At 41.1% G+C, this 57,096-nt stretch carries 63 protein-coding genes, 1 pseudogene and 1 riboswitch (2 of these 65 cut by a window edge); of the genes and pseudogenes, 45 read left to right on the forward strand and 19 right to left on the reverse strand.

Annotated features, from left to right (window positions below; translation table 11 throughout):
* The 8 genes from FS608_RS12375 to galE form a co-directional block, all read left to right on the forward strand.
* Positions 1–171 carry the end of a thiamine pyrophosphate-binding protein gene (locus tag FS608_RS12375; RefSeq protein WP_144550381.1) on the forward strand. Its footprint begins 1,518 nt before the window's first position, so 171 of the gene's 1,689 nt are visible here — the last part of the coding sequence; the start codon falls outside the window, past its left edge; its stop codon occupies positions 169–171.
* Positions 172–183: 12 nt separating this feature from the next.
* Positions 184–1,629 (forward strand): aldehyde dehydrogenase family protein, encoded by a 1,446-nt coding sequence (locus FS608_RS12380; protein WP_144550383.1) that lies wholly within the window; start codon positions 184–186, stop codon positions 1,627–1,629.
* 12 nt (positions 1,630–1,641) lie between these two features.
* Positions 1,642–2,427 (forward strand): aspartate dehydrogenase, encoded by a 786-nt coding sequence (nadX, locus tag FS608_RS12385; RefSeq protein WP_144550385.1) that lies wholly within the window; start codon positions 1,642–1,644, stop codon positions 2,425–2,427.
* 97 nt (positions 2,428–2,524) lie between these two features.
* Positions 2,525–3,829 (forward strand): aromatic ring-hydroxylating oxygenase subunit alpha, encoded by a 1,305-nt coding sequence (locus tag FS608_RS12390; RefSeq protein WP_144550387.1) that lies wholly within the window; start codon positions 2,525–2,527, stop codon positions 3,827–3,829.
* Between the two features lie 48 nt (positions 3,830–3,877).
* Positions 3,878–4,387, forward strand: coding sequence for an aromatic-ring-hydroxylating dioxygenase subunit beta (locus FS608_RS12395; protein WP_144550389.1), 510 nt, complete (start codon positions 3,878–3,880; stop codon positions 4,385–4,387).
* Positions 4,388–4,413: 26 nt separating this feature from the next.
* Entirely contained in the window at positions 4,414–5,199 is a 786-nt protein-coding gene (locus tag FS608_RS12400; RefSeq protein ID WP_144550391.1) for an SDR family NAD(P)-dependent oxidoreductase, read from the forward strand.
* 30 nt (positions 5,200–5,229) lie between these two features.
* Positions 5,230–6,192: a VOC family protein gene (locus tag FS608_RS12405; protein ID WP_144550393.1), complete on the forward strand. Its 963-nt coding sequence runs from the start codon at positions 5,230–5,232 to the stop codon at positions 6,190–6,192.
* A gap of 232 nt (positions 6,193–6,424) precedes the next feature.
* Positions 6,425–7,462, forward strand: coding sequence for a UDP-glucose 4-epimerase GalE (gene galE / locus FS608_RS12410; protein WP_144550395.1), 1,038 nt, complete (start codon positions 6,425–6,427; stop codon positions 7,460–7,462).
* Between the two features lie 184 nt (positions 7,463–7,646).
* Here galE and FS608_RS12415 read toward each other — a convergent pair.
* Positions 7,647–7,936, reverse strand: a pseudogene (locus tag FS608_RS12415) (HNH endonuclease).
* A 178-nt stretch (positions 7,937–8,114) separates the two neighbouring features.
* Between FS608_RS12415 and FS608_RS12420 the strand changes: the two are divergent.
* The 8 genes from FS608_RS12420 to FS608_RS12455 all read left to right on the forward strand — a co-directional run bounded on the left by FS608_RS12420 (position 8,115) and on the right by FS608_RS12455 (position 18,628).
* On the forward strand, positions 8,115–9,212 hold the full coding sequence (locus tag FS608_RS12420) for a response regulator (RefSeq protein WP_144550397.1): 1,098 nt from the start codon (positions 8,115–8,117) through the stop codon (positions 9,210–9,212).
* Positions 9,209–10,957: a cache domain-containing sensor histidine kinase gene (locus FS608_RS12425; protein ID WP_144550399.1), complete on the forward strand. Its 1,749-nt coding sequence runs from the start codon at positions 9,209–9,211 to the stop codon at positions 10,955–10,957. The genes FS608_RS12420 and FS608_RS12425 overlap by 4 nt, the downstream gene beginning before the upstream one ends.
* A gap of 102 nt (positions 10,958–11,059) precedes the next feature.
* A complete protein-coding gene (locus tag FS608_RS12430) occupies positions 11,060–12,367 on the forward strand; it encodes an ABC transporter substrate-binding protein (protein ID WP_186328700.1) in 1,308 nt (435 codons plus the stop codon).
* Positions 12,368–12,419: 52 nt separating this feature from the next.
* Entirely contained in the window at positions 12,420–13,343 is a 924-nt protein-coding gene (locus FS608_RS12435; protein WP_260871658.1) for a carbohydrate ABC transporter permease, read from the forward strand.
* Positions 13,343–14,170: a carbohydrate ABC transporter permease gene (locus FS608_RS12440; protein ID WP_144550404.1), complete on the forward strand. Its 828-nt coding sequence runs from the start codon at positions 13,343–13,345 to the stop codon at positions 14,168–14,170. The genes FS608_RS12435 and FS608_RS12440 overlap by 1 nt, the downstream gene beginning before the upstream one ends.
* A 15-nt stretch (positions 14,171–14,185) precedes the next feature.
* Positions 14,186–16,372, forward strand: a complete 2,187-nt coding sequence (locus FS608_RS12445; protein ID WP_144550406.1) for an ADP-ribosylglycohydrolase family protein — start codon at positions 14,186–14,188, stop codon at positions 16,370–16,372.
* Between the two features lie 111 nt (positions 16,373–16,483).
* Positions 16,484–17,413, forward strand: coding sequence for a ribokinase (rbsK, locus tag FS608_RS12450; RefSeq protein WP_260871659.1), 930 nt, complete (start codon positions 16,484–16,486; stop codon positions 17,411–17,413).
* A 66-nt stretch (positions 17,414–17,479) separates the two neighbouring features.
* Positions 17,480–18,628, forward strand: a complete 1,149-nt coding sequence (locus FS608_RS12455; RefSeq protein WP_144550410.1) for an MFS transporter — start codon at positions 17,480–17,482, stop codon at positions 18,626–18,628.
* A 102-nt stretch (positions 18,629–18,730) separates the two neighbouring features.
* Here the strand turns inward: FS608_RS12455 and FS608_RS12460 are convergent, their stop codons facing one another.
* Entirely contained in the window at positions 18,731–19,243 is a 513-nt protein-coding gene (locus FS608_RS12460; RefSeq protein ID WP_144550412.1) for a DoxX family protein, read from the reverse strand.
* A 252-nt stretch (positions 19,244–19,495) separates the two neighbouring features.
* Between FS608_RS12460 and FS608_RS12465 the strand changes: the two genes are divergently transcribed.
* Entirely contained in the window at positions 19,496–19,921 is a 426-nt protein-coding gene (locus tag FS608_RS12465) for an OsmC family protein (protein ID WP_144550414.1), read from the forward strand.
* Between the two features lie 55 nt (positions 19,922–19,976).
* Here FS608_RS12465 and FS608_RS12470 read toward each other — a convergent pair whose 3' ends face one another.
* On the reverse strand, positions 19,977–20,510 hold the full coding sequence (locus FS608_RS12470; protein ID WP_144550416.1) for an NUDIX hydrolase: 534 nt from the start codon (positions 20,508–20,510) through the stop codon (positions 19,977–19,979).
* A 146-nt stretch (positions 20,511–20,656) separates the two neighbouring features.
* Between FS608_RS12470 and FS608_RS12475 the strand changes: the two genes are divergently transcribed.
* The 3 genes from FS608_RS12475 to FS608_RS12485 all read left to right on the forward strand — a co-directional run bounded on the left by FS608_RS12475 (position 20,657) and on the right by FS608_RS12485 (position 22,322).
* Positions 20,657–21,421 (forward strand): hypothetical protein, encoded by a 765-nt coding sequence (locus FS608_RS12475; RefSeq protein WP_144550418.1) that lies wholly within the window; start codon positions 20,657–20,659, stop codon positions 21,419–21,421.
* 3 nt (positions 21,422–21,424) lie between these two features.
* On the forward strand, positions 21,425–21,919 hold the full coding sequence (locus FS608_RS12480) for a SoxR reducing system RseC family protein (protein ID WP_260871660.1): 495 nt from the start codon (positions 21,425–21,427) through the stop codon (positions 21,917–21,919).
* 238 nt (positions 21,920–22,157) lie between these two features.
* Positions 22,158–22,322, forward strand: a complete 165-nt coding sequence (locus tag FS608_RS12485; RefSeq protein WP_260871661.1) for an aspartyl-phosphate phosphatase Spo0E family protein — start codon at positions 22,158–22,160, stop codon at positions 22,320–22,322.
* 115 nt (positions 22,323–22,437) lie between these two features.
* Here the strand turns inward: FS608_RS12485 and FS608_RS12490 are convergent, their stop codons facing one another.
* Complete coding sequence (locus FS608_RS12490) at positions 22,438–22,791, reverse strand: cobalt transporter (protein WP_144550422.1); 354 nt, start codon at positions 22,789–22,791, stop codon at positions 22,438–22,440.
* A 207-nt stretch (positions 22,792–22,998) separates the two neighbouring features.
* On the opposite strand from FS608_RS12490, the gene FS608_RS12495 reads away from it, so the two are divergent.
* The 8 genes from FS608_RS12495 to FS608_RS12530 all read left to right on the forward strand — a co-directional run bounded on the left by FS608_RS12495 (position 22,999) and on the right by FS608_RS12530 (position 31,448).
* Positions 22,999–23,640 carry a response regulator gene (locus FS608_RS12495; RefSeq protein ID WP_144550424.1) on the forward strand — a complete coding sequence of 214 codons (642 nt, stop codon included), beginning with the start codon at positions 22,999–23,001 and terminating at the stop codon, positions 23,638–23,640.
* A gap of 1 nt (position 23,641) precedes the next feature.
* Positions 23,642–24,766 carry a sensor histidine kinase gene (locus tag FS608_RS12500; protein ID WP_144550426.1) on the forward strand — a complete coding sequence of 375 codons (1,125 nt, stop codon included), beginning with the start codon at positions 23,642–23,644 and terminating at the stop codon, positions 24,764–24,766.
* A 208-nt stretch (positions 24,767–24,974) separates the two neighbouring features.
* Positions 24,975–25,913 carry an ABC transporter ATP-binding protein gene (locus FS608_RS12505; protein ID WP_144550429.1) on the forward strand — a complete coding sequence of 313 codons (939 nt, stop codon included), beginning with the start codon at positions 24,975–24,977 and terminating at the stop codon, positions 25,911–25,913.
* A 12-nt stretch (positions 25,914–25,925) separates the two neighbouring features.
* Positions 25,926–27,038, forward strand: coding sequence for an ABC transporter permease (locus FS608_RS12510; protein WP_144550431.1), 1,113 nt, complete (start codon positions 25,926–25,928; stop codon positions 27,036–27,038).
* Positions 27,038–28,183 (forward strand): ABC transporter permease, encoded by a 1,146-nt coding sequence (locus FS608_RS12515; protein WP_144550433.1) that lies wholly within the window; start codon positions 27,038–27,040, stop codon positions 28,181–28,183. The genes FS608_RS12510 and FS608_RS12515 overlap by 1 nt, the downstream gene beginning before the upstream one ends.
* Before the next feature lie 982 nt (positions 28,184–29,165).
* Positions 29,166–30,410 (forward strand): C40 family peptidase, encoded by a 1,245-nt coding sequence (locus FS608_RS12520; RefSeq protein WP_222127340.1) that lies wholly within the window; start codon positions 29,166–29,168, stop codon positions 30,408–30,410.
* A 112-nt stretch (positions 30,411–30,522) separates the two neighbouring features.
* A complete protein-coding gene (locus FS608_RS12525; RefSeq protein ID WP_144550435.1) occupies positions 30,523–30,756 on the forward strand; it encodes a hypothetical protein in 234 nt (77 codons plus the stop codon).
* Positions 30,757–30,929: 173 nt separating this feature from the next.
* Positions 30,930–31,448, forward strand: a complete 519-nt coding sequence (locus tag FS608_RS12530) for a DoxX family membrane protein (RefSeq protein ID WP_144550437.1) — start codon at positions 30,930–30,932, stop codon at positions 31,446–31,448.
* 76 nt (positions 31,449–31,524) lie between these two features.
* Here the strand turns inward: FS608_RS12530 and FS608_RS12535 are convergent, their stop codons facing one another.
* Positions 31,525–31,743, reverse strand: coding sequence for a spore germination protein (locus tag FS608_RS12535; protein ID WP_144550439.1), 219 nt, complete (start codon positions 31,741–31,743; stop codon positions 31,525–31,527).
* 207 nt (positions 31,744–31,950) lie between these two features.
* Here FS608_RS12535 and FS608_RS12540 point away from each other — a divergent pair, with 207 nt between their 5' ends.
* Positions 31,951–32,463 carry a DoxX family membrane protein gene (locus FS608_RS12540; protein ID WP_144550441.1) on the forward strand — a complete coding sequence of 171 codons (513 nt, stop codon included), beginning with the start codon at positions 31,951–31,953 and terminating at the stop codon, positions 32,461–32,463.
* A gap of 49 nt (positions 32,464–32,512) precedes the next feature.
* Here FS608_RS12540 and FS608_RS12545 read toward each other — a convergent pair whose 3' ends face one another.
* Positions 32,513–33,139 carry a GNAT family N-acetyltransferase gene (locus FS608_RS12545; protein ID WP_144550443.1) on the reverse strand — a complete coding sequence of 209 codons (627 nt, stop codon included), beginning with the start codon at positions 33,137–33,139 and terminating at the stop codon, positions 32,513–32,515.
* A 101-nt stretch (positions 33,140–33,240) separates the two neighbouring features.
* Between FS608_RS12545 and FS608_RS12550 the strand changes: the two genes are divergently transcribed.
* The gene (locus tag FS608_RS12550) at positions 33,241–33,534 is read left to right on the forward strand and encodes a hypothetical protein (RefSeq protein WP_144550445.1); all 294 of its coding nucleotides are present in this window, start codon (positions 33,241–33,243) and stop codon (positions 33,532–33,534) included.
* Positions 33,535–33,712: 178 nt separating this feature from the next.
* A complete protein-coding gene (locus FS608_RS12555; RefSeq protein WP_144550447.1) occupies positions 33,713–35,743 on the forward strand; it encodes a peptidoglycan recognition protein family protein in 2,031 nt (676 codons plus the stop codon).
* 104 nt (positions 35,744–35,847) lie between these two features.
* Here the strand turns inward: FS608_RS12555 and FS608_RS12560 are convergent, their stop codons facing one another.
* Positions 35,848–36,762, reverse strand: a complete 915-nt coding sequence (locus FS608_RS12560) for a DMT family transporter (protein ID WP_144550449.1) — start codon at positions 36,760–36,762, stop codon at positions 35,848–35,850.
* Between the two features lie 215 nt (positions 36,763–36,977).
* A riboswitch (PreQ1 riboswitch) is annotated at positions 36,978–37,024 on the forward strand.
* Between the two features lie 124 nt (positions 37,025–37,148).
* Between FS608_RS12560 and queF the strand changes: the two genes are divergently transcribed.
* The gene (gene queF / locus FS608_RS12565; protein ID WP_026564093.1) at positions 37,149–37,649 is read left to right on the forward strand and encodes a preQ(1) synthase; all 501 of its coding nucleotides are present in this window, start codon (positions 37,149–37,151) and stop codon (positions 37,647–37,649) included.
* A 53-nt stretch (positions 37,650–37,702) separates the two neighbouring features.
* On the opposite strand, the gene FS608_RS12570 is transcribed toward queF, so the two are convergent.
* Positions 37,703–37,882, reverse strand: coding sequence for a hypothetical protein (locus FS608_RS12570; RefSeq protein WP_144550452.1), 180 nt, complete (start codon positions 37,880–37,882; stop codon positions 37,703–37,705).
* Positions 37,876–38,046: a hypothetical protein gene (locus FS608_RS30210; protein ID WP_180230161.1), complete on the reverse strand. Its 171-nt coding sequence runs from the start codon at positions 38,044–38,046 to the stop codon at positions 37,876–37,878. The genes FS608_RS12570 and FS608_RS30210 overlap by 7 nt, the downstream gene beginning before the upstream one ends.
* Before the next feature lie 165 nt (positions 38,047–38,211).
* Between FS608_RS30210 and FS608_RS12575 the strand changes: the two genes are divergently transcribed.
* Complete coding sequence (locus tag FS608_RS12575) at positions 38,212–38,496, forward strand: hypothetical protein (RefSeq protein WP_144550454.1); 285 nt, start codon at positions 38,212–38,214, stop codon at positions 38,494–38,496.
* 74 nt (positions 38,497–38,570) lie between these two features.
* On the forward strand, positions 38,571–39,008 hold the full coding sequence (locus FS608_RS12580) for a hypothetical protein (RefSeq protein WP_144550456.1): 438 nt from the start codon (positions 38,571–38,573) through the stop codon (positions 39,006–39,008).
* 85 nt (positions 39,009–39,093) lie between these two features.
* On the opposite strand, the gene FS608_RS12585 is transcribed toward FS608_RS12580, so the two are convergent.
* Entirely contained in the window at positions 39,094–39,312 is a 219-nt protein-coding gene (locus FS608_RS12585; protein WP_144550458.1) for a DUF2922 domain-containing protein, read from the reverse strand.
* Between the two features lie 39 nt (positions 39,313–39,351).
* The gene (locus FS608_RS12590; RefSeq protein ID WP_144550460.1) at positions 39,352–39,570 is read right to left on the reverse strand and encodes a DUF1659 domain-containing protein; all 219 of its coding nucleotides are present in this window, start codon (positions 39,568–39,570) and stop codon (positions 39,352–39,354) included.
* A gap of 322 nt (positions 39,571–39,892) precedes the next feature.
* Here FS608_RS12590 and FS608_RS12595 point away from each other — a divergent pair, with 322 nt between their 5' ends.
* The 10 genes from FS608_RS12595 (at position 39,893) to FS608_RS12640 (ending at position 50,391) form a co-directional block, all read left to right on the forward strand.
* Positions 39,893–40,630: a GntR family transcriptional regulator gene (locus tag FS608_RS12595; RefSeq protein WP_144550462.1), complete on the forward strand. Its 738-nt coding sequence runs from the start codon at positions 39,893–39,895 to the stop codon at positions 40,628–40,630.
* Between the two features lie 68 nt (positions 40,631–40,698).
* A complete protein-coding gene (locus FS608_RS12600; protein WP_144550464.1) occupies positions 40,699–41,541 on the forward strand; it encodes a fructoselysine 6-kinase in 843 nt (280 codons plus the stop codon).
* A gap of 91 nt (positions 41,542–41,632) precedes the next feature.
* Positions 41,633–42,925 (forward strand): ABC transporter substrate-binding protein, encoded by a 1,293-nt coding sequence (locus FS608_RS12605; protein ID WP_144550466.1) that lies wholly within the window; start codon positions 41,633–41,635, stop codon positions 42,923–42,925.
* Between the two features lie 163 nt (positions 42,926–43,088).
* Complete coding sequence (locus FS608_RS12610; RefSeq protein WP_144550468.1) at positions 43,089–43,976, forward strand: carbohydrate ABC transporter permease; 888 nt, start codon at positions 43,089–43,091, stop codon at positions 43,974–43,976.
* 3 nt (positions 43,977–43,979) lie between these two features.
* On the forward strand, positions 43,980–44,882 hold the full coding sequence (locus FS608_RS12615; protein WP_260871662.1) for a carbohydrate ABC transporter permease: 903 nt from the start codon (positions 43,980–43,982) through the stop codon (positions 44,880–44,882).
* A gap of 174 nt (positions 44,883–45,056) precedes the next feature.
* Positions 45,057–45,890 (forward strand): sugar phosphate isomerase/epimerase family protein, encoded by an 834-nt coding sequence (locus FS608_RS12620; protein ID WP_144550469.1) that lies wholly within the window; start codon positions 45,057–45,059, stop codon positions 45,888–45,890.
* Positions 45,891–45,952: 62 nt separating this feature from the next.
* Entirely contained in the window at positions 45,953–47,182 is a 1,230-nt protein-coding gene (locus tag FS608_RS12625) for an MDR family MFS transporter (protein WP_144550471.1), read from the forward strand.
* Positions 47,183–47,195: 13 nt separating this feature from the next.
* On the forward strand, positions 47,196–48,161 hold the full coding sequence (locus tag FS608_RS12630) for an SIS domain-containing protein (protein ID WP_144550474.1): 966 nt from the start codon (positions 47,196–47,198) through the stop codon (positions 48,159–48,161).
* Between the two features lie 190 nt (positions 48,162–48,351).
* Positions 48,352–49,365: an SIS domain-containing protein gene (locus FS608_RS12635; RefSeq protein WP_144550476.1), complete on the forward strand. Its 1,014-nt coding sequence runs from the start codon at positions 48,352–48,354 to the stop codon at positions 49,363–49,365.
* A gap of 12 nt (positions 49,366–49,377) precedes the next feature.
* Positions 49,378–50,391, forward strand: coding sequence for an SIS domain-containing protein (locus tag FS608_RS12640; RefSeq protein WP_144550478.1), 1,014 nt, complete (start codon positions 49,378–49,380; stop codon positions 50,389–50,391).
* A gap of 172 nt (positions 50,392–50,563) precedes the next feature.
* On the opposite strand, the gene FS608_RS12645 is transcribed toward FS608_RS12640, so the two are convergent.
* The 6 genes from FS608_RS12645 to FS608_RS12675 all read right to left on the reverse strand — a co-directional run bounded on the left by FS608_RS12645 (position 50,564) and on the right by FS608_RS12675 (position 54,492).
* Positions 50,564–50,980 (reverse strand): VanZ family protein, encoded by a 417-nt coding sequence (locus FS608_RS12645; protein WP_186328701.1) that lies wholly within the window; start codon positions 50,978–50,980, stop codon positions 50,564–50,566.
* Positions 50,981–51,161: 181 nt separating this feature from the next.
* On the reverse strand, positions 51,162–52,694 hold the full coding sequence (locus tag FS608_RS31245; RefSeq protein WP_260871663.1) for an N-acetylmuramoyl-L-alanine amidase: 1,533 nt from the start codon (positions 52,692–52,694) through the stop codon (positions 51,162–51,164).
* Between the two features lie 146 nt (positions 52,695–52,840).
* Positions 52,841–53,641 (reverse strand): N-acetylmuramoyl-L-alanine amidase, encoded by an 801-nt coding sequence (locus FS608_RS12660; RefSeq protein ID WP_144550482.1) that lies wholly within the window; start codon positions 53,639–53,641, stop codon positions 52,841–52,843.
* Positions 53,642–53,814: 173 nt separating this feature from the next.
* Entirely contained in the window at positions 53,815–53,958 is a 144-nt protein-coding gene (locus FS608_RS12665) for a YvrJ family protein (RefSeq protein ID WP_144550484.1), read from the reverse strand.
* Between the two features lie 58 nt (positions 53,959–54,016).
* Complete coding sequence (locus tag FS608_RS12670) at positions 54,017–54,235, reverse strand: DUF2922 domain-containing protein (RefSeq protein ID WP_144550486.1); 219 nt, start codon at positions 54,233–54,235, stop codon at positions 54,017–54,019.
* Between the two features lie 38 nt (positions 54,236–54,273).
* Positions 54,274–54,492, reverse strand: coding sequence for a DUF1659 domain-containing protein (locus FS608_RS12675; RefSeq protein WP_144550488.1), 219 nt, complete (start codon positions 54,490–54,492; stop codon positions 54,274–54,276).
* A gap of 151 nt (positions 54,493–54,643) precedes the next feature.
* Here FS608_RS12675 and FS608_RS12680 point away from each other — a divergent pair, with 151 nt between their 5' ends.
* Positions 54,644–54,835, forward strand: a complete 192-nt coding sequence (locus FS608_RS12680) for a hypothetical protein (protein WP_026564084.1) — start codon at positions 54,644–54,646, stop codon at positions 54,833–54,835.
* Between the two features lie 237 nt (positions 54,836–55,072).
* Here FS608_RS12680 and FS608_RS12685 read toward each other — a convergent pair whose 3' ends face one another.
* Entirely contained in the window at positions 55,073–56,374 is a 1,302-nt protein-coding gene (locus tag FS608_RS12685) for an NCS2 family permease (RefSeq protein ID WP_144550490.1), read from the reverse strand.
* A 172-nt stretch (positions 56,375–56,546) separates the two neighbouring features.
* On the reverse strand, positions 56,547–57,096 hold the end of the coding sequence (locus FS608_RS12690; protein ID WP_144550492.1) for a sensor domain-containing diguanylate cyclase. 953 nt of this gene lie beyond the right edge of the window; the window shows 550 of its 1,503 coding nt (coding positions 954–1,503); its start codon lies beyond the right edge, outside the window — the gene reads right to left on this strand; its stop codon occupies positions 56,547–56,549.

Genomic DNA, 57,096 nt, shown 5'->3' on the forward strand with positions numbered 1-57,096 from the left:
GATGCCGCGCGAATTGGTTCAGCTGCAGAATTTGTCACAGAACTGGAAAAGGCCGTTGCAAGCAAAAAGCCTAGCATGATTGTGGTCGATATGGAAGCAGTCGGACCGATGGCGAAACCATTTGGAGGTCCTCCAGGTGCAGCCGATGCTTTCAAACCGAAAAAGTTGTAGGGAGGAATAAACGTGATTTCAACACATCCTTATGTTTCAGGAAAATACTTAATTGGCGGACAGTGGATTGTATCTGAAAATACAGCAAAGGTCATCAATCCAGCACAGACGAGCGAAGTGGTCGGCGAAGTTGCTTTATGTTCAAAAGCGGATGTAGAAGAGGCAGTGGGAACCGCAGCTAAAGCCTATGAAAGCTGGTCGCAAAGTGAGATTGAAGACCGGGCAAACCGGATGAGGCTCGCAGCTGAAGAGATTAAAGCAGTTGTTGAAGAGAATGTTAGTTTACTAGTTCGCGAGAATGGCAAGGTGTTGGTTGAAGCGAAGAAAGATTTGCTCCGTTGTGTCGATATCATGAAACAAGGTGCAGACGAACTTCTTGAATGGTGGAAACCTGAGAGCCTGCCAGGGGGTCAAAAGGTGCAAATCCGCAAACGTCCACGCGGGGTGGCAGCGATCATCTCTCCATGGAACTCCCCGCTGATTCTTACCTTTAAGCGCGTTATCCCTGCGGTGTTGGCAGGAAATACCGTCGTGGTGAAGCCGGCAACGAGTTGTCCCTTAACAATTATGACTTTTTTAAAAGTGGTAGCTTCCTATTTTCCGGATGGGGTCATTAATGTGGTAACAGGATCTGGTGGTGTTATAGGGGACGCATTGTGTTCCGACCCGCGGGTTCGCACGATTGCTTTTGTGGGCAGTACGGAAACAGGCAAGGAAATTATGCGTGCCGCTGCCGGGACCGTCAAAAAACTGTATATGGAACTGGGCGGGAATGATGCAGCAATTCTTCTTGCTGATGCAAATTTAGATGATGAAGCTGTGAAGCGTCTCAGGTTTGGTGTTCTTCGTGCGGCAGGGCAAGTGTGCTCCGCCATTAAAAGGATCTATGTGCACGAATCCCGTTACGAAGAGGTTGTTGAAAAATTAACAAAGGAATTTAGCCGCATTCGAGTGGGCAATGGAATTCAACCGGATGTCGAAATGGGTCCTTTAAATAATAAATCCCAATATGATTATGTGAATGGCTTGATTAAACGGGCTGTTGATGCAGGAGCCAATGTGATTACGGGAGGAATTCAGCTCGACCCGGAATCGTGGGAACAAGGTTATTTTATTGCACCGACAATTATAACTGGAGTAGAACAAACAAGTGAAATCGTGCGTGCTGAACAATTTGGTCCGGTGATTCCGATTTTACCGTTTACCGATGTTGATGAAGTCGTACGATTAGCTAATGACAGTGAATTCGGATTGAGGGCGTCTGTTTGGACAGAGGATGAAGCAATGGCCGTGAAGTTGGCTGATCGATTGGAGGCAGGGGCTGTTTTTCATAATAATCATACGGTTTTCCAAGACCTTCATCTTGATTTTCCTGGGTTAAAGGAAAGCGGTCTCTCTCGTGAAACAAGGCATTGCGGGCTCGAATATTTTGCAGATTCTTATGGTTTGGCCAATTAAGGAGGAATCCAGATGAGAATAGGATTAATTGGGGGAGGAAATATTGGCAAGTTCCTTCTTCAACGCATCAATATCGAAGGACTTCTTCCAGGTGGTAGAATTGTCGGCCTCTATACTCGGAACAAACAAACAGCGGAGCAACTTGCTGCGGAGTTTGATACAGTAAACTATCAGGATGTTCAACTGTTAATCGAAGATTCTGCGATTGACGTTGTGATTGAAGCTGCGACCATTGAAGTGGTGAAAGACTATGCGGCTTCTATTCTAACAAATGGAAAAGATTTAGTGTTAAGCAGTGTCGGTGCCCTAGCCGATGTGGACTTTTACCGGGAACTTGAAGGAATCTGTCAAGCAAGCGGTACGAGAATCCATTTACCCGCTGGGGCCATCGGTGGATTGGATGTCCTGAAGGCAGCTAAATCGATAGGCGAACTAGAATCGGTTTCGATTATTACTAGGAAACCGCCGCAAGCATTGCCTGGAGCGCCAGCTGACCGAGCACAAGTGATGTTCGAAGGCACGGCGAATGAAGCGATTGAATTATTTCCGAAAAACATTAATGTATCGATTATTTTGTCTTTAGCGGGACTAGGACCAGATCAAACAGGTGTGAAAATTATCTCTGATCCAACCGTAAAGAAAAATAGTCACTCGATTGAGGCGTCCGGTTCTTTCGGAAAACTATCACTTCAAGTGGAAAATGATCCAATGCCAAATAATCCGAAGACAAGTTACTTGGCTGCGCTGAGTGTGTTGTCTGTTTTGAAAAATAAAGATGCGGTTGTTAAAGTGGGATAATGATAAAATAATTTTATTATAGTAAAAAACAGGGGAAACCCGAAGAGTTGATCTCATTCTCCTGTGAATATAAGGAAAAAATTAGGGGGATAGGCCTATGATTAAAACGAACATCAATCTTGAAGAAATGTCGCAAAAAGAAGCCATTGAATACTTAATCGAATCCGTTCGACCAGAAGAAGGTTCCATTCCTGCCTCGCTTTTAGGTGACCCAAAGATTTATGACATTGAGCACAAGAAGGTATTTTTAAAAACCTGGTTGTTTATTGGTCATGAATCGGAAATCCCCAATAAAAATGATTTCATTACGAGAGATGTAGCTGGATATTCTGTCATTCTTACACGTGGTGCGGATGGTGAAATTCGCGGCCTCTATAATATGTGTACCCACCGCGGCATGAAGCTTTGCCGGGCAGATGCTGGTAATAAATCTTCGTTTACCTGTCCATATCATGGCTTTAATTTTAAAAACAATGGCGATTGTGTCGGCGTTCCGCTCCAAAAGGATATTTACGGTGAAGGTTTTGATAAATCGGGTTTAGGCCTTCATAAAGTCAAAATTGAAACCTATAAAGGCCTGATCTTTGGTACATGGAATGACGAAGCAGAATCATTAGAAGATTTTCTAGGTGACTTTAAATGGTACCTTGATATTTTAGTGGGACGTGCCGAAATGGAAGTAGTCGGGCCGCCGCAACGATTTATTATTCAATCGAACTGGAAAATTGGTGCTGATAATTTTGTCGGTGATTCCTACCATACGATGGTGACGCATGGATCGATTGTTAAATTAGGAATGGTTCCAAGTGCTACCTATTCCAAAAAGGGGTATCAAATCCATACAAACCATGGACATGGTTTAAATCTTGGCACGCCGAATCCTGATTTTGCTTTTCCTGAAGAGCTCAAGGATGAATTTAAATCCAATTTAACCGAAGAACAATATGACGTTTTGTCTAATTTAAAAAATATGATTGGGAATATTTTTCCGAATTTATCTTTCTTAATTTCTCATACAAAGGTAAAAGGACAGTTAATCTCAAATACTTCAGTTCGTCTCTGGAGGCCAGTTGGGGTCGACAAAATGGAGGTCATTACTTGGTTTTTAGTCGAGAAGCATGCTTCACTCGATTGGAAAAAGCGTTCGCGTGAGTCGTTTATTTTAACATTCAGCCCGTCTGGAATTTTTGAACAAGATGATACTGAGGTATTTACGGATATTACTGCGGCTGCCTCTGGTACGATGCCTTTAGTGAAACAATTGACCTTTAATTATACGATGGGATTACATCGTCAACCTGTGGAGGACTTTGTTGGGCCTGGTGTGGTTTTTGATGATAAATTCACAGAGGCTAATCAACGGAACTTTTATCGTTACTGGCTCGATTTGATGACGACCTGATGCGGGAGAGCATTTTGAAATACGTATGAATGTTGGGAGGAGTCATGTATGAGTTTAGAGAAAATGCTGGCAACCTATGAATTTGAACAATGGCTGTATGTTGAGGCCAAGTTTCTTGATGATATTGATTTTGATGGCTGGTTTAACCTGCTGCATCCAGACATTTCCTATCAAATGCCGGTTCGGGTCAATAAGGAAGGGATTGAGCGGCCTGATTATTCATTAGATATGTTTGCATTTGATGATGATATTGAATTATTGAAAATCCGCGTTGATCGCTTAAAAACGGATTACGCCTGGGCTGAGATACCGCCGTCGCGGACACGGAGGTCTGTCAATAATGTGCGCCTCATTGAGTACGTTCCGAATGAAAAGGCAGTTGTTCACAGTTATTTAACCATCTACCGCAGCCGAAGTACTGATATCCATCATGATTTGATTTCAGGGGAGCGTCAAGATGAGTTTACCTATGTTGATGGGGAATGGAAGCTATCTAAGCGGGTTTTTATTGTGGATCAAACGACATTAAATACTAGGAATCTGGCTATTTTTGTATAGTTACTAAAGTAGAAAGGAGCACCAAGATGGCTCAACTTACAGGAAAATCAGTCTATTTGACCGGAGGTGCCTCCGGGATTGGAAAAGCTGTCACCGAGGCATTTGTGAAAGAGGGTGCTGTTGTCACCATCCTTGATCGGTCTCTAGCCGGATTAAATGAGCTCAAACAGCAATTTGGAGAACAGGTTCAATGCGTTGAAGGCGACGTGACGATATATGAAGACCATGTGCGTGCCGTGCAAACAGCTGTCGAAACCTATGGGAAATTAGATGTCTATGTAGCAAATGCGGGGGTATTCGATGGATTCGCCAAATTTGAAAATGTTACTCCGGAAGCGATGTCGGATGCTTATGACCTGCTATTTACTATCAATGTAAAGGGATATTTTAATGGGGCCAAAGCGGTTACAGCCGAACTTAAGAAAACAGCTGGGAATATGATTTTCACTGTTTCTGGTGCTGGATTTTATCCGGATGGCGGCGGGGTTTGGTATACGGCGAGCAAGCATGCCCAAATTGGATTAATGCGGCAATTGGCGTTTGAATTAGCACCAGACATTCGAGTGAATGCGGTCGCGCCTGGAGGAACGTTAACCGCACTCCATGTCATTCCGCCGCTGCAGCCCTTTGTAAAAATAGTCGATAATGAGACAAAAGAGAAGAGTATAAAGAAACGGAATCCACTCCAAATTGCGATGCAATCGGAAGATCATGTCGGAGCCTATCTCCTGCTTGCTTCTGATCAGGCCCGCGCGATTACGGGTGAAGTGATTTCAAGTGATGGAGGCTTGGCCGTTCGCGGACTAGGTTGATTTTAGTATGAAATAACTGGGGGAATATGCATGACCGAGTCATTGACGGAAAAAAAGCCGTTAGCTGGAAATAACGTCATTAACCAAATCGCAATCGTTGTTCATGATATTGAGCAAACATCCGAAGCATTTGCACAGCTCCTTGGGATACCAAAACCTCAATGGTTTTTAACAGGTGACCGTGATGTTTCTAAAGTGGTCTTTCGCGGTCAGCCAACCGATTCCCGTAGTAAACTCGTATTTTTAAACACACCAACAGTACAAATCGAATTGATCGAACCGGACTTGGAACCTGGCACCATGCGCGAATTTTTAGATACGGTGGGGGAAGGTGTCCATCATTTCGCCTTTGATGTGAAATCTATTAAAGAGAAGCTGCCTGTTTTTGAGGAAAACGGATTTCCGTTACTGCAAAGCGGGGAATTTACATCTAGTGATGGAAGATATGTATATGTGGATACGTTAAATAGTTATAAGACGCTAATAGAACTGCTAGAAAGTGCTGAGCCTAGAGATACGGCACCAAATACCGATATCTTCACTCCCTTACTAGGAACCAATAAAGTGGAGCAACTTGCCATTGTCGTGAGGGATTTGGACGCCGCTGCGGATGCATACTGCAAGTTACTAGGTATCGAAAAGCCACCTGTGATTCAATCTGGCCCAAGTGAGCTTACACAGGTCATTTTTGAAGGAAAGCCAACGGAGGCTGACTCCAAATACATGTTTATAAATACCCCATTGCTTCAACTAGAATTAATCGAGCCGGGTGATTCACCAAGCACGTGGAAAAAGCACCTTGAAACATATGGCGAAGGGGTTCACCATATTTCCTTTGTGGTAAAGGATATGGAGGAGAAAGTGAAACTGTTAGAGGATATGGGCTATCCAGTCATTCAAAGGGGCAATTTCTGGAATGGAAAAGGCCGATATGTATATATGGATACTACCGCTACATACAAAGTAATCATCGAATTGCTCGAAAGATTTTGATTTTAACGCCAGGAATTGACTCTATAGAAGAAGCAGACTTTTTCGTATTAGGAGAAAGTCTGTTTTTTTTACTTCTCTTTGGCTCCAGTTTTCTTTTCAACTTTAATTCCATGTTATTCATAGTGCCTTACACCAGCGTGAAATTGTATAATAGAAGTATAGGTAGTTTTATTACAAAAGTAATTTTTTTAATCCGGATCTTTACAGATATGAATGAGGAGTGTTGGAGTTTATGGCTATTTTAGTAACAGGCGGTGCTGGCTATATTGGTAGTCATACGTGTGTGGAATTACTAACTGCTGGCTATGAAATTATTGTTGTTGATAATTATACAAATAGTAGACCGTTGTCATTAAATCGCGTGAAAGAGATTACGGGAAAAGACTTTCCGTATTACAGGGTTGATTTGCTTGACCGAACCGCCCTCAAGGACGTGTTTTCAAAGCATTCCATTGAAGCGGTGATTCATCTTGCTGGATTAAAAGCAGTGGGCGAATCGATTTCCCTTCCACTCCATTATTATCATAATAATATTACTGGAACGCTGATTCTTTGTGATGTGATGAAAGAATTTGGCGTTAAAAATATGGTGTTTAGTTCATCGGCGACGGTGTATGGGAAGCCTGAACGAGTTCCTATTTCTGAAGATTTTCCTCTTAGCGCCACCAATCCATATGGCCGGACCAAGCTGATGCTTGAGGAGATTTTGCGCGACTTATTTATGGCAGATTCTAGTTGGAGTATTGCGTTATTGCGGTATTTTAATCCTATTGGCGCACATGAGAGCGGCAGAATTGGCGAAGATCCCAGCGGAGTCCCTAATAATTTAATGCCGTTTATTACCCAGGTTGCCGTTGGGAAACTGAAAGAACTGCAGGTGTTTGGAAGCGATTACCCGACGGTCGATGGTTCGGGGGTAAGGGATTATATTCATGTTGTTGACCTTGCCTTAGGTCATGTGAAAGCATTGGAGCGCGTCCTGTCTTCAAAAGGCGTGGATGCCTTTAATTTAGGAACGGGTAGAGGATATAGCGTCCTCGAGATCGTAATAGCATTTGAAAATGCCGCAGGGGTGAAAATCCCTTATAAAATTGTTGAACGAAGGCCGGGGGATGTGTCTGTTTGTTATGCTGATCCATCCAAGGCAAAAAAGGAACTAGGGTGGACAGCTGCTAGAGGAATTGAAGACATGTGTCGAGATTCATGGCGCTGGCAGAAAATGAATCCGAATGGGTATGAAACGAAAAAGAAAATAACCAATAACTTCTAATCGTTACAGCATGAACATTTTTAAGGTGTCAGGCACGAGAGCCCTAATCGTTACCGGTAAGGGCTTTTTTTTATGAATTGGGTCACGAATAACTACTAATTGTTACCGTCAACCTCATTTTTCAAAGGAGACGGTCACAAATAAACGGGAATCGTTTTCCACATTAGATATAGATAAAAACCTATTACTTTCTTTTTCGCTCATTTGATTTTTTAATTTTCATTATTTTCGTGGATGGTTGTTTTCGAATCCACCGAATAAAACCAAACTAGATAATTTTTCATCGCCTCGTAACTCAGGCAAGGTGGTTAACCGTGCAGCGATTTCTTCATTCGTATAAAGGGCATGAATTTGCTTATGACAGGGGATACATAAATTGGCTGTTGCTCCAAATGTTCCACCCATTTCTTTAGGAAGCAGATGATGGACAGTGGTTTCCACCATCTGCCGCCCACAAAGTTCACATGTCCCCATCATCATCCCCTCCACTCATTTTGAAGATATTATTCACTACTCCACTTTTTTCATTCCTGCCCGATTTTTGTCGAAGTTTAAGAGGTTTTTAGCTCAAAAGATAATGATAGAATGAAAAAATAATATACTACCTTTTTTTATAGTAGTAACAAAATGAATCAGCAATGGGAGGCTAGTCATGCTAGTTAAAGTACTAATTGTTGAAGATGAGTTGGTTGTCCGCAATGGAATCTCAAACTTTATTAAAGAAATGGGCCACTCCTTTGACCTAATCGGAACAGTCTCAAATGGTCTGGAAGCCTTAGAATTGATTCAATCACATTCCCCGCATATCGTGATTACAGATATTAAGATGCCGAAAATGGATGGACTAACCCTTGTGGAAAAAGTTAAAAAAATGTACCCAGATATAATCATTGCAATCCTAAGCGGCTACGCAGATTTTACCTATGCAACAAGGGCGATGCGTTTTGGGGTGTCCGATTATTTGTTAAAACCGATTAATAAGGAAGTATTCGGAACGACATTAAACAGGCTTATGGCCGAAGTTGTCAAAGGAACAGTTAAATACTCCCATCTCCTCCAAAATCAACCAAAGTGGGATATGGGGTTAATCCGCTTAGAATCGGAGCTGCTCGATTGTGTGGAAATGGCCAATAAATCTGGACTATCAGATAAAGCACAATTATTTATTGCAGAATTAAGAAAGCGTTCCCAAAACGATACGATTAAATCAATCCCATATCTGACGGACTTCCTGGTCTCACTTCGAAAAAGGATCATCACCAATGACGAACTAAGAGGATTCATCGAACCAATCGTTGAAAAGACGATCGAATCCATTGTTCCTGAAACAGATTTTACTAGGATTGAGGAAAAAATCCACCATTTACTTAATTCTAGTGTTTACATCGTCGGTCAGTATAAAAAAACTACCTCACCCGACTTAGTCATTAGATGCAAAGAAATCATGGACTCCAATTATAATAAGGAAATCTCTCTACAAGAGGTCGCCGAAATTATTGGTGTATCTGCCGCACATTTAAGCAGAGTTGTCAAAAAAGAGCTCGGGAAGAATTTTACGGAATATATTGTCGACTTACGTATGGAAAAAGCCAAGAATTTGCTGGAATCAACCAATTTTAAAGTGATGGATATTTCCAAAACAGTTGGCTATGACAACCCTGATTATTTTTCAAGAATCTTTAAAAGACAGTGCGGAATTTCCCCACAAGATTATCGTTTCCATTTCCTAACCAAGGGTGTCCGCCAATGAGCAAAGGGACACTCTATCAAAAAATCATTTTCACACTGCTATTTCTTACGGTGATGCCTTTACTTTCGGTTGGCTATTTAGGGTATGAATACTTTTCTAGCATCCTGGAAGAGAAAATAGTCAAATCAAACACTGAAACCATCGGGCAGGTACAAGCTCGCTTGGACAGTTACATTACCGATGTTGACTCGGTTGCGAAAACCGTTGCCAATTATGAAGAATTTCAACTTCTTGCAAGTGAACCAATGGCAGAGAATTATCTCCTCTATGCAAAAACACAAACCTTTGTAGCCTTTTCCAAGTTAATGATCCTAACTCATCAAGACATCCAGCGAATTACGATTATCAGGAATGATTTGTCCCGAATCGATAGTATGGGAAGATATTTGCCTACAGGAGGAAATTTGAACAAGGAAAAATTTGCGAAACTATTAAAATTAAGACAACCAACCGTTCTTTCACCAGAAATAGGTGAACAATCACGCTGGGTTCTTCCTTATGTTCAATCTATCTTTGATCCAGAAAACGGCCAGGTAATTGGTGCGGTAATTGTTGATCTCGACCTGCAGCAAATTCAAGACTACTTAAAAGAATCGAGGCTGCTTCAATCCGGATTTATTGTCGTCAAAAATAATCAAGGTGAAGAAATATATGCACCGAAAAACTTTAATAGCAAGAAGCTGTTGGCACCATCATCAAAAAAAGATAATTATTTTCTGAATCAGGATGGGAAGAAAGAGTTGGTGATTCACTCCACATCATCGTTATCGAATTGGCAAATTAGTGGTGTGGTTCCTTATCAAGAAATCACTAATCAATTAAAGAAGACAAGAAATATTGTGTTCCTGTTTGCTTTAATCATTATTCTTGCGGTTGGAGGAGTAGCTTTTTTTCTACGGACGTATTTAGTCAAACCGATTCTACGATTGCAAAAACTCATGCTTGATGTTGAGAGCGGTAACTTAGCTGCAAGGTCAAATTTTAAGCGGAATGACGAAATAGGTAAACTTGGAAAAAGTTTTAACCATATGATTGATCAGATCCAGCAATTGATCAACGATATTCATGTCTCAAGGATCAATGAATCACAGGCTAAATATCTTCAAAAAGAAGCTCAGTACCAGGCACTTCAGGCAAGAATTGCCCCGCATTTTCTCTATAACACGCTAGACTCAGTCAGCTGGCTGGCTAGGGATAAGGGGATCCGTGAAATTACGGCTGTTGTGGATTCATTAGCAGGTATGCTTCGCTATAGCTTAGACCGTTCTACTCCCTTGGTCAAAGCGAGAGAGGAGTTCCAACATGTCCTTCTATATAGTGAAATTATTCGGTTTCGAACTGGAGATAGTATAGAGTTTGACTTTCATATCCCTGAAGAATTACTAGAGCAGCCGATTCCACGCTTTACTTTGCAGCCACTAGTAGAAAACGCCGTCCAGCATGGCTTGGAGCCTCTTGGGGGGAAAGGAAAGATATCAATTACTGCCATTGTTGAAGCTAAACACCTTTATTATGAAATTTCCGATAATGGAATTGGATTAGAGCCCGAACAAATAGAAGAATTAATGAAGTTTTTAACAGATGGAAAAGATGAACGTCCCTCGTTTGAAAAGATTGGACTGGCTAATGTTCATAATCGAATCAAGATGACGTACGGAGAGAATTACGGGCTGTCCATTTTTGAAAATAAAGAGTATGGATTGACGGTTCAAGTGAGGCTTCCCTACTATAAATCAAAAAAGTGAAGAAATGATATCAAATCTGAGAGGTGTCCCATCTGAAAGTTAATTGTCATAATGATAGTAACGAAAACGCTTACAAACTTTCGTGAAAAAGGGGGAAAGGGAATGAAAATTAGCAAGTGGTTACCTGCTGTGGCCGCATCTCTACTGTTGATATCTGGCTGCAGCTCAACAAGTTCAGGTTCTTCCAGCTCCAAAGGTAAGGTTGAAATTTCAATCTATGCAAATAACCAAGGCGGGACAGAATATTTAAACTATCTGCAAAACGATGTCATTAAAGGATTTGAAGCGAAGAATCCGAACATTAAAGTCAAGCTTGTTAAAAACTCCGATCCCGAAGGCTTGGCTAAACAGCAGTTAGCTGCAGGAGGCGGACCGGATGTCGTTAACTTAAATGGTCCAACTTCCGCTCAGGATTTTGCGGCCGCAAACTATTTGCTCCCTTTAGATGAGTATGCCAAGAAATATAAGTGGGCGGATCGTTATTATCCGTGGGCCTATCAAACCGTTCAAGCAAATGGGAAGCAGGTTGCTCTGCCAGGTACTTATGAAACATTAGTAGTTTACTATAACAAAGATATGTTCAAGCAAAATGGCTGGGAAATTCCAACAAGCTATGATGAACTACTAACTCTTAGTAAAAAAATGGACGATAAGGGAGTTATCCCATTTGCGTTTGGAAGCTCTGACTTTAAAGCTGCCAATGAATGGTGGCTGTCCTTAGCCTTCAATGAAACCGTCGGGGCCGACGACTTTAAAAAGGTTTTAACGGGGGAAATACCTTGGAATAGTCCAGAAATGAAGGAAGCGATTACGAAATTAAACAACCTTTGGAAAGACGGTTATATAAACGATAAACAATCCCAAGCAATTACCCTTGATGATGCGACCACCCTGTTTATGAGTGGGAAAGCTGCGATGAAAATGGAAGGGACTTGGATGTTATCTACACTAAAGGGAAGTCCGCCGCCATTTGATTGGGATGTATTTACTATGCCTTCTTGGAAAGATGGAGTTGAGGCTAATCTGCCACTTGCCTTGGGTGCAGCCGTGGGTATTAACAAAAATTCTAAGCATCCAGATGAGACGGCCAAATTACTTGATTGGATGCACAGTAATGAAAATGCCGAAAAACTCCTGGAACTTGGTGGATTCCTGCCAATTAACGGCATGAAAGCAGGGAATCTGGAACCACATGTTCAAAAATCTTTTGATTTACTAAACGATGCAATGGCTAATAATCAAACTGGTTATGCTGCCTGGACGTATTGGCCGCCATCGGCTGAAACCTTTGCATGGAGTAATATTGAATCTGTGTGGTTAGGCCAGATTGATGTTGATACGTATTTGGAAAAGCTACAAAAAGAATTTGAAAAAGACAAAGAGAAGGGGAAATTATTCAAATTTAACTAGGAGGAATCTTTTCCTCCTCTTTTTTTCTTAATAGAAAGGAGGAACAACGAAAGTGAGTGCAGATTTAGCTGTTATGAAAGAGTCGATACACATACAAAAAAAGAATCGAAAAAACTGGAAAAAAGCCATCGTCCCTTGGCTGTTCCTTACACCAGCTATGCTGTTAATAATCCTGGTAGTAGCAGGTCCAACCATCGGCACTTTAATTCTGTCATTAACCGATTGGGATGGTATTCAGCCGCCCCAATTCATTGGTCTAGAAAACTACCAATCTCTCCTTTCAGATCCTAACTTCTTCGCGGCGTTAGGGAATAACTTTAAGTGGATGGCACTTTTTTGTACTGTTCCGATTATTTTTGCGTTAATCATTGCCTATATGGTTAGTAAAGTAAAACGGGGACAAATGTTTTACCGTTCGACGTTTTTTCTTCCCCAAATCGTTTCAACCGTGGTTAGTGCGAAAGTATGGGCATGGATATACAACCCATTTTTTGGGATTAACACACTGTTAACTAAATGGGGCTTTCATAATGTGCCCATGTGGTTAGGAGATCCGGCGATTGCCTTGCTTTCCGTTGCATTAGTGGATGGATGGAGATATTGGGGTTTCTTGATGGTTCTTATCTTAACGGCCCTACATCAAACGGATAAAAGTTTGGAAGAAGCGGCAATCGTCGAAGGTGCCAATAAAGTTCAGATTTTCTGGTATGTCATCCTTCCGCAATTACGTCCGACACTGATGTTAATTCTGATGTTAACGATGATTTGGTCGTTTGCTGCGTTTGATTATGTGTTCGTTATGACCAATGGCGGTCCAGGGAATGCAACGGAATTAATCAGCACCTACATGTATAAGGAAGCTCTGCAAAATCAAGCACCTGGTTATGCTAGCTCGATTGCTTTAGCCATGGCTGTACTGAGCGGGATTATCATCGCTATTTTCGGAATATTGAAAAAGAAAGGTTGGGATATGTAATGAAAAATAAACCTTTTGAGGTTGTTTCCCGCCACTTCTTCCTATTTTGTGTTTTTCTCTTTGCTGTAGGTCCGCTCATGCTGTTATTCATGAATGCCTTTAAGCCAAAGGAAGAGTTTTTAACGAGTCCGTTTGGCCTGCCTTCAAAAATAACTTTTGAGAATATGATGGCCGCATGGACGGAAGGGCAGTATGGGCAGGCCTTTATTAATAGTTTACTAGTGGGACTGGCCACCATCATCATTGTTTGTATCAGTGGTGGATTTGCGGCCTATGCCTTATCTAAATATGAATTTAAAGGGCAAAGTGCGATTATGGCGTTCTTACTGCTAACCATGTCTGTACCAATGGGATTATTTCTCGTTCCATTATTCTATGTGTGGCAAAATTTACACCTCATGGATTCCTTGTTTGGTTTGATTATCATCTATAGCGGCATCTTCCTACCGTTTAATATCTTCTTGCTAAGGTCCTTTTTTATCGGAATTCCAAAGGAACTCCTCGAAAGTGCGAGGGTAGATGGCTGTAACGAGTTTCAAGTTTTTATGAAATTAATGGTTCCATTATCAAAGCCTGTATTTTTAACGGTGGCTTTATTGGTTGGACTTTGGACTTGGAATGAATTTTTCTTTGCAAATGCGTTTATTCAGTCGGATGAGTTACGAACCGTTTCAACGAAGTATTTAGCGTTTGTCGGTAGTTTTAGTTCGGATTGGAGCAAGGTTTCAGCAGCTGGTCTAATTTCTACTCTGCCGATGGTCATTCTTTACCTATTCTTACAGCGTCAATTTATTGAAGGTCTAACTGAAGGTAGTATTAAAGGTTAATAGGGAGGAATTAATATGAGTCAAATAAATGTAAATCAGATTACAAATGTAAAAAAGGGCAGTCGTATTCCATCGGATTATATTGAAAAGGTGTACGCTGGATGGCTTGGTAAGGTCATTGGGGTCCGTCATGGTGGGAATGTTGAAGGCTGGACTTATGAGCGCCTTGAAAGAACGTATGGGGTGATCACTGGGTATTTACATGAATTTAAGAATTTTGCAGCTGATGATGATACGAACGGTCCGATGTTCTTTTTACGAGCGCTCGAAGATTTTACTCATACTAGTGAAATTACGGCTGAACAAATGGGATTAACTCTCTTGAATTACGCTCCTGATGGGCATGGCTTCTTTTGGTGGGGCGGGTACGGAAAATCGACAGAACATACCGCCTACCTCAATTTAAAAAATGGAATCACAGCCCCTCGTTCTGGATCCATTGAACAAAATGGTCATGCGGTGGCAGAGCAAATTGGCGGTCAAATTTTCATCGATGTCTGGGGACTTGTGGCTCCTGGAAATCCACAGCTAGCAGCAGAGTATGCCGGTAAAATGGCGAGTGTCACCCATGATGGCAACGGAAAATACGGCGGAGAGTTTATAGCTGCTTGTATAGCGCAAGCTTTTGTGGAAAAAGATATTGAAAAAATCATTGAAGCCGGTTTGTCGGTGATTCCAGCGGATAGCGAATATTCTCGGATGACCAGGGATGTGATTCGGTTTTACAAAGAGAATCACTCCGGTTGGCGTGATTGCTTTAAGTTTGTTCAAGCGAATTATGGCTATGACCGTTATCCAGGTGTCTGCCATATTATTCCGAACTCAGCTGTTATTGTCCTTTCCCTTTTATATGGCGAAGGTGATTTCAGCCAATCAATCAACATTTGTAATATGTGCGGCTGGGATACAGATTGCAATGTAGCGAATGTAGGGACGATTATTGGTGTTCGAAATGGAATCGGGGGAATTGATGCGAGTTGGAGAAAACCAATTAACGATTTTCTTTGTTGTTCAAGTGTAATAGGGTCGCTTAATATAGTAGATATTCCGTGGTGTGCGACCTATATTTCTAAGTTGGGCTATTTGATTGCCGGGGAAGAGCCGCCGGGTGAATGGGCAGAAATCTTGGAAGGAAAGGCACCGCGTTTTCATTTTGAATATCCAGGTTCTACGCATGCGTTCCGCTTGGAACATCATTCGAAGATGAATGTGCATATAACTGGTACGCTCCAAAATTCAGAGGAGTTCTCCGAAATCGGAACAAGATCTTTAAAAGTTGTTTTTGATAATGTTCAAGGTGGAGATGCATACCGTGTCTATCATAAAACCTATTACAAACCAGCTGACTTTAATGACAGCCGCTACGATCCAAGCTTTTCACCGATTGTTTATCCTGGGCAATCATTGGAAGCAAAGGTACTTGTTCCTGAGGATCTAGGTATTAGTGTAAAGGCCCGTTTATATGTGAAGGATGGAAATAAAGGATCCTATTTTTACGGTGAAGAGAAAATTGTAGAGTTAGGTAAATTCTCTTCGCTTAAGTATAGTATCCCGGCATTAAAGGACGTTCATATTGAAGAGGCAGGGGTGGAATTCATACCCGTCGTCGACCGATATTACACGGGCAGTTTAATTGCTTATCTCGATTCACTCGATTTTTCAGGAAAGCCTGAATATGAGATTAATTTTAATAATGAACGAATGGAGCATTGGACCCCGCTTCATTTAGAGGTAAGTCAATTTACCTATCTTCGTGGTATCTGGAGTTTGGAGGATGGTGAATTAAGCGGCAGTTACTACGGTGAGCCTGCTGAATGTTATACCGGTGATCGCGAGTGGCAGGACTATCAATTCTCGGCAGAAGTAAAGCCGAAGCTTGGCGAACATCATAATATTCAATTCCGTGTCCAAGGCGGGATACGTTCTTATGCTGTTGGACTTGCACCGAATCATGAAATAGTTTTATACAAAAATGACAACGGGTACCGTTCGTTAGCATCAACCAGTTACCTATGGGATGACCAGCAGTCCTACCGATTGATGGTTGAAGCAAAAGATAATCACTTCATCGTTTCCGTTAATGGCGATAAGGTGATCGAGTATACAGATAATGATAACCCTTATTTATTTGGCCAAGTTGGGTTCTCTAACTTTAACAGAAGCCATACCCATTATGCAGGTTTTTGGGTGAAGGGTTTGTAGGAATGAAAGGGAAAGAGACCTGTGTTTCAGAGGGTCTCTTTCCCTGTTAATTCGATATAAGCGTGATGAGAGCTATACCGGGTGTATCTTTTTAAAATGGGGCGGATAACAATGAATATTCTTGTCGTTGGAAGTATAAATATGGATATTGTTAATCGAGTTGCAAAGCACCCTCTTCCAGGTGAAACGATTAAAGGACAGGGGACGGTTTACTCACCAGGAGGAAAAGGTGCCAATCAGGCGGTGGCTGCTGCATTAGCAGGCGGTCAAGTGACGATGCTGGGTGCAGTTGGGAAGGATCCGTTTAGTTTGGAGCTTGTCACTTCGTTAGAAAAAATGAACGTGGATACGAGTGAAATTATCAAAAAAGACGGAACATCAGGAATGGCCTTTATTACGGTCGAACAGTCTGGAGAAAATACGATTATATTATCGGAAGGATCTAATGGGAAGCTTTCGATAAAGGATGTAGAGGAACGATTACACTTATTAGATGAAGCAGATGTACTTTTGCTGCAAAATGAAATTCCATTTGAAACAACTTTTTTTGTCCTAAAAGAAGCAGCGTTACGGCGGATCCAAACGTATGTTAATCCGGCACCTGCTTTGGAGATCCCAATTGATGCTTTTCCTTTGATTGATGTTCTAATTTTAAATGAGACTGAGATTGAAATGGTTACAGGCATCCGTATTGACAAGAAAGAGACAGAAGAGCAAGCGATCAATTTTCTGATGAACCATGGGGTAAAGGCAGTCATTTTAACTCTCGGCGAGCAGGGCTCGCACTATTATTCCCGGAGTGAATCAAGGATCTCAACACCCGGGTTTAAGGTGAACGCGGTTGATACAACAGCTGCTGGAGACACGTTTATCGGTTCTTTTGCGGCAGCTAAAACTTTTGGTAAGGATACAAAGGAGGCACTTTTGTTTGCCACTGCTGCCTCTGCTATTGCGGTTACAAGGGAAGGCGCCCAGATTTCGATTCCATTGAAAGAAGAAATTGAGAAGTTTCTTGAATTGAATACAACTGAGTTACTTTAATAACCGTGAGGGGAAAAGGAACTAACTTTTTAGTTCCTTTTCTTTCGGCAGAAAGGGGGAGATGAAGTGTTTCCATTATCAAGTTTCAATTTTGTATTTGGATGCTCCGTCGCCATCATCGTTGGATTTTTGCCGCTCTTTTTAATTGGTAAAGGGTTTACCAACACAGAGGTGGGGATTATTTTCTCGACGGGTCCCTTTATTTCCCTAATTGCTCAGCCAATCTGGGGGTTTATCTGTGATAAAAGAAAAAGCGCTAAATCAGTGCTGCTTATTCTGCTCATTGTTTCCTTGTTATTAAGTTGGGGATTATTTATGTCTGGTAGTTTCGTCATGAATATTGCGTTAATGACGGGGTTCATGTTTTTTCTGTCTCCTGTTGGCCCGGTAACAGATAGTATGACGTTCTCATTTGCTAAGCAAAGAGGAAGATCATATGGTTCCATCCGGTTATGGTCATCGGCAGGATTTGCGGTTTCATCCATCGGAATCGGGTTGTTGTTGGAAAAGGTTGGGCTTATTTATTTAGACCTATCTTATTATACTTTAATCATCCTTGCCATCATCGCCTTATTATTTGTTCAGGATACCAAGCTGAACTCAGTACCGTTGAATAAAAGTTCGCTTAAAAAATTATTCAAAAACAAAGAGTTTGTTATTTTTTTGGCGGTGGCCGCGTTGGCAGGAATCCCACATAGGCTCAATGATAGTATCTTAGGACTCTATTTGAATGACCTCGGTGCAACCAAGGGACAAATTGGAAGCGCTTGGATGTTTGCTTCGTTGAGTGAGGTACCTATTTTTGCGATTTCGGTCTTCTTATTTAGAAAATATCATCCAATGTTTCTGATTACGATTGCCTCAGTATTGTATACCCTGCGCTGGGTTGCTTATGGCTATTTTAAAGATCCAACGATTATTAGTATTTTACAACTAACCCAAGGTGTCACGTTTGCTCTCTTTTTTGTGGCATCGATGGAGTATATCGGCTTAATTGTTTCAGATGAAGTAAAAGCTACTTCGCAAACTACTTTCGCTGCTGTTTTTGGAGGAATCGGAGGGATCATTGGAAGCCTCGCTGGAGGGATGCTCTTGGATCAACTTGCCCCTAATCTTGTTTATTTCGCGAGTAGTCTTATTTCGCTCTTTTCCATTATTATAGCTGCCACCATTTTAGCTGGAGTAATGAAACAGAAAAAGCTGGCTCCATCTTAAGCCCAATAGAGGTAGTTAGTTAAGAGCTGACTACCTCTGTTATTCTATAAGGAGATCGTTTTTCTTCATAAACTACCTTAAGCAGGTTATTTTCACAAAACATTAAGCACTTTGGGGAAATTGTTCTTTGTCTGTTTTTTTAAATAATATTCTTCTTAACAAAGGTATGGACCAGCGATCTAAACCAATTCTTCCAGCATTTATTCCAGCGATCAAAATAAACATTCCTAGTAAAACCATTTGAGGATTTGTACTGGTTGTTCCAGAGAACATATAAGCAAAGTTCATAGTAAGACCCATAAGTATGGAAAATGACGTGAAAATACCCAAGATTAATCCGAGACCTACTAAAAATTCCCCCCAAGGCACTAATATATTAAAAAGATCGACATATGGTAATGCTACCTCTTTTAAAAAACTTCCCCACCAAGGTTGAACAGCAGGGTGTTCACCAGACATATTTTTTATTGCTCCAAACATAAAGCCGCTGGCATCAAATTTTCCACTAGAGATTTTTCCCCAACCAGCATTTAACCACTGCCAACCAAGATAGAGACGAAGAATTGTAAGCAGCGGTGATGCGTAACGGTTTTCCTTTAAAAATCGAATAAACATAATAACCTCCTCTAAATAATTGATAACGATTATCATTGATAACGATTATCATTATCGTTTAAACGAATGTCTTAGTCAACAAGTTAAAAGTACTAAGTTTTTTCGATAGGATAGATCAATATCCCTATTAATGGATTTGACTCGAATGTATTTGCAAAATAAATATCAAAACAGCTAATCGTTCACCTTAAAAAAATGTAAAATAAGGAAGTGATTCATGGGTAAAAATAAATTAATGAAAGGGGGATGTGTATGGAGTTATCAATTAACTGGAAAGGGAAAATGGCTTTTTCGGGGGTCACCCCAACCGGGCATGAATTTATTATGGATGCAGCACCAGAAGTTGGCGGGGAGAATTCTGGTCCAAGGCCGACGGAACTGCTGCTAGAGGCTGTTGCTGGCTGCACGGGGATTGATATTATTTCGATCCTGCACAAAATGCGCCTTGAGCCTTCCGCATTTCAAATGGATGTCAAAGGAGAACGGGCCGAGGAGCATCCGAAGCGCTTTACGACCATTAATATTCATTATGCGTTAGACGGAGAGCTGCCTGAAGATAAGGTGGTCCGAGCGATACAAATGTCGAAAGACAAATACTGTTCCGTCTCTCATTCCTTGAATGCAGAAATCACCGTAAGCTATTCGATTAATGGGGTTAAAGGGGAAAAGGCGATATAACATAAAATAAGAAGTAACAGTTACTTGGTTGTTACTTCTTATTTATGATAATTAATTACCGATTATCCGTAATCAACATATACCGCAATACCGCAGCAAGCCCTGCGCCATGCTTGAATTCTCCTTTTTCAATTAAGGTCTTTACTTCTTGCATCGTCAATTTATGTAATTCAATTTGTTCACTGGTTTCCAGCCGTTGCTCCGTAGCGTTAAGGCCAGTAGCTGCAAATAAATAAATTTCCTCGCTTGTAGAGCCAGGTGACGGATAAAAACTGCCTAACTCGAGCCAATAGTCAGCTGTATTACCGGTCTCTTCTTCCAATTCTTTTTTCGCCGTCTCGATGGGAGCGTCGCTTTCGTTGTCAATCATTCCAGCGGGCAGTTCCCATTCCCAGCTTTTAAGCGCATGGCGATATTGTTTTAGGCAAATGATTTCCTTATCCGCCGTGATAGGAAGGATACAGACGCCCTTTGCAAAATCTAAATAGGAAAAGTTCCTTTCCTCCCCGTTTGGGACAATGACCTTTTCAATCACTACCCCAAAACGGTCCACTTGTTCTTTCCTCGAACTACTAATCTTCCAAACCATCTTCCTTCATCCCAACCTTTCATTGACATAAACCTATTGTACACTCTTTTTTCTAATTGGCTAATTCTAGCCCGTGCGGATAATTATCCCATTATTTGTAAACGCTAGTAGAGACATATGTTTTTTAAGGGGGGAACGTACAACAGGTGAATCGAATACCTCCGTTTCGAAGGCAAAGATCCTATCTTTCCCAATTTACAACAGGACAATTGCATTTAAAGAATCCATGGATTGCCGCTTTTTTTTCGTTCTCCTATCCGGGATTTGGACATATCATGCTGCATCGCTACATGGTTGGCTATATTCTTATTCTTTGGGAGACCTTTATTAATGAAAAAGCGAAAGTAAACCTTGGAATTTTATATACCTTAATTGGCGATTTTGAAAAGGCTAAGGATGTTCTGGATAATCGGTGGTTAATTCTCTATCTGGCAATGTACATGTTTGGTATTTGGGATAGCTATCGGACAGCCGTTGATCTCAATAAGCAATATGTCTTGGCCGACCGCGAAGATGCGCCTATCTTAAACATAAAAATGGGAACATGGGATACGAACTTTTTAGATAAACGAAAACCTGCCAATGCGTTGATCTGGTCCGCTTTATTTCCTGGTCTTGGTCATCTCTATCTCCATCATGTCATTACGGGGTTCTTTATTTTTGTTTATGCCGTGGCGATCACGTATTTGGGGCATATTCCACATGCCATCCATGCCTCGATGACTGGTAATTTTGCTCATGCCAAAGAAATAATAGATATGCAATGGGCTTTGTATTTTCCTTCGATCTACTTTTTCATTATTTATGATTCTTATGCTTCTACCGTAGAACATAACAAATTGTGTGAAAAAGAAATGTCAAAATATCTGCGGCAAAGATATCAAAGTAAAGACTTTATTTTTCCTCTATAGAAAGTGAGTGTTAATCAAGTGTATGTCATTGCCACTTTCGAGAATTCCTTATTTATTGAGTTAGCTATCTCTGAGATGGAACAAAAGGGGATACCTAAAGAAAAGATTCTAGCTGCCCCGCTCGATAAACGTTCGGAGCCCAGGCAGTTGTTTGATACGCTTCATCGAGCGGATGGTTTAAGCCTATTTGACGGTGCTGCAATGCTGGGGACTTGTTTCATGCTGCTCGGTGCCATTTACGGGTATGTCCTTAAATGGGGCCCGATTATCTGGGGAATTATTGGTGCGGTCAGCGGGTTACTTTTAGGGTTTTTAATCAAAATGCTCCTTGTCAAAAATAAGCAGCGAGGGGCGAAGAGCATCACAGCGGAAATTGTTTTAATGATTCGCTGTGAAGAACATCAATGGGAAACGATTGAAAAGATTTTATGGGAAAATACTGCTTTGGGTATAACCAGAATAAATAATGGGATCAGCCCTACGCTTAGCAAAAGTTAAGGTGCAAAGGCACAAATTTTTTTCCTTTTCTTGATCATTTGTCAAGAAAGTGAATTTTTTAGCACAAAGTAATCCAGTTTTCGGCATATTCCGAAAAACGCTTTAGGATTAATTGTCATAAGCATCATGAAGATGGTATAAAGTGTCGATATTTGATGGCGAAAACTAGTTACTTGTAGGCGCTTTCAATTGATAAACTTTTAAGTACATAGTTCAAATATTAAGGAGTTCAGTGATGATGACTAACGACGATCTTTTTGTACAAATCGAAAATTTGAGAAATAATATGATAAGAGTGGGGCTATCGAAAGGTTTAAATTCAGTGGAAACTGTAAAACTAAGCGAAAGACTTGATAAGTTAATTAACTTACAAATGGGGTTATTTACAAAGATTTCTGCTTGAATGCATAATGGATTTAGCCGATAAAATAGGATGCCACTATTATCATCGCGTAAAAAAAGCGTACAAGTCCTCTGTAGAGGTCTTATACGCTTTTTTTACTGAAAGCTGAAAGCTGCTAATACGGGTAGCCTCCATATGGATAGGCAGTTGGATAGGTTACAGGTGTTGGATATGGATATGGGGCTGGATAAGGTGTTGGGTATGATACTGGATAGGGATATGGGTAAGCCCCTCCAGACAAGGCACCGGCAGTTAGACCTCCGATCAATCCGCCGACGAATGGTGAGCCATAGCCACCGTGAAAACCTCCATGAAACCCGCCATGGTGTCCACCGTGGTAGACATCAGGATGTCCACCGTGGTGCCCTTCGTGATGTCCATCCATTCCACCATGTCCACCATGTCCGCCCATTCCACCGTGACCACCATGTCCGCCATGATGGCCGCCGTCGTGAAATCCTCCCATCATAATACATACATCTCCTTTTTAGTTATTAACATATGATTGTTGAGGGTAACCTTGGAATTTAGAATGATTACCAGTAGTACTGTATGCATGATATTCGTCTAATGAATGGGCGCTGCATGAATTTCATGTCTGTTAAGATTCAATCACTATCCTATTTCTTGCTATACTAATAGGTAAATAATGTGAATGAGGGAGGGGTTTTAGTGTATGAAAATAAAGGTCATCATTGCGGATGATAACTCATTTATTCGAGAGGGTCTGAAAATTATTTTATCTACTTACGAGGAATTTGCCGTGCTCGACACCGTGAGTGATGGGAAGAAGGCAGTCGATTACTGTCTAGCCCATGAAGTCGATCTTGCCTTGCTCGATGTACGCATGCCCAATATGAACGGCGTGGAAGCAACGAAGCTGATAGCTGAGCAAACAAGCACCAAGCCGATTATTTTAACGACCTTTGATGATGATGAGTTTATTCTTGAGGCCATCAAAAATGGGGCCAAAGGCTATTTGTTAAAAAATAATGACCCTGAACAAATCCGGGAAGCGATGAAGAGTATATTCCACGGAAACAGCATTCTTCAGGATGTCATTTTTGAAAAAATAAAGGCCAATTTGTCGCCCGCTAATAATGCTGCTGAAACAAAAATCGACCTCACACAGTTTACCGAACGAGAACGTGATATCCTGTCATTGATTGCGAAGGGATATTCCAATAAAGCCATCTCCAAAGAATTATTTATCTCAGAAGGGACAGTCGCGAATTACATTACATCTATTTTAGGAAAGACAGGTCTAGAGCACCGAACCCAAATCGCGATTTACTACCTCACCGGGAAAGTCGATTAAGATGGAGATTTGGATTATTTTAACGAAGACGATCTTGCTTGTGTATATCGCGATTCAATGTGCACAAGCAAATGTCAGCCATATCTCCTGGGTGGTCCTTGCGTTTTTGGTTTATTTTTGCGCCAATATTACCATTTATATTTTAAAAAATGCCACGATGCAAAGGGGCCTGTTTGTCCTGTCCATTGGTATTTTGACTGTTGCCTATCTATGTGTAAATCCTTTGTTTAGCTTGCTGCTGCCACTTACGATTGTCGAGCTGGCGGCCAGTTTTACAGACAAGAAACTTACCTTTTTGTTGCTATCCTTGCTTCCAATCCTATATATAAAGGCATCGCTGCAGCCGATATACGGCTTAGCGGCTGGTGTTTCTTTTATGATTTTTTCAATCACATCCATTTATGGAGAGAAATTGATGAAAAATGAAGTTCAAATCGATTCGATGAGAAAACAGCTCCAGAAACTAACCAAACATATTCATGAAAATAGCGAATACATAAGGCAAACAGAATACACTGTTAAATTAGAGGAGCGCAATCGCATTTCACAAGAAATCCATGATAAAATTGGCCACTCGATGACGGGTGCTCTTTTTCAAATGGAAGCGGCAAAACGGCTGGTAAAGACAGATCAACATAAAGCAATCGAGCTCCTCCAAAATGCCATCAATATTTCCAAAGATGGGATTGAAAACATCCGCCTGACCTTAAAAAATATGAAACCTCCGACAGAACAAGTGGGAATTCACCGCCTGAAGCTGTTGATTGATGATTTTAACGCCAAACAGCCAATCAAAACCGTCCTTACCCATGAAGGCAATCTAGATATTATTACACCGATTCAATGGAAAATCCTCCATGAAAATGCCACGGAGGCATTGACGAACGCCATGAAATATTCTCATGCCACACAAGTGTCAGTCGATCTAAAGGTCCTAAATAAGATGATTCGAGTTGAAGTAAAGGATAATGGGACGGGAACGGAGATCATCAAAAAAGGTCTAGGCATTATTGGGATGGAAGAGCGGACGGCCGCTGTCAATGGAAAGATCATTGTTGACAGCACCCATGGATTCTCCGTCACCACGCTTCTGCCTTTGGGTCCATCCCGCATTAACGGGCAGTAAGGTCCCCTAACTGCCCGTAAAAGCCCGATTGGTTCAGCTAACAATCAGTGGGGATGGGAAAACTCCCCACTGATTGAAGTTTCACCTTATGAACATCTCACGTTAACAATATGAATATTCTCATATGAAAGGAATGAACGATTGCACTTATGCGCGTTCATTCTTTTTCTATATACTGGAAGCAGATAAACGAATTAGGGGTGAGAGGATGAACGTTTTAGAAATTAAGAACTTAACGAAAAAATTCGCCGACTTTATTGCGGTTGATAATATGAGTTTAACTGTGGCTGAAGGTGAGATCTTTGGGTTTCTTGGTGCCAATGGGGCTGGGAAAAGTACGACGATAAATATGATTGCGGGCCTGCTCCGCTGCAATGACGGAACGATAAATATTCTTGGTAAAAATAGTGCTAAATACAGCCGCTTTGCCAAAATGAATATTGGCATGGTCCCGCAGGATTTGGCGATCTATGAGGACATGACCGCTTATGAAAACGTGAAATTTTTTGCTGGACTTTACGGCCTGCGCGGTACCGAACTAAATGGGAGAGTCGAGGAGGCCCTTGAATTCGTCGGCCTCCAGGATAAACATAAAAGCTATCCAAAAAGTTTCTCAGGCGGGATGAAACGGCGACTAAATATCGCATGTGCGATTGCCCACCGCCCGAAGTTGATTATTATGGATGAACCAACGGTCGGGATTGACCCTCAATCCAGGAACTATATTCTAACCTCGGTTCGCAAGTTAAATGAAATGGGCTGTACGATCATTTACACGAGCCACTATATGGAGGAAGTCGAGGAAATCTGTTCACGTATCGCCATCATTGATCATGGGAAAATCATTGCCGAAGGTACGAAGGAGCAGTTGAAGTCGATTATTACCAATACGAAGGATGTTTGGATTGAGGTCAAATCATCTGAAAAAGTGAACCTAGCGGCGATTAAAAGCATTCATGGCGTTGAAGCTGTTTCCGTCGATGAAAACATGATTAAAATCAACTCCGATACCGGGGTCAATAACTTAAACAAAATCATTGAACACTTTATGAGCAGCCAGATTGAAATCCGCTCCTTACTAGAAAAGGCTCCTAACCTGGAGACGGTATTTTTAACATTAACAGGCAGAAATTTGCGTGACCAATAAGGGGGGGTTACTTTGAATATACTCAACATCGCATGGAAGGGAATTAAAACAGATTTCAGGGACACCCGAACGTTGTTTTTCATGTTAGCTTTTCCGATTGTATTAATGCTCGTCCTCGGAACAGCTTTGTCGAACACATTTACGACCAGTCTCCCTGTCGATGATATCGATATTTTATATAAAGATACAACGAAGGGTGAGTTTTTTCCTCATTTTATTAACGAGGTCGAAAAATCGGGTCTTCATTTTAAAAAAGCAACCGGCACAACTGATGGCGAAAACGAAGTAAAGCAAGGTACCTATGCTGGCTACGTGGAAGTAACCGATCAAGGAATTCAGCTCTATGTCAATAATGGGACCAGTATCGAAGGGAATATCCTTCAAGGCATGCTTGCTTCGTTTGTCGATCAATACAATATCGCATCCGAAATTATTAAAGTGGCACCGGAAAAGCTGGAGAGTGCTTTTACACGTGAGAAGCCGGCTGATTATATCAAGGAGAACTCCCTGCTTCCCGATCAACAGCCCGGTTCGATGGATTATTATGCGATTGTGATCACAACAATGATTATTCTGTACGGGGCGATGTCGGCCAGCTCGTTAATTGTGAGCGAACGTGTACGAAAGACGGGTGACCGGCTAATCGCTTCACCGGTTCTAAAGAGTGAAATTTTCATAGGAAAAGTGCTCGGGAGTCTTGTCAGTAACAGCATTTGTATCGTTTTGGTCATCCTTTTTAGCAAACTCTTTTTCAAAGCCAATTGGGGCGATCATTTAGGCTTGGTCTTCCTGGTGCTCCTGACAGAAGTGGTGTTTGCAGTCAGCATGGGAATTGGCGTCAGTTTCTTGGCAAAAACGAGTGCGGGTCCAAAAGTGATTATCATGTTATTTGCTCAATTAGCGTCCTTTTTTGGCGGAGCCTATTTTAAAATTGAGAATCCCGAGGGTATTTTTAAAATAATTACCGATCTCTCACCGCTGACTTGGATGAATACAGCGTTGACAAAGATTATTTATACGAATGATTTTGAGGCGGCCATTCCGGCACTCACCATCAATCTAACCGGGGCGCTGCTATTCTTGCTCGTAGCGATCGTCTCATTGCAACGACGGGAGGGATTATAATGAAGGATATCCTTTGGTTAATTCAGAACACACTCCGTGTAACGTTTCGGAAAAAGAAAAACATTATAATGTACCTGTGTATGCCGTTAATTGGGATCTTCATTGCCCTGCTCGTCTATGGCGGTGATCAAAAGACGATCCTGCATGTCGGGATTGTTAATGAGGATCAAAGTGAGATTACTTCCGACACCATCGACTTTTTAAAGGGTTTAGAGAATGTGGAAATTTCGACAATTTCGACAGGGCAGGTCCAGGATAAAATCTCTTCTGGGAAATTAGATAGTGTGATTACCTTTGAAAAAGGGTATGCAGACAGCGTCTTAGAGGGGAAGCCTGATCATATCGAACTGACCTCCATCAAGGGGGCGGCCATTACCGCATACGTAAAATCTTATTTACATCAGTATATCGATAATATTGCGACAATTAGTTATGTTGCGGGCGGGAATCAACAAACGTTTGAGCAGATGTATAGCGATTTTCAGCAAACGAACTATAAGCTCACGACTCATTCTCTAGAAGACGCTTCGAAAAATAAGAACATGACCAACCAAACAATTGGCTTCTTGATCATGATCATGTTAATGTCAGCAGGGAATATGGCGGAGATCATTCTGTTGGAAAAAGAAAGCCGCACCTATTTTCGATTATTATCGACACCGATTAATGCGCGGAAATACATCTTCTCAAATATTGTGGTCAACATGATTGTGATGGCGATCCAGGTGTTTATTACGTTAACCATCATGAAAGGGATTTTTCATATTGGCATGAACATGTCGTTTTGGTCCGCAGCCTTTGTGATGTTACTGTTTTCATTAATATCAGTCGGGATCTCGTTGGTGATTGTTTCTTTTTCCAACAACCGTAGTGCCGCTGCTGCCCTGCAAAATTTAATTATCACTCCGACCGTAATGCTTTCCGGCTGTTTCTGGCCGGTGGAAGTGATGCCAAAATCCTTACAAAAAATTGCCGATTTCCTGCCGCAGCGATGGACTTTGGATACGTTAACAAAGCTGCAGGAAGGAAATGCGATGAGCGGCTTGTATATGAATTTCATCATCCTATTTGCCTTTGCTGCCGCATTTTTCTTGATTGCCATTTATCGGTTCAGCCGAAATCATACGACACAGAATTTTGTCTAGTTATATTAAAATGTGACCGTTCAAAAGGAGACACAGAAAAAGTCTCTTAAAATTAGATTATGTTCAACAGGTTCTTATTTTTGGGTGAAATTTAAAAAAGGTATAATTCCTCATTATAAAGAAGGATTATACCTTTTTTTCTGTATAATTTTAGGTGCCAATTTTAAATAGGTCAGTGCTATGGTTAAAATCAGCAATGATTTACAGCTCATATTTGGCTAATTATGATTTTTCCACTTATCGGGAATGGAAGACACTTTCATTTCCCGTTCGGAAGATTTTTTCCTCTCATCGGGTAATGGAAGACACTATCATTTCCCGTTCGCCTGATTTTCTCCACTTATCGGGAAATGGAGGACACTTTCATTTCCCGTTCGCCTGATTTTTTGCACTTATCGGGAAATGGAGGACACTTTCATTTCCCGTTCGCCTGATTTTTCCACTTATCAGGAAATGGAAGACACTTGCATTTACCGCTCGGAAGATTTTTTCCTCTCAACGGGTAATGGAAGACACTTTCATTTCCCGTTCGGAAGATTTTTTCCTCTCATCGGGTAATGGAAGACACTTTCATTTCCCGTACGGACCTTTTTTTCCTCTTATCAGTAAATGGTGCACCTTTTCTTTTACAACCTCAAATGGGCGTTTTTTTGTTTCCTTTTGATATTATAAACAAAAATAGAAAAAGTTGGAATAGACGAAAAAAGTATATAGCAACAAGGAGGCACAAGGTATTTAATTCATTGATAATAATGATTCCGTGTTTATCAAAATAAAAAGGTATGGATGACAAATAAAAATTCATAAAAAACCACGAAGCCTGTATTCTTCGAGTTTTTTTTCGACCCTTTCCATGAATTTTCTACATAACATTACAAATTCATTACATTTTCCCCAATTCCATTGTTATTATTCTGTTAGAAAATTAAACTATAAATATATTAAAACGGAAAAATTTTCTTTTAGAAAAGGTGAGAATGGAATGAAACGGAAACTTTTAATATATTCGGTATCGATCGCTCTATTAACTTCGGTCTTTCAAGCAACCCCGACTTTTGCAAGTCCAACTGTAACTCAAGAACAAATCAATAATACAAAAGTCAAAATAACTGAAACACAAAATCAGATTGAAGACATAGAAAATAAGATTCAACAACTAGACGACCGAATCGTCATGGGTATGGAGAAAAGCAAACAATTAAACAATGATATTAAAGTGCAACAAGGTCAAATCGTAAAAACTAAGGCAGACATTGAAAAAGCAAAGAAAGACTTAGAAACGAATAAAACATACTATACTGCTAGACTAAAAACCATGCAAGAGCAAGGCCAGCAGTCGATGATTACCTACGCAGAGTTTATCCTTTCGTCAGATAGTTTTTCCCAATTACTAACTCGCTCAACTGCTATTATGCAAATTCTTGATAGTAATACAGATATCATGAAGGCTTTAGCTAAAAAAGAAGAAAAACTACTAGGTGCGGAACAAAAGTTAGAGAACGAATTAGGCCAATTAAAAAAGAGCCAGGAAGACTTAGCTTCTAAACAAAAGCAGATTGAAGCGGATAAGGCAGAAATTAAAACCGTATTAGCAGAGTCAAAAAATACCTTAAAGCAACAACAAACGCAACTTGCTAGTCAACAAACACTAAAAAATGCTCAAGATAAAGCGCGTCAAGAAGCACAAGCACGAGCACAACAAGAATCGCAAGAAAGGGCTGCAGCCCAAGAAAGAGCACGTCAAGCTGCGGAAGAAAGTCCAGAGCAACAAGCTCCAAAAAGTCCAAGTCAACCGGAACAAGAATCTCCGGCCAAAAAACCAGTAAAATCCGATGATACACCGAAAGAAACACCGAAAGAAACAGTGACTAATTCAGGAGATGCTGATGAGTTAATCGCATATGCTAAACAATTTTTGGGTGTTAAATACGTTTGGGGCGGGACAACACCAAACGGGTTTGACTGTTCAGGATTCACTCAATACGTGTTCCGTCATATTGGGATTTCCCTTCCAAGGGTCTCCCGTGACCAACAGGATGTTGGAACCAGTATTTCACCGTATAATGTACAAAAAGGTGATTTGGTCTTTAGAGGAAACCCAGCCCACCATGTTGGCATCTATATCGGAGGCGGCAAATATATCCACGCACCACAAACAGGTGATGTTGTAAAAATTGCTGCGTATAACCCATCTAGATTTACAACTGCAGCAAGAGTATTGCATTAAGAATATAGATTTGAAGAACAAGGCTTGGAGGAAAACTCCAAGCTTTTTTTGTATTTTTGGGGAAGATAATCACATAGATTAGAAAAGGTGAGAAGAACATTTTTCTAAGAAGGTGTTTAAGATAACCACAACCGAGGAAATTGCTGCAATCCTTGCCAGTTTGGATCATCCCCTTGCCCCATATTGGCTAAATAACGACCTAATCAAAAGGACAATCGCGACTAGTTATGATTATTGGGTAGAAGATACAGAAATTCCGATGTCATTGGCCGACTTTGTGAACCAGTATCTTGCACATGCCGAATATCTTGGCGGAATTTTTTCAAACATACATGATCCCAGCTGATGGCAGCTGGGATTTTTTTGGGTGTCAGGCACTACTCACCACTGCCGTTCAAAAGTTCGCCATAACATTTCAAACAAAGTGTGAACTTGTCACTATACCCATGTTGTTTAATCGAAATAAGGAATATAGTGTAAGCATAAAGAACAAATAAATTTTGAAAGGCGGAATCATTTATGTTTAATAAATTTTTAAGAGAAAATAAAATTGCAGCGGCTATCTTAACTGTCTTACGATTATACCTTGGCTATTCTTGGTTCACAGCAGGTTTTGGAAAATTAACTGGAGGCGGCTTTGATGCTTCTGGATTCTTAAAAGGAGCGATTGCCAACCCAGTAAAAGGTCCAGATGGTGCGGTTGTATTTGGCTGGTATGTAGACTTCTTAAAACACTTTGCACTGCCTAACGTGGATGTGTTCAATGTTATTGTTCCTTGGGGCGAAACTTTAATCGGTTTAGGATTGATCTTAGGCTGCTTAACAACTACAGCAATGTTCTTTGGTCTAGTGATGAACTTCAGCTTCTTCTTAGCAGGTACTGTATCTCACAACCCAAGAGACATTTTCCTTGGCTTCATCATTCTAACAGCTGGTTACAACGCTGGTAGAATCGGTTTAGACCGCTGGGTGGTTCCATTCTTCAAAAAGACTAGCAAAAAAGGTACTGGGCATGAAAAAGCAAAGGCAAGTGCATAAATATTTTGTAAAAAAAAGACGATTCGGGCTTCAATCCGAATCGTCTTTTGATTTAATTTAAGGGGGATGGCATTAGTTAATTATCGTGAACAATGGGCTGGTCAAATAGATCGGAATTAACTGAGGTTGTTGCACTTGAGCCGTTAAAGGTTGTGATATGAACCCCTGTATTTGAAGAACCTGAGCCATGTGAACTTTTCACGGCGCTTTTAGGAGAAATAAACAAGGAATTGCCAAATTGAACAATCCCGCCACTGACTGTATCAATTTTCACTGGAATTGGAAACTTTGACATAAAAGAACATCCTTTACATTTTAATATTTTACTATATGCAAGCATCCTAATCTTTGTTCGTACGACCACTAATAGAGGCTGTTCATCAGTTCGCCATAACATTTCAAACATCCTGTGAACTTGTCACTATACCCATGTTGTTTATTTAAAAAAAGGAATATAGTGTAAGCATAAAGAACAAATAAATTTTGAAAGGCGGAATCATTTATGTTTAATAAATTTTTAAGAGAAAATAAAATTGCGGCAGCCATCTTAACTGTCTTACGATTATACCTTGGTTATTCTTGGTTCACAGCAGGTTTTGGAAAATTAACTGGAGGCGGCTTTGATGCTTCTGGATTCTTAAAAGGAGCGATTGCCAACCCAGTAAAAGGTCCAGACGGCGCGGTTGTATTTGGCTGGTATGTAGACTTCTTAAAACACTTTGCACTGCCTAACGTGGATGTGTTCAATGTTATTGTTCCTTGGGGCGAAACTTTAATCGGTTTAGGATTGATCTTAGGATGCTTAACAACTACAGCGATGTTCTTTGGGCTAGTGATGAACTTCAGCTTCTTCTTAGCAGGTACTGTATCTCATAACCCTAGAGATATTTTCCTTGGCTTCATCATTCTAACAGCTGGTTACAATGCTGGTAGAATCGGTTTGGATCGCTGGGTGGTTCCATTCATTACTAAAATGAGCAAAAAAGGCACTGGTCACGAAAAAGTAAAAGCTTAAGTTTAAGAAAAGCAGAAGCGGCTCGAGGGCTCAACTTCTGCTTTTCTTTTTAGCTAAAATAATCATCCTCAATGAACGGGGAAAAACCGTCTAAAATAGCATGTCTATCGGTTACATCAGAATGGATAAATTGAAATACTTCTTCGATAGCTGCCTCTATTTGTTCCTTTGGTAATCGGTGTACATTAGAGGAAGGTCTAAAATATAGGTACATGGGAAACCCGCCATCGTTTGTGGGGAGTTTATAAGGGATATTTAGTCTTCTTGCTTCCAATCGTTCGTAAAAATTTATCCGCCGTAACTGTTGTTCTTTCGTGTCTCCATCCTCTTCAGGTATTTCCACTTCTACAAACGCCCCGATAAATCCATCTTGCTTTGATTGAAGAATTTTTTGGAAAAAGAGGCTTCCATAACCAGCATTCCGGAATTGCTGATCGATTGCCATATAATCAAGCCAGATCGCTGGTAAGTGCTCAAATTCATAAATTAAGGCATAGCCAATGATTTCTTCTTTTTGCTTTGCCCAGAGGAGTTTGTATTTCTCGTTAGCTAAAAGCAATTGAAAATGCGAGTAATCTTTTATTTCATTTGCTGGAAAGTCGGCCGATAATCGTTGATAGACGTCTTTTAGCTCACTTCGATTGCCTTCTGATATTTCAATTTCATTGTTTTCCATTTCGGTTGCCTGCCTTTATTTTTTTTACATTAAAATTTATTTTTAGATTCTGTTCAAAATTACCTTTTGTTCCATATGCTTTAGGATAAGGGGTGAATGTTATGTCAACTGAACCGTTTGATATCGAGACATTAAAGCACATAAGGAACAAACTTGATTATATTTACTATATCGCAAAAAGCAATTACAACGACAACCCTGAATTAATGGACACGATTGAAAATTTAGCCCAAGTTTCAAAAATGTTTACAAATATAAAAATTCAAGAGCTAAGCAAGCAAGTTGAAACACCTAGCCCTCAGGGATACATTCTCTCCAAACTAGCGAACTCCTACTCTAGAATGAAAGCATATGAAAAACAAAAAGAAGCGGATTTCCCAACTTGGAAGGATTGAAAGGAGAGAGGTGCTTCATGCACTTCTCTCTATTTTTTCACTGATGCCTGACACCATTTGGTGAATTTTCCAAAATTATTTAGTAAAACTAATATTTTCTTAGAATCAGGTCGTTTGTCGTAGTATAATAGTTTTTATGAGTCTATTCGACATTTAAGCTATTATTTTAGGAGGAAAAATGAAGAAAGTTGTCATCTCTGTTTTGTCCCTGTTTATTTTTGTTTTAGTTCACCCCTCGCTTATGAGCGCCGCGGGAACGACCTATCCCCAAGTAAATGATTATATCATTTCTAAGAAACTAGTCCCCGCGAAAGTAGAAGATCAGTACAAAAGCATTTTTACAAAATTTACGTATCGGAATGGGTATGGTGAGGTTGAGGGCGTTGTCGCCCATGAAACAGCCAACAGTAGCTCGACGATTACCGGTGAAATTGCCTATATGGCCCGAAACCATCGAAATGCCTTTGTTCATGCGTTCGCGGATGGTTCGCGTGTCATTGAAATCCATAACCCGAATTATGGGGCCTGGGGTGCAGGATATTATGCAAACCAACGATTTGTACATATTGAATTGGTCAGAGAGAAGTCCTTTGACAAATTTGCACGTTCGATCAATAACTATGGGAATTACATTGCATCTGTACTCTATGATTATAATTTACCTTTAAAAAGTGCCGAAAAAACTGGGGAAGGCACCCTCTGGTCGCATGCTGCGGTCACTAAGTATCTTGGCGCCACAACTCACGGCGACCCACATGCTTATTTTAAAAAGTGGGGCTACAGCTGGGATCAATTTGTTCAGTTAGTGACGATGAAATATAAAGCTCTCCCTGATAAAACGGAGAATACGAATCGTTTAGCGCAAATCCCAAGCAGCAAGGTATTGATTTATAAAGATTATAAAAATACAGCATCCGCTTCTCCAGCAGGAGAAACGTATACAAATCAAACGTATTATATTAAAAAATTAGCCTTTGTAAGCGGTCAAACATATTATCTGCTAAGTGAGCAGGCTAGTAGTGTAAACGGAGTAATCGGCTGGGCTAAAGCTTCTGATTTACTTACCTATCCAGAATCAAGTCTAAAGTCAACGTCAAAAACGTTGTATTTTACTGGTAAAGGTGCCGCTTATAGCAAAGCCTGGGGTATGAAGAAAGATGTCGTCTATTCTTCTCTATCTATATATAAAGATCAAGAATTTAAGGTGAATGCAACTGAAACCGTTGGAAATATGGTTTGGTACCTTGGGAATTTGGACGGAAAAACTGTCTGGCTCTATTCGAGCAGAGTGGCACCAAAAGTGGAGGGGGCGACAAGCAGGTTAGGGCAGATTAAAAATAGTGCTGTCAAAATTTATAAAACGGTCGGCACCGAAACCGGAGCGTTTCCAGCCGGATCCACTTACACTGGAACCGTCTATTACATTAAGAAACAAGCAGCCATCAACGATCAAACCTATTATTTAATTAGTACACAGCCTAGTAGTGTATCCGGTGTAATCGGCTGGGTAAAATCCTCCGATTTGACTAATTATTCTCATACTACTTATGACAAAAATGCAAAAACGATGTATTTAACGGGGAAAGGCAGCGTTTATAGCAAGCCATGGGGCAATACGAAGGATATTGTTTTTAAAGATCTTTCGAAAAATAAGAACCAAGAATTTAAGATCAATTTAACAGAAAAAGTTGGCAATAACACTTGGTACCGCGGAAGTTTTGCCGGTAAAACGGTATGGATTCATAGCGCCTACCTGAATAAAACGCTGGAAAGTGCGGCAAGCCGTTTAGGCAATATCAAAAAAACCAGCGTCAAGATTTATAGAAATTTAGGTTCGAGTTCGTACTTTAAGGCGGGTTCTGTCTATACCAATAAGGTTTACTATATTAAAAGAAAAGGTAACCTAAACGGTCAAACCTATTATTTAATTAGTAAAAGTTCAACCGGTGCAAACACCATCGGCTGGGTAAAATCCTCCGATATTTCTGATATTAGTTATGCAGTGGTAAGTCAAAAAGCCCAAACCATGACTCTTAAAGGAGCAGGCAGCGCCTATAGCACAGCCTGGGGCGGAAAGAAAGACGTCGTTTATAAGAAACTTTCCCCCTACAAAAACAAGAAATTCACAGCTGAGCTCACCGCACAGGTAGGAAGCACAAACTGGTACTGTGGGAAATTGGCGGGTAAGACAGTTTGGTTGATGCAGTAGGTATCTGAGAAGTTGTTGATATGTGGGAGCGCTTTTCGGTACCAAGAAGTGAGCTTTAAAGGTAAAAGGGGCTAAAGTTTAGCCCCTTTTTTCTGTCGATATGGTTAATTATACGTACCTTCTTTTACCACCGTTTGTGGGATTAGTTTTTGCTTCTGGCTTAAAAAGAAGAACACACCAAGCAGGACGAGCAGGCCGCCAGCAATTTGCCAGGTGACGAGATGCTCATTTAATAAAATAACCGCTAGAATGGTAGAGCCGACAGGTTCACCTAAAATACTCATTGAAATTGTAGTCGCATTGACGTAGTTTAGGAGCCAGTTATTAATCACATGACTGACTGTTGGAACGGTGGCGAGTAAAAGGAAGATGCCCCATTCCTTGGCAGGATAGCCCGTTAAGGAAACGCCTGTCGATACGTTATAAATGGTAAGAACAATCGCAGCAGAGAAAAATACACAAAAGCTATAAAGCCAATGCGATACTTTTTTCACAATGGATTGACCAATTAATAGGTATCCAACAACGGAAATGACACTAAAAAATGAAAGCAAATCGCCCATCATTGCGTTCTTGCTTAATCCAAAATCTCCCCAACCTATCATCATCGCTCCGATAATGGCAATCCCCATTGTCATCAATGCAGACATAGTGGTTCGTTCTTTAAATAGAAGAAAGCCGCCGAGTAAGGAAACGATTGGCTGCAAGGCCAGTATGATGGTCGAACTTGCGACTGTCGTTAATTTCAATGACCCGAACCAAAGGACAAAATGCAGAGCTAAAAAGACGCCTGAAAAAAATAAAAACAACCAATCTTTTTTCACAATGTTTTTAAATTCATTTCGTTTATTCCAGACGATCGGAACCATTAAAAGACTGGCCAACCACATCCGGTACATACTCAAAATCGAGGCTGGTGCGTCTGACCATTTGACAAATATCGCCGAAAATGAAATGGCAATGATGGAAATGGTAAGCGGCAGCCCGATACCCCTTGAACCTACTTCTTGTTGTTTCATCATATCCCCCTCTGCCTTTTGACAGGTCTATTTCAATAATAAGAATTCTTTCGCCATCCGAAAGTTGAGCAAATATTGTTTATTATATCACATGGTGTCAGGCACCAACGCAGTAAAATTTTTCATTATAAATGGTTTGTTGGATTTTGCCTTCATCTACCATTGACGAATGGTGTGCTGTTCTATATGATATGAAGAAGAGAATACCCGTACTTGCGGGAGAGGTTCATAGCTGATACCCTCTATAAAAAACTATGGATACATGACTATTAGCCATGTCCATATCGGACGTGGCTTTTTTGTTGGGTCTGTTAGTTGAAGAGTAGAGCTGTTGCAGAAACTCTTTCTTGGAAAAAGTGTGGGACACATTGCAAGGAGGTTTTTTTATGTCTGGCAGAAGCCATGAGGAAGGTTTAAAGGATTTAACATTATTAGGTAATCAAGGGACTACCTATTCATTTGAGTATGCGCCTGAGGTATTGGAGGCAGTCGATAATCTTCACCCGGATCGTGATTATTTTGTAAAATTTAATTGCCCGGAGTTTACTAGTTTATGTCCGTTGACGCGCCAGCCGGATTTTGCAACGATGTATATTTCGTATGTTCCGGATAAAAAGATTGTAGAGAGCAAATCGTTGAAGCTGTATTTGTTTAGTTTCAGGAATCATGGGGATTTCCATGAGGATTGTGTCAATATCATCATGAATGATTTAATTAAGCTGCTTGACCCAAGGTATATTGAGGTTTGGGGTAAGTTCACTCCACGCGGCGGAATTTCCATTGATCCATGGTGCAATTATGGAAAGCCAGGGACCAAGTATGAAGAGATGGCCCATTTCCGTTTAATGAACCATGACATCTATCCGGAGAAAGTGGATAATCGTTAACTAGCAGGGCCGGGTTTCCGGCCTCTTTTTTATGATAAGTGTTAGTAAGGGACTTATAACACCAGTAAGTGGTGGTTATTCGCTAGTAAATGACGGCTATCCGCCAGTAAGTGACGGTTATTCGCCAGTAAGTGATGTCCATCCGCCAGTAAATGGCCCCATCTACCAATTAAGTACATCTTATCCGAAAAGCCACGGAGCCTGCCGTGGCTTTTTCCTGTCTGGACTACCATGCGTAATCATCATGTTCTTCTTCTTGAAAGTCATCATCATCATTTAGTCGGTTGACTAGCCACTCATCGTGAGTTATGCCGGTGAACATCATTTCATTTTGAACTTCTTCGCTATTCCATTCATCTGCCAGCATATCTCCACGAAGATTCGGATCTTTTGTCATTATTTCTTCACCTCCTCTACTATCATTGCCAATTTTTTCGTGACTATAATAGAAAGAGAGTAAAAAATAGGTGACTCAACGATTAAATCAAGGGCCGCTCGATCCGTTTCTTTCTACAATTAGAAGTGAGCGCACTTAACATAAGAAGAAAGCCTGGTGTAAACAGTGGATATTGGTGGTTTTGATATAAAGAGGAAGTTATTTTCCAATGATTTTGGTCTTAGTGTTTTTGAGGTCGTAGAAATCAAAACGGGCCGGACGTTTATCCTAAGGTTGGTTGATTTTTCGAACAAATCAACGGATTTTAAGAAGGCACAATGGAACCAATTGCAAAATGATTACCGGTCGGTGATCTCCGATTATAGCCATTTACCGTGTATCGAACAGGCAGCTAAGGTTGATGAAGACCACTTATATTCTCTTTTTGACGGGGAAAAAGGGGGACCTTAAGTGAAAAAGGGCCACTCGGGCCTAATCAAATTCAACAGCTCATTGCTGCCCTCCGTCATCTTCACGATCATCAGATGATTCATGGGTCGATTTCACCTGAAAACATCTGGATCACCACTCAAGGAAGAGTTATTTTATATGGGGCTGGAGAGGCAAAGGTTCTAGAAGGGAAGCCCCGCTTAGGAGCTGTTTCTGATGTACGACAATTGATTGCGGTTATCCGGTGTTTTTCAACATTAAGCGGGCCAGTATTGGAACAACTGAACCTTGAAGAACCGATGACGGCTGAGGAGTTAGAACAAATTCTATTTCGGGCGGAAAGAAAAGCAGGCATAAGTGAGGATAATAAACTGGCGGCCTTTTTTGAAAGAAAAAGCATAACTCAAAAAGCAGAAGCTGCTGAACGTGAACGTAGAAAAGCGGAAAAGAGCAAGCATAGAAGAGGCAACAAGATGATCATTGGCGGCGTCATTGCAGCCATGCTGTTCCTTGTTGTTTATTGTCTATTTTAAAGAAAAAATGCGGTTCATCCGAGATGAACCGCATTTGTATGTTTTGATAAAAATTTCGTTTCCTCTAAAGGGACTTTTCCGCCACTTAAACTAGTTCATAATCAGTCACGCTGCGGTCGACAACTCTCGCACCTTTGGAAGAGACAAATTTGCCACTGCTTGTAGTGAAAACTTCAGAGGCAATGATCTGTCCCATCGATAGCTTTACGACTTCTTCATCAATTGGTTCTTTGGGATTTTCAATCGTCACACGTGCCGTCTTTCCAAGCTCCGTAGCAAATTGTAATTCTAATGTTTTTGCCATATTCGTTCACCTCCGTTCTCACCTAAAATTCCTATCCTACTAAGCGATGATCTCAGAACTGTCATTTCGCTCTACTTTGTTTAGCATGTCATTACACAAAACGGAAATGGCTAATGCTGCTTGAAATATCTGATCTGTTGTCGCATCTTTTTTGACATTGCTAAACGTTTTGGCGCGCAGGATTGGTTCGCCATCCTCGTCCATGCCTCCTTCAAACACTAAGCGAAGCTTCGTCCCTTCTAAAAGTGATTGTGCCATCGTTCCTCACCTCCTTTCACCTTCTATATAGAAAAAAGTAGGTTAAAAGGACATGGTGGGAAAAAATAAATGGCTGCTTAAAAATTTTGTAGATATTTGTTTGATTAATACTCATTGACATTATTGAAAATTTTAATTATTCTAAAATTAAGTTAATGTAAGCGCTTTATTTAATTCCAATTCTCTATCTTCCAGGAATATTGGTTTTCATCTTATTCAAAATGGTATATACCATTTTGGAAACAAGAATTTACAAAAGAAGCAGAAATACGATAATCTTTATATAAGAGTTTGAATTTCTGCATAAACAGGAGATTTAGAGATGAGTAGAATGATAAGTGATGATGAGGCAGTTCCTTTTTACAAACAATTAAAGAATCAAATTCTAGAGGAGATCAAGAGCGGTAAACTTAAGCATGGTGATAAGCTTCCTTCGGAACGCGAATTGGCTGAGCAGTTTCAAATCAGCCGGATGACTGCAAGACATACCCTGTCGATTCTGGAAAGGGAAGGTGTAGTGGAACGGCGTGTTGGTGCAGGAACCTTTATTAATTATAAAAAAATTGAAATGGATTTTGTCACATTTAACAGTTTCACTAAAAACATGCTAAGTAAGGGATTAATCCCAAGTACACAGATTTTGTCCATACGTAAAATCGAAGCTAATGCAAATCTTGCCCAAAAACTAAAGCTGGAGTTGGGTGAAGGGATGATTGTTATTAAGAGGCTTCGACTTGTTGACGAAACTCCAATTTCGATTGAAGAGTCGTTTCTGCCTGAAAAACTTTGCCCGGGGCTAGATGAAATGATTACCGACAATGATTCCCTGTATGAAATTTTAGAGAGAGAGTACGGAATTGTACTGGTCATGGCAAAAGAATATATGCAGGTGACCTTGTCGGATGAAGGTGAAAGTAAATTGTTAAAAGTACGTGTGGAGAGTCCGTGTATTCTACAAGAATCGGTTGCATTTGATAAAAATGATAAGGAAATAGAATTCTCATCATCGTTGACAAGAAGCGATATTGTGAAATTTTATTCGGAATTAAAACTGAAATGAGAAAAATCATTTCAGTTCCTTTTTAGAACAAATGGTATATACCAAATTGATTGTAAGGAGGTTTTTTCATGAAGGTAATCGGCGTTGGTGATAATGTGGTGGATAAATATATGTATAAAAAAACAATGTATCCAGGCGGAAATGCGCTGAATTTCAGTGTTTATGCTAAGCAGTTAGGGATTGATGCAGCCTATCTGGGGGTTTTCGGCAATGATCGGGCCGGGGAGCATATTATTGCTACCTTAAAAAGGTTGGATATCGATATTTCTCATTGCCGGCAGCATGAAGGTGAGAATGGCTTCGCGGCTGTAGATTTAGTGGATGGTGACCGTGTGTTCATCGGCGGGAATGGGGGCGGTGTTCAAATCGACCATCCGATTGTCCTTAGCCTAGAAGACCTGGAATATATTAAAAGCTTTGATATTGCACATAGCAGTATCTATAGTGATATGGATTCAGAGTTACATAAATTAAAAGAATTTGGCATTCTAGTATCCTATGATTTTTCAAGTGATTATACGGATGCATTACTTAAGAAGAATTGTAAGTATATTGACATAAGTCTGTTAAGCTGTGGCCAATTGGCCGACGAGGAAGCAGCGAATCTATTAAAACGTGTTCATTCCTACGGGAGTAAATTAGTGCTGGGCACGATGGGCTCACGCGGCTCGATGGTGTATGACGGACAATCCTTTTACCGCCAGGAACCACACTTTGTTCAGCCGGTTGATACGCTAGGTGCCGGTGATTCCTTTTTTACCGCATTTATCTTACATTATCTTTCTGGGAAAAAGGAAAACCCTGATATTCAGGAAGGCTTCCTTTTAAAAAACAGCATGGAGGAAGGGGCGAAGTTTGCGGCAAAAACATGTCTTGTTGATGGTGCCTTTGGTCATGGAATTCCCTTCTAATTTCTTAAGGCATTGAAATAATAGAAGGTTTGGGAGGTGAGAGGAGTCTAGTTTGTTTAAGTTGATGAAAAAAATAAGGAGGGTCTAAGAAATGAGAACGAAAATAAATGTATTATTTGCAGTACTGTTGGTGTTCGCGCTCGTCCTGACGGGTTGCTCCAGTTCTTCTTCCACTAATGAAGAGTCGGGGAAGGTTGTTTTAAAGTTTTTGCATAAGTGGCCACAGCCAGAATACGCTCCTTATTTTGAAGAAGTGGTCAAGGCATTTGAAAAGGAAAACCCAGATATCAAGATTAAAATGGAAGCGATTGCAGATGAGCCAATTAAAGACAAACTCCGTGTGATCCTAGGCGGTAACGAAGTTCCGGACGTTATGTTTTCGTGGTCTGGTGAATTCGCTAGAAAATTCGTCCGTGCGGATGCAGCGTTAGATTTAACTCCATACTTAAATGAAGATCCTGCTTGGAAAGACAGTTTTATTCCAGCATCGCTTCAGCCTTTCTCATCCGATGGAAAAAATTACGGTATCCCTCTACGTTTTAATGGTAAATTCTTTGTTTACAATAAGAAGATTTTTGATAAATATTCACTACAAGCACCAACAACTTGGGATGAATTTATCACAGTGTTAGACACCTTGAAAAAAGGCGGAGAAACGCCAATTATTCTTGGAAATCAAAGCCCATGGGCAGCCATCCATTACTTAACAGGCTTAAACCAAAAAATGGTGGCACAAGATGTGAGGATGAAAGACTATAATCCTAAATCAGGTGAGTTCACAGATCCTGGTTATGTTACCGCTATGCAATTGTTAGCTGACCTCAATAAAAAGGGTTATTTTATGAAGAATGCTAACTCTAGTTCTCATGATATGGCTAATCAATTATTTGCAGCTGGCAAGGGAGCCATCATCTATGTGGAATTAGAAGAGTTCCAAACAATCGAGAATAATATGAAAGGAAACTGGGGCTTCTTCCCAATGCCATCCATTGCAGATGGTAAGGGGAGTCAAAATTTCATCACTGGAGCACCAGATGGATTTATCGTTTCTTCCAAATCCAAACATCCGAAAGAAGCCATTAAATTCTTGAAGTTTTTAACTAGTAAAGATAACGCTTTAAAGCTTGTGAAACAAATTGGCTGGCCAAGTCCGATTGACGGAGCAACAAATCCAGATACTGCCCTGAAGGAGGTAGCTGAAGGTGTTGAAGTCATGAAGAAGGCAGAAGGTATGGCCGAGTGGCTTGACACAGATGTCCATGCAAAAGTAGCGGATGTATATCTATCTAATATCCAGCTATTGCTTGATGGTTCTAAATCACCAGAAGAAATTATTAAAGAAGTTCAAGCTGTAGCGAAGCAAGTACAAAGTGAAGTGGAATAAGAAAAGCGAAAGCGCCCGTTTATCGAAGCCCACTAGCCGCTGGGAGCTAGACAAATAAGAAAAGCGGAAGCTAGACAGTAATCTAAGTGAAATCATGCAATACTTTATAAACGAGTAGGGTAGGCAGGCACTGCTTACCCCCTCCTAGGAGGAAGTTGGGGATATGACAAAAACATTTCGAAACAGCCGAACCGCCATACTATTTATTTTGCCAGCACTCCTTTTCATCCTGTTTTTTGTGTTTTTGCCGATTGTGTTAAACCTGTATAACAGTTTGTTTCGGTGGAATTCCTTCGATGCGGGAAGAGTTTTTGTTGGCTTCGAGTATTATGGCCGATTGTTTAAGGATCCAGTCTTTTTTACCGCATTAAAAAATAATTCTCTATATGCCATTATTTCGTTGGTGTTTCAGGTAGGTCTTGGCTTAATCATAGCCGCCGTTTTAGAAGATAAGTTGATTAGAAAGTTTCAGCCCTTTTTCCGAACTGTCTTTTTTATCCCTTCAGTTATCTCGATCGCAGTGGTTGGTTTGTTATGGCAGCTTCTCTATAATCCAGAAGTGGGTTTAGTTAACGGGGTATTAAACGCAATGGGCCAATCGGAATGGGCCATGTCTTGGCTGGGTGACAGTAAAACAGCCATTTATGCTGTAGTTGCTGTTTCGCAATGGCAATACACCGGTTATATGGTGATGTTATTCTTACTCGCGATGCAAAAAATTCCTTTTGAATATTATGAAGCGTCAATGATTGATGGTGCTTCTAAGATAAAAACATTCTTTTTTATCACCTTGCCGCAGATGAAGGAGATGATCCTTGTCGGTACGGTAATCACCGTAATTGGTGCATTCAAAGTATTCGACGAAGTCTATGTTATGACAAATGGTGGACCAGGCCGTTCTACGGAAGTGTTAGGAACCATGCTCTACCGATCAGCCTTCCGAAATGATGAAATGGGCTATGCTTCCACAATCGGAACAATTATTTTTGTCATAACCCTTACCCTTTCCTTAATTCAGTTGAAAATAGGCAAATCCGGAGAGGAGGCTTAACCAATGGCAAATCATACAAACCCAGTGGTAAAGACAAATCAGATCAAAGAAATCGGGACAGGAAGTTCCAAGCTGACGCTGAAAGTTAAGAATCGAATTTTTCAATCGGTTGTGCTTGTGTGGTTTATTCTCTTTGCTTTGGTCATCATTTATCCAATTCTGTGGCTCGGCTTGAGCGGATTAAAATCTAATGCTGACTTTTTCTTAAATACTTGGAAGTTGCCGCAGGAATGGCTTTGGAGTAATTACCGGGCGGCCTGGGATGCCGGGATTGGCCAATTTTTTCTAAATAGTGTGTTCATTACGGTGGTATCGGTCGTAACGGTATTACTATTCGGATCAATGGCAGCTTTTGGGCTGAGCCGCTTTCAGTTTAAGGGGCAAAACATTTTTCTTGTTATAATCCTAAGCGGTTTGATGCTTGCGCCCCAGGTCAGCTTAATTCCGCTTTACAAATTATTGCAGGCGGTTGGTCTTTATAATACCTACTGGGCGTTAATTCTCCCGTATGTTGCTTTCCAATTGCCATTTGCGATTTTCTTAATGCGCTCTTATTTCCTGTCGATCTCTAAAGAACTGGAGGAGTCGGCGATTATTGATGGGTGTAATATCTTGCAAGTCTATTGGCATATTATTGTACCGCTGGGTAAACCGATCATTGCCTCGTGTGCTTTATTAGCTGGGATGAACGTCTGGAATGAATTTATGTTTGCCCTAGTATTTGTGGAAGATTCTGCGCTGCGGACGATTCCTGTAGGTCTAATGAATTTGCGAAGCCAGTTGAATACGAACTTTGGAATCCAATTGGCTGGATTAGCGATTTCGGCACTGCCAATGATTATCTCGTACATCGTTTTCCAAAAGCAATTTGTCCGTGGTCTCTCAGCTGGAAGTGTAAAAGGCTAATCAATCTGGAATGTACCCGAGTGAGGATGGAATAGGATAGGGGTGGTCACTTTCCTATTCCATGTTCATTCACTTGATTTCTTATGTCGGTTTAAATGGTATATACCATATGTTTTTTTATCATATCTACATGTAGTGCATTTGTATAAATCTTCACTGAACAGGAGGGATTGGATGGGCAAAATCAAACGTTCGCAAATAACAGGGATGAATTTTCACTACCTGCATTTCCCACTGGACTATTTTTTAGATGCGATGGTGAAATATGAGTTCGAAAAAATTGAACTGTGGGGTGCTGCGCCGCATCTATATGTGGAAGAGTTGTCTTTAGCTGAGATCCATGCAATTAAGAAAGGGATCGACCAGCGTGGATTGGAAGTGGTTTGCTTTACGCCAGAACAGTGTATGTACCCGATTAATCTGGCCGCAAAGGAGCCGGCAATCCGTGAACGAAGTATCGCTTATTTTAAAAAATCAATTGAAGCTGCAATTGAATTAGAAGCGCCGATGGTGTTAGTAACGGCGGGCTGGGGTTACCGGAATGAAGGCAGGCAGGAAGCCTTGAATCGAACCCAAGATTCTTTAGAGCAGCTTAGCTCTTATGCCGAGAAACAAGGAATTATTCTCGCCCTAGAGCCATTACAAAAAATTGAGTCCAATCTAATTACCACTCTGCCTGAGCTAAAAGAAATGCTTGGGACAGTCTCTTCACCTCATTTAAAAGGAATGGTTGATACCATCCCGCTTGCGGTAGAAGGGGAGGAACTCGCCAGTTATTTTGAACAATTACAGGATGACTTTGTCCATATCCACTTTATTGATGGGAATCCGAGCGGGCATTTAGCTTGGGGGGACGGGAGCCTGCCATTGGAGAAATATATGAAAACCTTAGGAGACTACAACTACAATCGCGCCCTTACGTTGGAGTTTACATCATCGCAATACTTGATTGACCCTAACGAGGCGGTTGAAAAGTCCCTGCGAAGTCTTGCTCCTTACTTGGTGTAGAGGACGGAGGGGGTTGGTTTGAATAGGGTGACTAATTCAGTGGTATAAAGGAGTTTTATCCTATGTCTATTTGGAGGAGTTATCCCAAGAACTTAAAGGTTTTATTAATCGCTATGTTGATCAATTCTACAGGTATGGCTTTTCTTTGGCCCTTGCACACCATTTACATAACGCAAGGGATGGGGAAGACCCTGTCGGAAGCAGGTTTTGTCTTAATGCTGCATTCAGGAGCAGAAATTGTTGGCAGTTTCCTTGGTGGCTATTTGTATGACCGTATTCGGGGGAAGCGAACCCTTCTCCTTGCGGTTCTATCATCTGCCTGTTGTATTTTTATTATTTCCGTCGGCCTGGCGTGGCCCGTCTATATTCTGATGATGATCCTGCTTGGATTAGCGATTGGAACAATTTTTCCTCCCATCTATGCTCTTGCAGGGATTGTTTGGAAGGAAGGCGGCAGAAAAAGCTTCAATCTCATTTATCTGGTTCTTAATTTTGGTGTGGCAGTAGGTACCTCTCTCGGCGGAATCGTTGCTCAATTTTCGTTTCAATATGTCTTTTGGATTAACGGATTCACCTATGTTGTCTTTATCTTTATCGTTTGGTTCGCGCTCGAAGAACCTGAACCAGTTATTGAGACTGTGAAGATTAAGGTAAAGAAGGATCCAGTCCTGGGACCAAAACAGGAAATCCGCAGTGCGCAAAGCTTTCATTCCTTAATCATTCTTTGTTTAGGATTTATGTTCTGCTGGGTTACTTATATTCAATGGCAAACGAGTATTTCTAACTATATGCACCAGTTAGGATTTCCGTTATCGGCCTATAGTTCTTTGTGGACCATCAACGGGTTCCTAATCTTGCTTGGGCAGCCTTTGATCCAATGGTTTATAGCCCGCAAAAAAGTGCCGATGAAGTGGCAGCTTTTATCAGGAGTATTCTTTTTTATGGCTACCTTCGGCCTCTTGTCACAAAGCCATGCTTACGTCGGGTTTGTATCGGGGATGGTGATTATGACCGTTGGGGAAATCCTTATTTTTCCGGCCGTGCCAGCGATTGCGGATCGACTAGCACCCAATGATAGAAGAGGTATGTACCAAGGTTTAGTAAGCGGTGCGGCCAACGTGGGGAGAACAATCGGACCCTTACTAGGCGGGCTCTTGTACGATGGCTTTGGGCCGACGGTGCTGTTGTATGTATGTATTTTCATTGGTGGATTTGCCTTGATTTGTTTTTTTACATATCAAAGGTTCCAATATACGCAAAATGAAGTTTCATCTGTAAAAGTAAATAAATAAAGGAGGATAAAAAATGTTAGCTGACGTACAAAAAGCTTTGGATGTCTTTAAAGAACGCGACATTGACCGCGTCTATTTCGTAGGATGCGGGGGCTCTTCATCCCTCATGTATGCAAGTAAATACGTATTAGATCGGGAAAGTGCAACGATCGATTCTGACCTGTATAGTTCCAATGAGTTTGTGCATCGTAACCCGCGGAAACTTAATGAGAAATCGCTGGTAATTTTGTGCTCCCACTTTGGAAAAACACCGGAAACTGTTGAAGCTGCCCGCTTCGCAAGGGAAAAAGGTGCAATTACCGTCTCGTTAACCTTTGACCCAGAATCGCCGCTTGCCGAAGCTTCCGAACATGTCATTGTGTATGAAGATGGGAAAGAAGCGAAGTATGTGAATGAGTCACCAGCCGTGATGCTGGAACTTGTTTTTGGACTACTGGCTGCCAAGGAAGGAAATGAAAAGTTTTCCGCTGTGGTTTCCTCTCTAGAGAATTTAGATGAAATTTTGGTTCAAGAGAAAGCCAAGTATTTAGATCAAGCAAAGCAATTTGCTCAAAGTTATAAAGATGAAAAAGTGATTTATACAATGGCAAGCGGCGCCAATTATGGAACTGCCTATTGGTTTGCGATTTGCCTGCTGATGGAAATGCAGTGGATTCATTCCCACGCCCTCCATGCCGGGGAGTATTTTCACGGGCCGTTTGAAGTCTTGGATAAAGATGTGCCAGTGATTCAGCTAGTAGGTTTAGACGAGACACGTGCATTAGAAGAACGCTCATTGGAATTCACCCAAAGATATGGCGAAAGGGTGGTTGTTCTTGATGCAAAGGACTTTGATCTAACGGGTATAGCAGAAAGCGTCAAAGGCTACATAGCCCCACTCGTCATGCAAACCATCCTGCGCCAATACGCAGAAGAACTAGCAACAGCCCGAAATCATCCACTAAGCACCAGAAGATATATGTGGAAAGTTCCTTACTAAAAGTGGTGTTGGTGTCAGGCACCAATGAAAGACACTATTGGCAGTTTGTCCGTTGAAGGTGGACATTTTGAAGTTGGTTTTTAGGTGAAGTGGTGTGCGTACAGATGTCCTGAAGGTGTCAGGCATCATGAAAAATACCACTAAATATTGTAGTCCCAAAAATTCTAATATAAATTTGGAGGAATGAAACATGTTAAAATTTGATGCTGAGCAATATTTACAATTAGTTGGTCAAGAGGCAATTGCAAAGAGAGAAGAAATTGAGAAGATTGTTGATGGAATTTCAGCTAAAGGCTTTAAAAATATCTTTTTAATCGGTTCTGGCGGAACGATTGCGATGATGTATCCATATGAGTACATTTTAAAGTCCAATTCCACACTCGAGGTGCATGCGGAGATAGCGGCAGAGCTACTTGTCATGAATAACCGTCACCTGAGCAAGGATTCTGTTTGTATCTTTTCATCTGTTACGGGGACAACAAAAGAAACAGTGGCTGCTGCGGAGTTCTGTAAAAGCAAAGGTGCGACAACGATTGGATTAGTTGCTGAACAAGGCACGCCATTGGCTGAAGCGGTTGATTACTGTATCTCTACTGGTCATGAGAAGCACTCATTTGACACCTTCTTCTTACACTTGCAACTGCTTACGTTCCGTTTCATTCATAACAATGATGAGTTCCCACAATATGACCAATTTGCGAAAGAAATTGCCCTTTTACCACAAGGTATCGTTGATGCCTTAGAGCAGTTTGACTCACAAGCTGAGCAATTTGCTATTAAGCACAAGAATACTGGTTACCACATGCTGGTTGGGGCCGGGAACCTTTGGGGGAATACGTATTCCTACGCAATGTGTATCTTAGAAGAAATGCAGTGGATTAAGTCCAAATCTATCCATGCAGCTGAATTCTTCCATGGCACGCTTGAGCTGGTTGAAGAGGATACTAGTGTAATTCTATTCAAAGGCGAAGATGAAACTCGTCCACTAGTGGAACGTGTGGAACGATTCGCAGAAAATATCACCAACGAATTATTCATTATTGATACTAAGGATTATCGCCTGGCAGGAATCAGTGAGGAATTCAGAAAGCACTTTGCTATCTGTTTAAACTGGGCACTAACTGGGCGAATCAGTGTATACCTTGAGCGTGAAAGAAATCATCCATTAGAAACTCGCAGATACTACCGTAAAATGGCTTACTAGGAGGTGGCTGTCATGTTTAACTTTGATGTGGAAAGATACGTAGCCATTCAAACTGGTGCCATATCTCTTAAGGATGAATTCGATCAGGTGATTGATTCGGTGTTGGAAAAAGGGTTGGAAAATGTATTTTTTGTAGGTACTGGCGGCGCGGCCATTCTGATGCGTCCGGCTGAATATATTTTAAAAACACATTCCACCATACCGGTTTATACAGAAATCTCCTCGGAATTGATGTTGATGGATCATCAATACTTGGGTGAACATTCATTGGTCATCTTGCCTTCTTTATCAGGTACAACCCAAGAAACAGTGGAGGCAGCGGCGTTTTGTAAGGAAAAAGGGGCGGTAACAATCAGCTTGGTGGGGCATGCGGGTACACCGTTAGCGAATATAACCGATTATACCTTTGTCAATTATGCGGCAGATGATACATCCTGTGAATCGTTTTATATCCAGTCCTATCTACTAGCGTTCCGTTTGATGTATAAGAGGAATGAATTTCCAATCTATCAGCAATTTGTCGAGGAAATGAAACAGCTGCCAAGTGCGCTGATTAACGTGAAGGAGGCAGTTGAAGCACGGGCAGCGGCGTTTGCCCGCAAGCATAAAGAGACTTCGTATCATATTCTTTCAGGAACAGGTATCGATTGGGGGCAAACTTATTATTATGGCATGTGTATTTTAGAGGAAATGCAGTGGATTAAAACACGACCGGTTCATGCCTCTGATTTCTTCCATGGAACATTGGAATTAGTGGAAGAAGACACGAGCATAATCCTCCTAAAAGGGGAGGATCGAACCCGTCCTCTTGCGGAGAGAGTCGAGCGCTTTGCTGAACATTACTCGAACGAATTAACTGTTTTTGATACGAAAGATTATCCGTTAGAGGGGATTTCCAAAGGTTTGCGTAGTCTGGTTTCTCCGATTGTGTTTGCGGCGTTACTTGAGAGAGTCAGCTGCCACTTGGAAGAGCAAAGGAATCATCCGTTGACAACGAGAAGATATTATAAAAAAGTACCATTTTAATAGAATCATGGTTTTGGGAGCGGCCTTCACAATAGTGATGGCCGCTTCTTTATTGATGCTGACCAAATGATTGTTGATTTTTTGGGGGGATAATCTACATAATTCAAGTGATGAAATGGCTAAACCCTAAAAATAAACCTATTATTAAATCGAGGGCTGATTTGGTTTTCCATTAAAGAGGGGTTTGCTTTGATTGAGGTGTTGAAAACAGACTTCTTGAACCTGTTGCTAGTAATACCCCGATTAGATCGATTGCTATATCAAAAATTCTCCCATCCCGAGTGAAATATAATTGAAGGATTTCGGTTAAAGAAGCAAAGGAAATAGCCAGGAATAGAATCCATGCTTTGGTACGGAATTTGGTTTGCAACAGAATGGTCAGGAAGAGAAAAGCAAAGGCGTGGCCGCATTTTTGGAGCAGGAAGTCACGGGTAAGCTCGAGTGGTAATGGTGCTAAAAGTTCAGAAAAGTTGGGATGACTGTCCCATTGAAACTGAACTTGTCCTGATTCCATTAATTCTGAAAAGCTGGCAGTGCAGGTAAAAATAAAGATTGCTAGAGCCCACAATAAAATAAAAAATCCACGCATAGAAAGACCTCCTGTTTTCATTCATTTTGGCCCTGTTTTATCCGTATTATACCGAGAGCGAGAGAAATTCAACAAGCAAACAGGAAAAGACCTCTTTTGTTGATTAGAAGAGGTCTTTCGTAGGGGGGAAGTGTCAGGCTTTGGGAGATAAGTGGAGTTTTTGGATAGACTCTCCTATCCATTAGACGGAATGAATCATTTTTTGATAAAGAGCAATAATGGATTGCCCATAAGTTGTACCTGGAACAGCCCATTTTCCGTTTAAAGCGGTCCATGTTGGAGCAGAACCTCTATCGACAAGATGGAAGCGGGGATCAACTAATGGATATTGATTTGGCAGAGGCTTGGTTGTCGCATACGCGTATAAGTGCTGAAGCTGGGCAAGGACACCTTCTTCTTCACTTTCAAATCGTGCACCGCGCGTATCTCCTCCGGTTGCTCCAATTCCTGCGAAGTTGTTCTGGTCAGGATTGACGACTCCGGTAAACCGAAAATAGTCTGTTTCGTGAATGGCTTGTGAAAAGGCAACATCTCCGCGAATCCCGTAATATTTTCCAAGGGTTTGATAAAATTCACCTAATTCCGGCGCTTTAGGATTGACTTTTTTCACAAATTGGTCCATCTGTTTGGGTGAAAGGAAGGTCGGGCCTAGAATGGTAAACTGTCCGGGGTCCGCGATGATGGGGATTTCATTGGTAGCGTTGTTTGGAGTCGTAGTTGGATTCGTGCTCGTAGCTGGTGTTGTGGTTGCTGGTTTACTAGTGTTTGTAGCTGGTGTTGTGGTTGCTGGTTTACTGGTGCTTGTTGCAGGCTTTGCAGTTGTACTGGTACTTGCTGCAGGTTTTTTTGTTTCTGTTTTAGTTGTCGTTGTAGTTTCTTTTTCCGTAATAATAAAGGCATCATCGTAACCTGCTTTTTCAATTGCTTTTAGGCGTTTTTCTGCATTGGCATTGGTCGTATAGCTCGCTACTTTCACTCTGTACCAGGTAGCGCCAGATATTTTTGTGGTAACAATGGATGATTTAATGTTCTTTTTCTTCAATTCTGCGACCCTATCTTGGGCATTTTCTTTTGATTTATAAGAGCCGACATAAACCGTATAGACTGTTTTTGTAGTTTGGGTAGTTTTTTGTGTGGTTGTTGTTTTCGGTGTTTCCTTCACAGCCTTTCGTTTCAGGCCAAAGGCTTTGGCAATCCCGTTCACGTGGCCTTGTGCGACCTTTTGCTGCCAAGCCGAGTCTTTCATTAGTGCAGCATCATGTTTGTTACTGATAAAGCCATTTTCCGTTAGAAGGGAAGGCATATTCGTTTCCCTGATGACATGAAAATTGGCCTTTTTTTGCCCGCGGTCTTTCAATTGATTCACTTTGATGACCTCGGCATGGATGATATCCTGGTATTTGGCTGCTTTGCTAGAATTAGATAATCCATCGTAAATAAAATCCTCATATCCTTGAGCGGAACTATCAGCGGAATTAATGTGAATAGCCAAGAAAAAGTCTGCGTCCCATGCGTTCGCTGCGCTAGAGCGCTGTGCTAAGCTTCTGGTCGTATCGCTTGTACGACTCATCTTAACTTGAACATTTTCATAATCATTGAGGATGATTTTTCGTATTTTAAGCGCAATAGCTAAGGTAATATCTTTTTCATTCAGCCCATTCCCTTGGGCACCGGGATCCTTACCGCCATGGCCTGGGTCTAAATATAGCTTCATATTTACTCCTCCATTTCATTTAAAATACGTTCATCTATATGTTATGGCAAATCCAATCTTGTGGACTCAAATTGCCTTACATAAACATAAAAACCATACAAAAGACCTCCGTGCTGTATATGAATAGGAGGTCTTTTGTAGGATATTTATTCTGCGACGAGGAATGCATCATTGATTCCGGCCTTTTTTACTTCTGTTAATCGATCTTCTGCATTTTCACGGTTGGAAAAGGCGCCAGCTTGGACACGGTACCATGTTTCACCAGAGATTTTTGTGGTATCTACGAATGATTCGATGCCCTTTTTCTGAAGCTGCTCGACACGTTCGTCTGCATTTTCTTTGGATTTGAATGAACCAGCAATCACTTTAAAAAGTGTTCCGGTTGGCGGGTCAATTGGTTTTCGCTTTAAGCTAAAGGCTTTGGCAATTCCATTGGCGTGACCTTGTGCTACTTTTTGGATCCAAGATGATTGTTTCATTAATGCGGCGTCATGATCATTACTAATAAATCCATTTTCCGTTAGGAGTGCCGGCATATTTGTCTCACGTAAAACATGGAAGTTCGCCTTTTTTTGGCCACGGTCCTGTAGTTGATTCACTTTCATGACTTCCGCATGGATGATATCCTGATATTGAGCTGTCTTCGAAGAGTTAGACAAGCCACTGTAAATATAGTCCTCATAACCTAGGGCGGAGCTTGGCCCAGAATTGATGTGAATCGCTAAGAAAAAATCAGCTCCCCAAGCATTGGCCTCGCTGGAACGCTGACCTAAGCTTTTAGTAGTATCGCTGCTCCTGCTCATTTTTACGTCAATGTTTTCATAATCACTTTGTAAAATGGAACGTATTTTGAGCGCGATCGCTAATGTTAAATCCTTTTCATCCAATCCATGACCTTGAGCACCAGGGTCTTGTCCGCCATGACCTGGATCTAAATAAAGCTTCATTTCATCCTCTCCATTTCTTAAAATTGATTATAATACATGCTATGTAGCAATGGACAAGTATGTCCGGGTGCTTATCACGGTATTTGCTGATACATCCTAAACCATTGATTCTCTATAGTTTAATGTAACAAAAAGAACAACCCTTACCTATATCCATGGGTTGTCCTAAGTATTTACATTCTTTCCTTCATCCGCTCGGGAAGATTCTGAATCGAGGTGACGACCATATCCAGCTTTGCTTCAATGCGGTAAAGCAAATAAAGGGTCACGACGATGGGGAAACCAACCTCGCTAATGATCGGAATGAGCTGCTCCACTTTTTTCACCTCCTTTGTAAAAAAAGGCCGTCCCTAAGGGGAATCGGCCTCTCCATTATTAAACTAGTTCATAATCTGTTACATTTCGGTCGACGACTCTCGCAAATTTGGCCGTTACAAATTTTCCGCCGGGAGTAGTAAAGATTTCAGATGCAATAATTTGAGCCATCGATTGTTTGACGACGGCCGCATCAATCGGTTCTTTTGGATTTTCAATTGATAAACTCACCGTCTTACCAAGTTCTGTATTAAAGTGTAATTCTAAGGTTTTTGCCATTTTTCTCACCTCCTATCATGAATTAATTGACGAGCTTATTAAGCAATGATTTCTGAGCTGTCATTTCGTTCCACTTTGTTAAGTGTGTCATTGGATAAAACAGTAATTGCTTGGGCAGCTTGGGATAACTGATCTATCGTTGCATCCTTATTCACATTGCTGAACGTTTTTGCGCGGAGAATGGGTGCTCCATCTTCATCCATGCCAATTTCGAAAAGCAGCCGAAGTTTTGTTCCTTCTAATAATGCTTGTGCCATGATTACTCACCTCCTTTCACCTTCTATATAGAAAAAAGTCGGCCAAAAGGACATGGTCAGAGAAAATAAATAGGGGATCGTTTATATAAATCAAGTTATTTAATGCTATACTTGGGGAACGATTTAGTTCGTGGAAGGGGTTCATCATTTTATGAAGTATTTAAAATCACAAATGCAGCAGCTAATTAAGGATAATAAGGAATTGCATACACGCTTGAAAGAGTTAAAGGTGGAACATGGCCTCGAGAAAAACACGGCCCTAAAAGCTTTATACCATTCGGAAGTGGCAGACGGCGGGAAGTATCAATTAGCCTACCAAGCCCTTGATCAGCCGAAAAAGTAGGGAACATAAAAAAAGTGTCAGGCACCGCTTTGGTGCCTGACACTCTTTTTAAATGATAAGTATAAGTTTTTGAACTTAGATTACTGTCTAGCTTCAGCGCCCTAGCGGCTAGTGTCCTTCGCTCTCCGCCCTACGATAAGTCAACATCGAATCGCCTCCGGCTCTTCGTGTTTCCTTTATCTCGGTTGGAGCGCTCCAGGCCATACGCCGCTGACCAGGGCGCTTGCGCTTTTCTTATTAATGCTGTAAAAAGGCTAGTTGGATAAAGAAGAGGACAGCGAACACATAAAGTAATGGATGAATTTCGCGCCACTTCCCTTTTACCAACTTCAGAAGCGGATAGCTTATGAAACCGAGGGCAATCCCCGTTGCAATGCTTGATGTTAGCGGCATGCTCAGGACTGTCAAAAAAGCAGGGAAGGCTTCATCCAGCTCATTCCAGCGGATTTTTGCGATACTTCCCATCATTAGACTGCCGACAATGATTAATGCTGGTGCGGTAATCGCTGATATCCCGGAAACGGAGCTGACAAGCGGCCCAAAAAAGGCTGACAGGATGAATAATATCGCAACCGTAAGCGAGGTTAAACCCGTCCGGCCTCCGGCTGCTACTCCTGACGATGATTCAATATAGGCCGTTGTTGGGCTCGTTCCAAACATGGCACCGACTGCCGTACCGATTGAATCGGCAAGTAAAGCCTCTCTCGCTCGCGGCAATTTGCCATCTTTCATTAAACCGGCTTGATTGGCAACACCAATCATCGTACCGGTCGTATCAAAAATGGTCACTAAAATGAAAGAAAAGACAACAGCATATAGGCTGTGCTGAATTACATCGGTCAAAGCTGTCACTGGATTAGCGATAATTAGTCCCTCAGGCAGAGTAGGCAGGGACATAAATCCTTGACTGAACTCAAGCTGGCCGGTAAAGAAAGCGATCAGTCCGGTAATGACCATTCCAAAAAATATGGCACCATTGACTCGGAGAGACATCAATACAAGTGTTATCGCCAGACCCGCTAGCGCTAAAAGAGCAGATGCTGAATGAAGGTCGCCAAGACCGACAAGATTAGTAGGATGAGCAGTAATAATTTTGGTAAGGCGAAGACCGATAAAGGCAATAAACAAGCCAATCCCTGCAGTAATTCCGTGTTTAAGGTTTTCCGGGATCGCATCAATTAATTTTTCCCTTAGGGGCGTTAACGATAAGATGACAAAGATAACACCAGCTACAAAAACAGCTGCAAAGGCCGTTTGGTAGGTAATGCCCTGATGACCGCCTACAACAGAATAAGCAAAAAAGGCGTTGAGCCCCATTCCTGGGGCAATGGCGATTGGATAATTAGCAAAAAGTGCCATCCATAATGTTGCTACGACTGCGGCAATAATGGTTGCGGTGAACACCTGCCCGAACGGAACCCCGGCGTCAGCGAGAATGACTGGATTTACAACCACAATATAGACCATCGTAAAAAAGGTGGTAATCCCCGCAAGCAGTTCCGTTTTTGTATTTGTATGATTTTCTTTTAGTTTAAACATAGTTGTTCCTCCAAAATACGAACATTTTAATAAGACCTAAACTATAATATTCGTTTTTAGATAAAAATTCAAGAGGTACCTTCTATTTTGTTCTATTCTTGTAACAGTTATTCTGGTGCCTGACACCGAAAAAAGAACCACCCCGTGCCAAGGGATGGTTCCGTTAATCAGACTATATTATTGACTTTTGCATTGCAGATTCGAGGGAGGTGTTTTTTCTTTTGTGTACAGCCTTTTGCTTGTACATTTCCTGATCGGCCATTTCGAGAATTTCCTCTGGGGTCATGACAGTCCCCGGTTTATAGTGATAAAAACCGTAACTTGCGGAGATAGAATAAGGCTTTTGCTGCGTGATATTAATCTCCTCGAAACCTAGTTTGATAGTCTTCATTATCTCTCGCACATCATTCATTTGCTTTTGAAAAAACACAATGATAAATTCATCACCGCCTAGGCGGAATAAAATATCCACATCCGTGATATGGCGGTTGATTGTTTCGCAGCAATTCTTGATGAGGTCATCACCAATAGAATGGCCGAATCGATCGTTTGTCTTTTTTAAATCGTTAATATCGATATAGGCGACAATAAATTCTTGAGATTCTGGACCAGCGGACAATTGCTGGTTAAGGATCTCCATCCCGCTTCGTCGGTTTAACACCCCCGTAAGCATGTCAATCGAAGCATGTCTAAATAGCTCTTCCTCATTTTTTTTCAAGTCG

The sequence above is a fragment of the Bacillus sp. X1(2014) genome (assembly GCF_007678255.1).

Excerpts from the sequence above, each read along its gene's own strand:
- nadX (WP_144550385.1), top strand. The coding sequence starts at position 1,642 with ATGAGAATAGGATTAATTGGGGGAGGAAATATTGGCAAGTTCCTTCTT.
- FS608_RS12390 (WP_144550387.1), top strand. The coding sequence starts at position 2,525 with ATGATTAAAACGAACATCAATCTTGAAGAAATGTCGCAAAAAGAAGCC.
- FS608_RS12395 (WP_144550389.1), top strand. The coding sequence starts at position 3,878 with ATGAGTTTAGAGAAAATGCTGGCAACCTATGAATTTGAACAATGGCTG.
- FS608_RS12400 (WP_144550391.1), top strand. The coding sequence starts at position 4,414 with ATGGCTCAACTTACAGGAAAATCAGTCTATTTGACCGGAGGTGCCTCC.
- FS608_RS12405 (WP_144550393.1), top strand. The coding sequence starts at position 5,230 with ATGACCGAGTCATTGACGGAAAAAAAGCCGTTAGCTGGAAATAACGTC.
- galE (WP_144550395.1), top strand. The coding sequence starts at position 6,425 with ATGGCTATTTTAGTAACAGGCGGTGCTGGCTATATTGGTAGTCATACG.
- FS608_RS12420 (WP_144550397.1), top strand. The coding sequence starts at position 8,115 with ATGCTAGTTAAAGTACTAATTGTTGAAGATGAGTTGGTTGTCCGCAAT.
- FS608_RS12425 (WP_144550399.1), top strand. The coding sequence starts at position 9,209 with ATGAGCAAAGGGACACTCTATCAAAAAATCATTTTCACACTGCTATTT.
- FS608_RS12430 (WP_186328700.1), top strand. The coding sequence starts at position 11,060 with ATGAAAATTAGCAAGTGGTTACCTGCTGTGGCCGCATCTCTACTGTTG.
- FS608_RS12440 (WP_144550404.1), top strand. The coding sequence starts at position 13,343 with ATGAAAAATAAACCTTTTGAGGTTGTTTCCCGCCACTTCTTCCTATTT.
- FS608_RS12445 (WP_144550406.1), top strand. The coding sequence starts at position 14,186 with ATGAGTCAAATAAATGTAAATCAGATTACAAATGTAAAAAAGGGCAGT.
- rbsK (WP_260871659.1), top strand. The coding sequence starts at position 16,484 with ATGAATATTCTTGTCGTTGGAAGTATAAATATGGATATTGTTAATCGA.
- FS608_RS12460 (WP_144550412.1), bottom strand. The coding sequence starts at position 19,243 with ATGTTTATTCGATTTTTAAAGGAAAACCGTTACGCATCACCGCTGCTT.
- FS608_RS12465 (WP_144550414.1), top strand. The coding sequence starts at position 19,496 with ATGGAGTTATCAATTAACTGGAAAGGGAAAATGGCTTTTTCGGGGGTC.
- FS608_RS12470 (WP_144550416.1), bottom strand. The coding sequence starts at position 20,510 with ATGGTTTGGAAGATTAGTAGTTCGAGGAAAGAACAAGTGGACCGTTTT.
- FS608_RS12485 (WP_260871661.1), top strand. The coding sequence starts at position 22,158 with ATGACTAACGACGATCTTTTTGTACAAATCGAAAATTTGAGAAATAAT.
- FS608_RS12490 (WP_144550422.1), bottom strand. The coding sequence starts at position 22,791 with ATGATGGGAGGATTTCACGACGGCGGCCATCATGGCGGACATGGTGGT.
- FS608_RS12495 (WP_144550424.1), top strand. The coding sequence starts at position 22,999 with ATGAAAATAAAGGTCATCATTGCGGATGATAACTCATTTATTCGAGAG.
- FS608_RS12500 (WP_144550426.1), top strand. The coding sequence starts at position 23,642 with ATGGAGATTTGGATTATTTTAACGAAGACGATCTTGCTTGTGTATATC.
- FS608_RS12505 (WP_144550429.1), top strand. The coding sequence starts at position 24,975 with ATGAACGTTTTAGAAATTAAGAACTTAACGAAAAAATTCGCCGACTTT.
- FS608_RS12515 (WP_144550433.1), top strand. The coding sequence starts at position 27,038 with ATGAAGGATATCCTTTGGTTAATTCAGAACACACTCCGTGTAACGTTT.
- FS608_RS12520 (WP_222127340.1), top strand. The coding sequence starts at position 29,166 with ATGAAACGGAAACTTTTAATATATTCGGTATCGATCGCTCTATTAACT.
- FS608_RS12530 (WP_144550437.1), top strand. The coding sequence starts at position 30,930 with ATGTTTAATAAATTTTTAAGAGAAAATAAAATTGCAGCGGCTATCTTA.
- FS608_RS12535 (WP_144550439.1), bottom strand. The coding sequence starts at position 31,743 with ATGTCAAAGTTTCCAATTCCAGTGAAAATTGATACAGTCAGTGGCGGG.
- FS608_RS12540 (WP_144550441.1), top strand. The coding sequence starts at position 31,951 with ATGTTTAATAAATTTTTAAGAGAAAATAAAATTGCGGCAGCCATCTTA.
- FS608_RS12545 (WP_144550443.1), bottom strand. The coding sequence starts at position 33,139 with ATGGAAAACAATGAAATTGAAATATCAGAAGGCAATCGAAGTGAGCTA.
- FS608_RS12550 (WP_144550445.1), top strand. The coding sequence starts at position 33,241 with ATGTCAACTGAACCGTTTGATATCGAGACATTAAAGCACATAAGGAAC.
- FS608_RS12555 (WP_144550447.1), top strand. The coding sequence starts at position 33,713 with ATGAAGAAAGTTGTCATCTCTGTTTTGTCCCTGTTTATTTTTGTTTTA.
- FS608_RS12560 (WP_144550449.1), bottom strand. The coding sequence starts at position 36,762 with ATGAAACAACAAGAAGTAGGTTCAAGGGGTATCGGGCTGCCGCTTACC.
- queF (WP_026564093.1), top strand. The coding sequence starts at position 37,149 with ATGTCTGGCAGAAGCCATGAGGAAGGTTTAAAGGATTTAACATTATTA.
- FS608_RS12570 (WP_144550452.1), bottom strand. The coding sequence starts at position 37,882 with ATGGTAGTCCAGACAGGAAAAAGCCACGGCAGGCTCCGTGGCTTTTCG.
- FS608_RS30210 (WP_180230161.1), bottom strand. The coding sequence starts at position 38,046 with ATGACAAAAGATCCGAATCTTCGTGGAGATATGCTGGCAGATGAATGG.
- FS608_RS12580 (WP_144550456.1), top strand. The coding sequence starts at position 38,571 with ATGATTCATGGGTCGATTTCACCTGAAAACATCTGGATCACCACTCAA.
- FS608_RS12585 (WP_144550458.1), bottom strand. The coding sequence starts at position 39,312 with ATGGCAAAAACATTAGAATTACAATTTGCTACGGAGCTTGGAAAGACG.
- FS608_RS12590 (WP_144550460.1), bottom strand. The coding sequence starts at position 39,570 with ATGGCACAATCACTTTTAGAAGGGACGAAGCTTCGCTTAGTGTTTGAA.
- FS608_RS12595 (WP_144550462.1), top strand. The coding sequence starts at position 39,893 with ATGAGTAGAATGATAAGTGATGATGAGGCAGTTCCTTTTTACAAACAA.
- FS608_RS12600 (WP_144550464.1), top strand. The coding sequence starts at position 40,699 with ATGAAGGTAATCGGCGTTGGTGATAATGTGGTGGATAAATATATGTAT.
- FS608_RS12605 (WP_144550466.1), top strand. The coding sequence starts at position 41,633 with ATGAGAACGAAAATAAATGTATTATTTGCAGTACTGTTGGTGTTCGCG.
- FS608_RS12610 (WP_144550468.1), top strand. The coding sequence starts at position 43,089 with ATGACAAAAACATTTCGAAACAGCCGAACCGCCATACTATTTATTTTG.
- FS608_RS12615 (WP_260871662.1), top strand. The coding sequence starts at position 43,980 with ATGGCAAATCATACAAACCCAGTGGTAAAGACAAATCAGATCAAAGAA.
- FS608_RS12620 (WP_144550469.1), top strand. The coding sequence starts at position 45,057 with ATGGGCAAAATCAAACGTTCGCAAATAACAGGGATGAATTTTCACTAC.
- FS608_RS12625 (WP_144550471.1), top strand. The coding sequence starts at position 45,953 with ATGTCTATTTGGAGGAGTTATCCCAAGAACTTAAAGGTTTTATTAATC.
- FS608_RS12630 (WP_144550474.1), top strand. The coding sequence starts at position 47,196 with ATGTTAGCTGACGTACAAAAAGCTTTGGATGTCTTTAAAGAACGCGAC.
- FS608_RS12635 (WP_144550476.1), top strand. The coding sequence starts at position 48,352 with ATGTTAAAATTTGATGCTGAGCAATATTTACAATTAGTTGGTCAAGAG.
- FS608_RS12640 (WP_144550478.1), top strand. The coding sequence starts at position 49,378 with ATGTTTAACTTTGATGTGGAAAGATACGTAGCCATTCAAACTGGTGCC.
- FS608_RS12645 (WP_186328701.1), bottom strand. The coding sequence starts at position 50,980 with ATGCGTGGATTTTTTATTTTATTGTGGGCTCTAGCAATCTTTATTTTT.
- FS608_RS31245 (WP_260871663.1), bottom strand. The coding sequence starts at position 52,694 with ATGAAGCTATATTTAGACCCAGGCCATGGCGGTAAGGATCCCGGTGCC.
- FS608_RS12660 (WP_144550482.1), bottom strand. The coding sequence starts at position 53,641 with ATGAAGCTTTATTTAGATCCAGGTCATGGCGGACAAGACCCTGGTGCT.
- FS608_RS12670 (WP_144550486.1), bottom strand. The coding sequence starts at position 54,235 with ATGGCAAAAACCTTAGAATTACACTTTAATACAGAACTTGGTAAGACG.
- FS608_RS12675 (WP_144550488.1), bottom strand. The coding sequence starts at position 54,492 with ATGGCACAAGCATTATTAGAAGGAACAAAACTTCGGCTGCTTTTCGAA.
- FS608_RS12680 (WP_026564084.1), top strand. The coding sequence starts at position 54,644 with ATGAAGTATTTAAAATCACAAATGCAGCAGCTAATTAAGGATAATAAG.
- FS608_RS12685 (WP_144550490.1), bottom strand. The coding sequence starts at position 56,374 with ATGTTTAAACTAAAAGAAAATCATACAAATACAAAAACGGAACTGCTT.